49 protein-coding genes and 1 riboswitch (2 of these 50 running past the window's edge) are annotated in these 57,373 nt (G+C 72.2%); of the genes, 18 read left to right on the forward strand and 31 right to left on the reverse strand.

The genetic code is table 11. From position 1 onward, the window contains the following. Positions 1-549, reverse strand: the 5' end (the start) of a protein-coding gene (lnt, locus tag AB0K67_RS04765; RefSeq protein ID WP_364052885.1) for an apolipoprotein N-acyltransferase. The gene continues 999 nt to the left of window position 1, outside the view; 549 of the gene's 1,548 nt are visible here — the first part of the coding sequence; its start codon is at positions 547-549; the stop codon falls past the left edge of the window. Between the two features lie 770 nt (positions 550-1,319). Beyond that, positions 1,320-3,512, reverse strand: a complete 2,193-nt coding sequence (locus tag AB0K67_RS04770) for an ATP-binding domain-containing protein (RefSeq protein ID WP_364052888.1) — start codon at positions 3,510-3,512, stop codon at positions 1,320-1,322. Positions 3,513-3,824: 312 nt separating this feature from the next. Between AB0K67_RS04770 and AB0K67_RS04775 the strand changes: the two genes are divergently transcribed. After that, positions 3,825-5,021: an ROK family transcriptional regulator gene (locus tag AB0K67_RS04775; protein WP_364052891.1), complete on the forward strand. Its 1,197-nt coding sequence runs from the start codon at positions 3,825-3,827 to the stop codon at positions 5,019-5,021. Between the two features lie 261 nt (positions 5,022-5,282). Further along, positions 5,283-5,447 (forward strand): hypothetical protein, encoded by a 165-nt coding sequence (locus AB0K67_RS04780; RefSeq protein WP_364052894.1) that lies wholly within the window; start codon positions 5,283-5,285, stop codon positions 5,445-5,447. A gap of 6 nt (positions 5,448-5,453) precedes the next feature. Here AB0K67_RS04780 and AB0K67_RS04785 read toward each other — a convergent pair whose 3' ends face one another. The 5 genes from AB0K67_RS04785 to AB0K67_RS04805 all read right to left on the reverse strand — a co-directional run bounded on the left by AB0K67_RS04785 (position 5,454) and on the right by AB0K67_RS04805 (position 9,773). After that, positions 5,454-5,927: an Lrp/AsnC family transcriptional regulator gene (locus tag AB0K67_RS04785; RefSeq protein WP_364052897.1), complete on the reverse strand. Its 474-nt coding sequence runs from the start codon at positions 5,925-5,927 to the stop codon at positions 5,454-5,456. A 23-nt stretch (positions 5,928-5,950) separates the two neighbouring features. Continuing rightward, positions 5,951-6,544, reverse strand: coding sequence for an ATP/GTP-binding protein (locus tag AB0K67_RS04790; protein WP_364052900.1), 594 nt, complete (start codon positions 6,542-6,544; stop codon positions 5,951-5,953). A gap of 256 nt (positions 6,545-6,800) precedes the next feature. After that, complete coding sequence (locus AB0K67_RS04795; RefSeq protein ID WP_364052903.1) at positions 6,801-7,574, reverse strand: hypothetical protein; 774 nt, start codon at positions 7,572-7,574, stop codon at positions 6,801-6,803. Positions 7,575-7,893: 319 nt separating this feature from the next. Continuing rightward, positions 7,894-8,658 carry a protein phosphatase 2C domain-containing protein gene (locus AB0K67_RS04800; protein WP_364052906.1) on the reverse strand — a complete coding sequence of 255 codons (765 nt, stop codon included), beginning with the start codon at positions 8,656-8,658 and terminating at the stop codon, positions 7,894-7,896. 5 nt (positions 8,659-8,663) lie between these two features. After that, positions 8,664-9,773 carry a Xaa-Pro peptidase family protein gene (locus tag AB0K67_RS04805; RefSeq protein WP_364052909.1) on the reverse strand — a complete coding sequence of 370 codons (1,110 nt, stop codon included), beginning with the start codon at positions 9,771-9,773 and terminating at the stop codon, positions 8,664-8,666. Positions 9,774-9,915: 142 nt separating this feature from the next. On the opposite strand from AB0K67_RS04805, the gene AB0K67_RS04810 reads away from it, so the two are divergent. Both AB0K67_RS04810 and AB0K67_RS04815 read left to right on the forward strand, forming a co-directional pair. Next, the gene (locus AB0K67_RS04810) at positions 9,916-11,112 is read left to right on the forward strand and encodes a SpoIIE family protein phosphatase (RefSeq protein ID WP_364052912.1); all 1,197 of its coding nucleotides are present in this window, start codon (positions 9,916-9,918) and stop codon (positions 11,110-11,112) included. Positions 11,113-11,161: 49 nt separating this feature from the next. Beyond that, complete coding sequence (locus AB0K67_RS04815; RefSeq protein WP_364057440.1) at positions 11,162-12,055, forward strand: 5'-3' exonuclease H3TH domain-containing protein; 894 nt, start codon at positions 11,162-11,164, stop codon at positions 12,053-12,055. 152 nt (positions 12,056-12,207) lie between these two features. Here the strand turns inward: AB0K67_RS04815 and menD are convergent, their stop codons facing one another. After that, positions 12,208-13,872, reverse strand: a complete 1,665-nt coding sequence (menD, locus tag AB0K67_RS04820; RefSeq protein WP_364052915.1) for a 2-succinyl-5-enolpyruvyl-6-hydroxy-3-cyclohexene-1-carboxylic-acid synthase — start codon at positions 13,870-13,872, stop codon at positions 12,208-12,210. Positions 13,873-14,208: 336 nt separating this feature from the next. Here menD and AB0K67_RS04825 point away from each other — a divergent pair, with 336 nt between their 5' ends. The 3 genes from AB0K67_RS04825 (at position 14,209) to AB0K67_RS04835 (ending at position 17,329) form a co-directional block, all read left to right on the forward strand. Next, positions 14,209-15,357, forward strand: a complete 1,149-nt coding sequence (locus AB0K67_RS04825) for an AMP-binding protein (RefSeq protein WP_364052918.1) — start codon at positions 14,209-14,211, stop codon at positions 15,355-15,357. A gap of 43 nt (positions 15,358-15,400) precedes the next feature. After that, positions 15,401-15,772 carry a hypothetical protein gene (locus AB0K67_RS04830; protein ID WP_364052921.1) on the forward strand — a complete coding sequence of 124 codons (372 nt, stop codon included), beginning with the start codon at positions 15,401-15,403 and terminating at the stop codon, positions 15,770-15,772. Positions 15,773-15,949: 177 nt separating this feature from the next. Beyond that, on the forward strand, positions 15,950-17,329 hold the full coding sequence (locus AB0K67_RS04835) for an RNA polymerase sigma factor (protein ID WP_364052924.1): 1,380 nt from the start codon (positions 15,950-15,952) through the stop codon (positions 17,327-17,329). A gap of 368 nt (positions 17,330-17,697) precedes the next feature. Here the strand turns inward: AB0K67_RS04835 and AB0K67_RS04840 are convergent, their stop codons facing one another. Beyond that, the gene (locus AB0K67_RS04840; RefSeq protein ID WP_364052927.1) at positions 17,698-18,075 is read right to left on the reverse strand and encodes a hypothetical protein; all 378 of its coding nucleotides are present in this window, start codon (positions 18,073-18,075) and stop codon (positions 17,698-17,700) included. A gap of 136 nt (positions 18,076-18,211) precedes the next feature. On the opposite strand from AB0K67_RS04840, the gene AB0K67_RS04845 reads away from it, so the two are divergent. Both AB0K67_RS04845 and AB0K67_RS04850 read left to right on the forward strand, forming a co-directional pair. After that, positions 18,212-18,772, forward strand: a complete 561-nt coding sequence (locus AB0K67_RS04845; RefSeq protein WP_364052930.1) for a TetR/AcrR family transcriptional regulator C-terminal domain-containing protein — start codon at positions 18,212-18,214, stop codon at positions 18,770-18,772. Positions 18,773-18,969: 197 nt separating this feature from the next. Continuing rightward, positions 18,970-19,161, forward strand: a complete 192-nt coding sequence (locus tag AB0K67_RS04850; protein ID WP_364052933.1) for a DUF5999 family protein — start codon at positions 18,970-18,972, stop codon at positions 19,159-19,161. Positions 19,162-19,613: 452 nt separating this feature from the next. Here AB0K67_RS04850 and AB0K67_RS04855 read toward each other — a convergent pair whose 3' ends face one another. Further along, positions 19,614-20,204, reverse strand: coding sequence for an alpha/beta family hydrolase (locus tag AB0K67_RS04855; RefSeq protein ID WP_364052936.1), 591 nt, complete (start codon positions 20,202-20,204; stop codon positions 19,614-19,616). A gap of 82 nt (positions 20,205-20,286) precedes the next feature. On the opposite strand from AB0K67_RS04855, the gene AB0K67_RS04860 reads away from it, so the two are divergent. Then, positions 20,287-20,634 carry a hypothetical protein gene (locus AB0K67_RS04860; protein WP_364052939.1) on the forward strand — a complete coding sequence of 116 codons (348 nt, stop codon included), beginning with the start codon at positions 20,287-20,289 and terminating at the stop codon, positions 20,632-20,634. A 37-nt stretch (positions 20,635-20,671) separates the two neighbouring features. Here the strand turns inward: AB0K67_RS04860 and AB0K67_RS04865 are convergent, their stop codons facing one another. The 13 genes from AB0K67_RS04865 to AB0K67_RS04925 all read right to left on the reverse strand — a co-directional run bounded on the left by AB0K67_RS04865 (position 20,672) and on the right by AB0K67_RS04925 (position 35,929). Then, positions 20,672-21,481, reverse strand: coding sequence for a hypothetical protein (locus AB0K67_RS04865; RefSeq protein ID WP_364052942.1), 810 nt, complete (start codon positions 21,479-21,481; stop codon positions 20,672-20,674). A 159-nt stretch (positions 21,482-21,640) separates the two neighbouring features. Then, positions 21,641-24,472 carry an aminomethyl-transferring glycine dehydrogenase gene (gcvP, locus tag AB0K67_RS04870; RefSeq protein ID WP_364052945.1) on the reverse strand — a complete coding sequence of 944 codons (2,832 nt, stop codon included), beginning with the start codon at positions 24,470-24,472 and terminating at the stop codon, positions 21,641-21,643. A 179-nt stretch (positions 24,473-24,651) separates the two neighbouring features. Then, a riboswitch (glycine riboswitch) is annotated at positions 24,652-24,748 on the reverse strand. 195 nt (positions 24,749-24,943) lie between these two features. Further along, positions 24,944-25,564, reverse strand: a complete 621-nt coding sequence (locus tag AB0K67_RS04875) for a MerR family transcriptional regulator (RefSeq protein ID WP_364052948.1) — start codon at positions 25,562-25,564, stop codon at positions 24,944-24,946. 147 nt (positions 25,565-25,711) lie between these two features. Further along, positions 25,712-26,182, reverse strand: a complete 471-nt coding sequence (locus AB0K67_RS04880; protein WP_090771501.1) for a bifunctional nuclease family protein — start codon at positions 26,180-26,182, stop codon at positions 25,712-25,714. 131 nt (positions 26,183-26,313) lie between these two features. After that, positions 26,314-26,940, reverse strand: coding sequence for a MerR family transcriptional regulator (locus AB0K67_RS04885; protein WP_364052951.1), 627 nt, complete (start codon positions 26,938-26,940; stop codon positions 26,314-26,316). A 23-nt stretch (positions 26,941-26,963) separates the two neighbouring features. Then, entirely contained in the window at positions 26,964-27,476 is a 513-nt protein-coding gene (locus AB0K67_RS04890) for an FHA domain-containing protein (RefSeq protein WP_364052953.1), read from the reverse strand. Positions 27,477-27,744: 268 nt separating this feature from the next. Beyond that, positions 27,745-30,249 carry a mannose-1-phosphate guanyltransferase gene (locus tag AB0K67_RS04895; RefSeq protein WP_364052955.1) on the reverse strand — a complete coding sequence of 835 codons (2,505 nt, stop codon included), beginning with the start codon at positions 30,247-30,249 and terminating at the stop codon, positions 27,745-27,747. A gap of 4 nt (positions 30,250-30,253) precedes the next feature. Beyond that, the gene (locus AB0K67_RS04900; RefSeq protein ID WP_364052958.1) at positions 30,254-30,835 is read right to left on the reverse strand and encodes a CDP-alcohol phosphatidyltransferase family protein; all 582 of its coding nucleotides are present in this window, start codon (positions 30,833-30,835) and stop codon (positions 30,254-30,256) included. A gap of 597 nt (positions 30,836-31,432) precedes the next feature. Beyond that, positions 31,433-32,482, reverse strand: a complete 1,050-nt coding sequence (locus AB0K67_RS04905; protein WP_364052961.1) for a GNAT family N-acetyltransferase — start codon at positions 32,480-32,482, stop codon at positions 31,433-31,435. Further along, positions 32,475-33,071: a phosphoribosylanthranilate isomerase gene (locus AB0K67_RS04910; protein WP_364052964.1), complete on the reverse strand. Its 597-nt coding sequence runs from the start codon at positions 33,069-33,071 to the stop codon at positions 32,475-32,477. Before AB0K67_RS04910 ends, AB0K67_RS04905 begins: the two co-directional genes overlap by 8 nt. A gap of 10 nt (positions 33,072-33,081) precedes the next feature. After that, the gene (locus AB0K67_RS04915) at positions 33,082-33,498 is read right to left on the reverse strand and encodes a hypothetical protein (RefSeq protein ID WP_364052967.1); all 417 of its coding nucleotides are present in this window, start codon (positions 33,496-33,498) and stop codon (positions 33,082-33,084) included. 155 nt (positions 33,499-33,653) lie between these two features. After that, entirely contained in the window at positions 33,654-34,328 is a 675-nt protein-coding gene (locus AB0K67_RS04920; protein ID WP_364052970.1) for a response regulator transcription factor, read from the reverse strand. Then, entirely contained in the window at positions 34,325-35,929 is a 1,605-nt protein-coding gene (locus tag AB0K67_RS04925) for a histidine kinase (protein WP_364052973.1), read from the reverse strand. Before AB0K67_RS04925 ends, AB0K67_RS04920 begins: the two co-directional genes overlap by 4 nt. A 129-nt stretch (positions 35,930-36,058) precedes the next feature. Between AB0K67_RS04925 and AB0K67_RS04930 the strand changes: the two genes are divergently transcribed. After that, positions 36,059-36,646, forward strand: a complete 588-nt coding sequence (locus tag AB0K67_RS04930) for an SAM-dependent methyltransferase (RefSeq protein WP_364052976.1) — start codon at positions 36,059-36,061, stop codon at positions 36,644-36,646. A 449-nt stretch (positions 36,647-37,095) separates the two neighbouring features. Here the strand turns inward: AB0K67_RS04930 and AB0K67_RS04935 are convergent, their stop codons facing one another. Genes AB0K67_RS04935 through AB0K67_RS04945 form a run of 3 tightly spaced genes read right to left on the reverse strand, consistent with a single transcriptional unit; the run spans position 37,096 to position 39,489 of the window. Then, complete coding sequence (locus tag AB0K67_RS04935; RefSeq protein WP_364052979.1) at positions 37,096-37,881, reverse strand: enoyl-CoA hydratase/isomerase family protein; 786 nt, start codon at positions 37,879-37,881, stop codon at positions 37,096-37,098. Beyond that, entirely contained in the window at positions 37,878-38,792 is a 915-nt protein-coding gene (locus tag AB0K67_RS04940; protein ID WP_364052982.1) for an alpha/beta hydrolase, read from the reverse strand. The genes AB0K67_RS04935 and AB0K67_RS04940 overlap by 4 nt, the downstream gene beginning before the upstream one ends. 10 nt (positions 38,793-38,802) lie before the next feature. Further along, the gene (locus tag AB0K67_RS04945) at positions 38,803-39,489 is read right to left on the reverse strand and encodes a gamma-glutamyl-gamma-aminobutyrate hydrolase family protein (RefSeq protein ID WP_364052985.1); all 687 of its coding nucleotides are present in this window, start codon (positions 39,487-39,489) and stop codon (positions 38,803-38,805) included. A 534-nt stretch (positions 39,490-40,023) separates the two neighbouring features. Between AB0K67_RS04945 and AB0K67_RS04950 the strand changes: the two genes are divergently transcribed. After that, entirely contained in the window at positions 40,024-41,142 is a 1,119-nt protein-coding gene (locus tag AB0K67_RS04950; RefSeq protein WP_364052988.1) for a globin domain-containing protein, read from the forward strand. 74 nt (positions 41,143-41,216) lie between these two features. Beyond that, entirely contained in the window at positions 41,217-42,653 is a 1,437-nt protein-coding gene (locus AB0K67_RS04955; protein WP_364052990.1) for a sialidase family protein, read from the forward strand. Here AB0K67_RS04955 and AB0K67_RS04960 read toward each other — a convergent pair. Continuing rightward, entirely contained in the window at positions 42,640-43,455 is an 816-nt protein-coding gene (locus AB0K67_RS04960) for a helix-turn-helix transcriptional regulator (RefSeq protein WP_364052993.1), read from the reverse strand. The two genes, AB0K67_RS04955 and AB0K67_RS04960, sit on opposite strands and share 14 nt — an antisense overlap. A 143-nt stretch (positions 43,456-43,598) precedes the next feature. Here AB0K67_RS04960 and AB0K67_RS04965 point away from each other — a divergent pair, with 143 nt between their 5' ends. Both AB0K67_RS04965 and AB0K67_RS04970 read left to right on the forward strand, forming a co-directional pair. Next, positions 43,599-44,678, forward strand: coding sequence for an exo-alpha-sialidase (locus AB0K67_RS04965; protein ID WP_364052996.1), 1,080 nt, complete (start codon positions 43,599-43,601; stop codon positions 44,676-44,678). A gap of 3 nt (positions 44,679-44,681) precedes the next feature. After that, a complete protein-coding gene (locus tag AB0K67_RS04970) occupies positions 44,682-44,990 on the forward strand; it encodes a molybdopterin synthase sulfur carrier subunit (protein WP_364052999.1) in 309 nt (102 codons plus the stop codon). 182 nt (positions 44,991-45,172) lie between these two features. On the opposite strand, the gene thyX is transcribed toward AB0K67_RS04970, so the two are convergent. From thyX to AB0K67_RS04990, 4 genes are all read right to left on the reverse strand, one after another. Beyond that, positions 45,173-45,955, reverse strand: a complete 783-nt coding sequence (thyX, locus tag AB0K67_RS04975; protein WP_364053002.1) for an FAD-dependent thymidylate synthase — start codon at positions 45,953-45,955, stop codon at positions 45,173-45,175. A 167-nt stretch (positions 45,956-46,122) separates the two neighbouring features. Then, positions 46,123-48,753, reverse strand: coding sequence for a M4 family metallopeptidase (locus AB0K67_RS04980; RefSeq protein ID WP_364053005.1), 2,631 nt, complete (start codon positions 48,751-48,753; stop codon positions 46,123-46,125). Positions 48,754-49,625: 872 nt separating this feature from the next. Beyond that, positions 49,626-50,831 (reverse strand): amidohydrolase family protein, encoded by a 1,206-nt coding sequence (locus tag AB0K67_RS04985; RefSeq protein ID WP_364053008.1) that lies wholly within the window; start codon positions 50,829-50,831, stop codon positions 49,626-49,628. A 45-nt stretch (positions 50,832-50,876) separates the two neighbouring features. After that, positions 50,877-53,003, reverse strand: a complete 2,127-nt coding sequence (locus AB0K67_RS04990) for an anthranilate synthase component I (protein ID WP_364053010.1) — start codon at positions 53,001-53,003, stop codon at positions 50,877-50,879. 408 nt (positions 53,004-53,411) lie between these two features. On the opposite strand from AB0K67_RS04990, the gene AB0K67_RS04995 reads away from it, so the two are divergent. The 3 genes from AB0K67_RS04995 to AB0K67_RS05005 form a co-directional block, all read left to right on the forward strand. Beyond that, complete coding sequence (locus tag AB0K67_RS04995) at positions 53,412-53,744, forward strand: hypothetical protein (RefSeq protein WP_364053013.1); 333 nt, start codon at positions 53,412-53,414, stop codon at positions 53,742-53,744. A gap of 40 nt (positions 53,745-53,784) precedes the next feature. Then, a complete protein-coding gene (locus AB0K67_RS05000; protein ID WP_364053016.1) occupies positions 53,785-54,384 on the forward strand; it encodes a TetR/AcrR family transcriptional regulator in 600 nt (199 codons plus the stop codon). Positions 54,385-54,529: 145 nt separating this feature from the next. Further along, positions 54,530-57,373: the 5' portion of a S8 family serine peptidase gene (locus AB0K67_RS05005; RefSeq protein ID WP_364053019.1), read on the forward strand. 654 nt of this gene lie beyond the right edge of the window; 2,844 of the gene's 3,498 nt are visible here — the first part of the coding sequence; the start codon lies at positions 54,530-54,532; its stop codon lies off the right edge, out of view.

The following is a 57,373-nucleotide window of genomic DNA, read 5'->3' on the forward strand; positions in this document are numbered from 1 at the left end:
GCCCTTGACCGCGAACTGCCGCCGGTCCACCACCGCGTACGCGAGCAGCGCACCGCACAGCGCGACCGCGAACGACACCAGCGGCGCGCCGCCGAGCGCGGCGTACGGGGTGAACATCGACTCGCCCTGGCTGAAGGCCGCGCGCGCCCACGGGAAGCCGCCGATCGGCACCAGGCCGCGCGCCCACTCCATCAGCACCCACAGGCCGCCGAACCACAGCGGCCAGGCCCGCAGCCGGAACACCGGCGCCGCGAGCGCGGCCATGGCGGCGTAGAAGACGCTCTCGGTGGCCACCAGCATGAGCCACACGTCGTCGCCGATCGTGCGCACCCAGGCGACGCCGGGCAGCAGGAACGCCGCCGCCCCCAGGTAGCCGAGCCAGGCGGCGCGGCGGGGGCGGGCGCCGTAGAGGGAGGCGGCGATCAGGCCGATGCCGAGCGGCGCGCACAGCCACCAGTCGAGCGGCGGGAACGCCAGGAACAGCGTCACGCCACCGGTGACGGCGGCGAGCATCCGCGCGAGCAGCACCTGCCACCTCTCCCCCGGCACCGCACGCCCCTCCCCCGAGCGCCCGGCATCGCCCTCGGATGCCCCCTGAGCCTCGGACCGCGCCTCGGCTCCAGCGGCATGGACATCGGGCGGCGCCTGAGCAGCGCCGGCCGTGGCGGCCGGCTGCGCCTCACCGGCGGCGGCCAGGGCGTCAAGCTCCGGCTTCGCGGCGGCAACCGGGGCGTCGGCGGTCGTGCCGACAGCGGCCCGCCCGGACACGGGCGTGGGATTCGTACGGTCCTGCACCACTCCGGGCTCTCCTCGCCACCTCGCAAACGCCTGCTTGCGAAAACGCTACCGCTCCCGGGCCGCACTCAGACCGGCACACCCCGCAGAAGATCGGAGAAGGGGAAAGACGGCAGGGCGGTCCCGCAGCGATCTGGGCGGGACCACCCGGCGCGTCGGCGGTCCTGGAACACGGGAACGGGAAGAGGGCCCGGAAACCCTTCGGACCGGACCCGTCTCGTCGGCGGCGAGCGCGGAATTCCGTTGTCTACTGGGCTCCCGGACCCGTCCCGGGTCCAACCCCCCGCCCGGTTGGGGTGCCCCGACTCGACGGACCGACGGCCCTGCACCTGGCTGTGTGGACGGAGTCGCGCTCCGTCACGGACGCAGGATCCGGCGATGTCAGAGACGGCCAACCGGCCAAGTCCCGTGCTGGACTGCGCAGCAAACTACCGACTCCACCTCAGATGTCAACCGTGTCCCGATCAGCAGAAACATCAAGTTTCAGCAGCTAGGACATGTTTGACTGGCGGCTTCAAAGCCGGTCAAACCCCATTCGCGGGCTCCGGTGAGCGGCTTGGCAAGTCCCGCAGCGCGGGCGACAGCGGGCGCTCGTGGACGACCCCGAGCCGCTGCGTCGCACGCGTGAGAGCAACATACAGGTCGCTGGGCCCTCGTGGCGACTGGGCGGCGATGAGATCGGGCTCCGCCACGATGACGGAGTCGAATTCGAGCCCTTTGGCGTCCGCGACGCTCATGACGGCGACGGGCGCGTCCAGGGCCTCGGCACCCCTGCCCCGCCCGGCGCCCGGCGTGACGGCGACCGTGCCGGGCACGGCGGCGGCGAGCCGGGCGCCGAGGTCGGCCACCATGTCGTCGGGGGCGACCACGGCCACCTTGCCGCCATCGGCCGCCTCGGCGGCGACCAGGTCCGGCAGCGCCGCGAGCGGCGCCGACCAGGGCCGGGTGCCCGCCTCGCGCACGGACATGGGCGCCCGCAGCTCCGGGTCGATGGTGGCGAGCACGCGGGCGGCGACGTCCATCAGCTCGACCGGGGTGCGGTAGTTGACGGTCAGCTCCTGCTGGCGCCAGCGCCCGGCCACGTACGGGTCGAGCACCTCCGCCCAGGAACGCGCCCCGGCGGCCGAGCCGGTCTGGGCGATGTCGCCGACGATGGTCATCGACCGGGTCGGGCAGCGGCGCATGACGGCCCGCCAGGCCATCGGCGACAGCTCCTGCGCCTCGTCCACGATGACGTGCCCGTAGGCCCAGGTGCGGTCGGCGGCGGCGCGCTCGGCGGTGGTGAGCTGGGGGCCGTCGGCGCGCTGGCGCTCGGCGAGGCGTTCGGCCTCCATCACGTCGGACAGGCCCGTGAGCTCCAGCACCTCGCGGGCGTAGGCCAGCTCGGCCTCGCGCTCGTTCTCCGCCGCCTGCCTGGCGGCGGCCAGCTCCTCCTCGGCCTGCATCGCGGTGGCGCGCAGCACCTGCTCGTCGATGTCGCCGAGGAGCTCGGCGGCCTCGTCGAGCAGCGGGACGTCGGACTCGGTCCACTCGCCGCCGTCACGGCGCAGCAGCAGGCGTTCCTCGGGGGTGAGCGAGGAGGCGGCGTAGCCGAGGCGCTCGGCGGAGCCGTACAGGCCGAGCAGGAGTCCCTGCGGCGTGAGGTAGGGCCACAGCCGGTTGAGCGCGGCCTTGACGACCGGCTCGGTGCGCAGGTCCTCACGCAGGTCGGCCAGCTCCTCGTCGTCGATGAGCCCCTTGCCGATCTTGCGGGCCTGCTGCCTGGCCAGCGCGTTGAGCAGGGTGCGCACGAACACGGTGCGGGCCTGGTTGTGGGGGCGGCGCGAGCGCTGGGCCTTGTTCCTGGCGGTCTCCATCATCTGCCGGTCGATGGTGAGCGTGATGCGGCCGAGCGGCAGCTCGATCGCCTTGCGCGGGACGCGCTGCCGGTCGCGTACGGCCTTGGCGATCACGTCGGCCATCCGGATGTCGCCCTTGAGCGCGGCCACCTCGGGACGCTCGCGCGCGGTGGCGGTGAGGCCGGGGTAGAGCTCGCCGATCGTGGACAGCAGCACGTCGGTCTCGCCGAGCGAGGGCAGCACCTGCTCGATGTAGCGCAGGAAGGTGAGGTTGGGCCCGATGATGAGCACGCCGCGGCGTTCGAGGCGCTCGCGGTGGGTGTAGAGCAGGTACGCGGCGCGGTGCAGGGCCACGACGGTCTTGCCGGTGCCGGGCCCGCCCTGCACCACCAGCACGCCGTTGAGGTCGCTGCGGATGACGCGGTCCTGCTCGGCCTGGATGGTGGCGACGATGTCGCGCATGCGGCCGGTGCGCCGCTCGTCGAGCGCGGCGAGCAGCGCGGCCTCGCCGTTGAGCGTGGCGCGGTCGTCGTCGGTGAGCGCGTCGATGTCGAGCAGGTCGTCATCGACGCCGACCACCTGGCGCCCCCTGGTCTGCAGGTGGCGGCGGCGGGTGACGCCCATGGGGGCGGCGGGGGTGGCGCGGTAGAAGGGCTGCGCGACGGGCGCCCGCCAGTCGATGAGCAGGCGGCGCTGCTCGTCGTCGGTCATGCCGATCTTGCCGATGTAGAGCCGCCCTTCCTCGACGTGGTCGAGCCGGCCGAAGGCGAGGCCGCGTTCGACCGCCCAGAGCCGGGCGAGGCGCGAGGCGTACATGCCGGCGAACGTGTCGCGCTCGGACCTGTTCTGCATCGTGCCGACGGCGCCCGCGGCGAGCACCTCCTTGAGCTGCCGCTGGGTACGCTCGCGCAGGGTGTCGAGGCGGTCGTAGAGGCGGGTGACGTACGCCTGCTCTTTTGCCAGTTCGGTTTGACGCGTTGCCGCCTGACCGTTAATGTGGTTAATGGGACACTCCGGGCCATTCTGCTTGTTGTTGCGACAAACGCCGACATTAGCACGCCTGCTTCACTGGTCTCAGCACTTTCCCCCTTTCCCGATCACGTCTTGGTCTCACTTCTTGACCGTCTCGCCTGCGGCTTCTTAGGGTCATCGTCAGTTAGGAAAGTTTCCTAACCTAGCGAAGGAGACGCTGTGAGCGGCCCGGTGCCCGGAACCCCCAGTCTGCTACGTGCCATCAATGATCGCGCGGCCCTGCAGGCGCTCCTGGAGCGGGGGCCGCTGACCCGTCCCGAGATCGGCGCGATCACCGGCCTGTCCAAGCCGACGGCCTCCCAGCTCCTGCTCCGGCTCCAGCAGGCGGGGCTGGTCGTGCAGGACGGCGTCAGGGAGGGCCTGCCGGGCCGTACGGCCGAGGTCTACCGGATCAACCCGGCCGCCGCGTACGTGGCCGCGCTCGACGTCACCCCCGACCGCATCGAGGCCAAGGTGGCCGACATCACCGGCACGGTCGCCGGCGAGTACGTGCTGCCGACTCCGCGCCGCCCGCACGGCGAGCTGGTGGACCGGCTGAACGCGGCGCTGCGCGGCGCGAACCCGCCGGACAAGCTGCGCCGGGTGGTGATCGGCGTGCAGGCCGCGATCGACCCGACCACCGGCAGGCTCGGCTACGCCGCCGCCGAGGACGTGCCGGGCTGGCAGATCCCCGACCTGGTGCCCACGCTCAGCGCCGGGCTGGGCGTGCCGGTGGACGTGGAGAACAACGTCAACCTGGTGGCGGTGGCCGAGCAGGCGCACGGCGCGGCGCGCGGGCAGCAGGACTTCGTGCTGCTGTGGGCCGACGAGGGCATCGGCTCGGCCATCGTGCTGGGCGGCCGCATGCACCGGGGCGCGACCGGCGGCGCGGGCGAGGTGGGCTACATGCCGATCCCGGGCGCGCCGACGGCCCGCGAGGCCGGGCGCTACGCGAGCCACGGCTACCAGGCGCTGACCGGCGGGCCCGCGGTGCTGGAGCTGCTGCGCTCGTACGGCGTGCGCGGCTCCGACTTCCGCCAGGCCGTCGCGAACGCCGTGCGTGCGGCGGCCGGCACCGGGAAGGAGGCCGACGACGCCAGGGCCGGGCTGCGCGACGTGGCCGCCCGCCTGGCGGTGGGCCTGGCGGCCATCACCTCGGTCGTCGATCCCGCCCTGATCGTGCTGACCGGCGGCGTCGTGCTGCCGGGCGGCGAGACCCTGCGCGAGCTGGTCGAGCACGAGCTGCACGCGCTGACCATTCCCCAGCCGCCCGTCCGCCTGTCGAGCGTCGAGGGCAACCCCGTCCTCGCCGGTGCGCTCGACCTCGCCCTCGCCGCCGTACGCGACGAGGTGTTCAGCTCGACCGTCCCGTCATGATGGACGGCAGGAGGCACCCCCCTGCGCTTCGTCCCTCTGGCGGTCGCCGCCGCGCCGGCGCGTACGGCCTCTGCTGGGCGCTCACACAGGCGGGCGTCACATCGACGGCCGTTGACGGCGATGCGGTGGCCAGGAAGCCGGTCGAGCGGCAGGCCGAGGAGGTGGCGGCGCCGGCGGAGGTGCGCCTGCGCCGGCACGGCCTGCTGGAGACGCCGGTGGAGGTGGTGCTCGGCGGCGGCCTGCTGACCGCGCGACCCGCTGATGACCACGCTGCCGGAGTCGGGGTTCGCGCTGCGGGTGCCGCACGCCGAGCCGGTGGTGGCCGACCGGCCACCGGTCATGGGGGCCGCGCCGCTCGGCCTGGAACGGCTGGGCGCCGCCGGAAGCGCTCTGGCGGCGCTGCGTGCCGCGTACGGGCCCCGCTGAGGCCGCTCAGGCGCCTTCGGCGGCCACGGGCGGCTCGCCGGCGACGTCGGGGGCGCGGTGCTCGTAAGGGGTGCTGAGCACGACCGTGGTGCGGGTCGAGACGTTGGCCGATGCGCGGATCTGCTGCAGCAGGTCCTCCAGCGCGACCGGCGAGGCCACCCGGACCTTGAGTATGTAGCTCTCGTCGCCCGCCACGCTGTGGCAGGCCTCGATGGCGGTCAGGTGGGCCAGCCGCTCGGGGGCGTCGTCGGGCGCGGCCGGATCGATCGGCTTGATGGACACGAACGCGGTCAGCGGCAGCCCCACCGCGTCGTGGTCGATGATCGCGGCGTATCCGCGGATGACGCCGCGCTTCTCCAGGCGGCGTACGCGCTGGTGCACCGCCGAGACCGACAACCCGGTCTCCCTGGCCAGGTCGGTGAAGCTCATGCGGCCGTCACGGGCCAGCAACGTGACGATGCGGCGGTCGATCTCCTCCATCGGTCAAAGGTAGCCCGTCATGGTCACGACATGGTCCCGACAGGAGAGGCTCCCCTGCGCATCGCATGCTCGACGAGCGTGATGAGCACCTCCTTGCCGGAGTCGCGGCGGCGGGCGTCGCAGCGCACGATCGGGATGTCCGGCTCCAGGCCGATGGCCGAGCGCACCTCGCCGATCGTGAACGGGGTGGTGCCCTCGAAGTGGTTGAGCGCCACGATGAACGGCTGGTCACGCTTTTCGAAGTAATCGACGGCCGGGAAGCAGTCGTCGAGGCGGCGGGTGTCGGCCAGCACCACCGCGCCGAGCGCGCCCATGGCCAGCTCGTCCCAGACGAACCAGAAACGCTCCTGACCCGGGGTGCCGAACAGGTAGAGCATGTAGTCGTCGCGGATCGTGATGCGGCCGAAGTCCATCGCCACGGTGGTGGCGAGCTTGCGCTCCACGCCCGACAGGTCGTCGATGTGGGTGCCCGCCTGCGTGAGCGCCTCTTCCGTGCGCAGCGGCCTGGTCTCCGAGACGGCCCCTACCATCGTGGTCTTGCCGGCGCCGAAACCTCCGGCGATCAAGATCTTGATCGCGGTCGGCAGCCGCCAACGGTCTGAGCGACCGAATTCCATCCAGCACCGCCCGTACAAATTTCGCGCATGCGCGACCCCGCCCCAGGTGCCGTGGTCAGTGGTACCTGTCAAGGAAGCTTGTGAAGGTCGGCCCACATGCCTGGCATCGAGACACCCTAGCAACGCCACATTTTCCACTCAAGCCGCAATCTTTTACAAGAATGAAAATGTCACGGTTTGTGGCGAGTCGCACGCTTATTCGGTGATCTAACAGGCAAAGAGTCAAGTTTGTCTGTCATGTATTCAGACGAGCACTTTACCGTGGCGAGTGAAAGTCCGAAACGCCGGTGAACCCGGTGTGAAAGCCGAGCTGTCTGCGCAGGTAGAAGGCCGTGCGCGGGCTGTGAACGGCGACCGGCTCGATCAGCTCCTCCGCCCGGCGGGCCAGATCCGCCATCGCCAGCGTCACCTCCGAGCGCTCCACTCCCAGCGCAAGCACGTTCAGCCCGCCCCAGCTCAGGTCCCGCCGGTAGCTCACGACGTCGCCGAGCAGATGCAGGTAGCGCTGCACCTGACGGCTGACCGCGCGCAACTCCTCCAAGTGGGCTTTCGCCCATTCGTCGGCCGCGTAGATCCAGTGACACAGGTCCACGAAGCAGGAGCCCCTGCTGTCGGCGTTGTCGACGTAGCGGGCCAGCGAGGGCCGGTCGCGCCTGTCGCGCCACGTCCAGGCCCGCGCCATGCCCTCAAGCATGCACCCGAGCTGGTCCGCCCAGACGTCCTGCAGGCCGCCGAACTCCTTGACCGTGCCGAGCTCGTCGCGCAGATCGGCGAGAAAGCGGGAGGCCGCCGAGCGCGGTGCCGCGCCCTCGGCGACGTCCAGGCAGTCCTTCGCCAGGCGGTCGACGTGGGAACGGGTGAGCGCGCGGTGATCGATGAGCCTGTCCACCGCGAGGACCCACAGGGCGGCCCGGTTGACGACCTTCAGCCGGTGAGCGCTCGCCCACGGCGCGCTGAAGGCGGTGGACAGCGTCAGGGCGGTGAAGAGCTCGGAGCTGAAGGCGGCAGCCGGGAACAACCCACCGTACATTTCGGCACATCGCCGCAAATCTCGGCCGCATTCGGCGGCCAGGGCGCACGTCTCGCCGAGCTCGAACGCCTCGTCCAGCTCGTCGCCCGGCATCCTAGGGCCGCTCGACCGGCTCGCGGATCATGCCCGACGACCCCCATTTCCCCTGGATATACACCTGTCAGGGGAATTCTTTCATGATCACGTACTATCGATCAAGGTATCAGTAGCCTGGCCGCACCGTCCCCTCCGGCTCTCCCCCGCGCCATCCCTCACGCGCCTCAGCGGCCTGCGAGACGGCCGGACCTGTGAGACTGCCGGAAGCGCGCGGGGACGGCGCTCAGGCGGGGCCGTGCAGCAGTCCCCAGGCGGCGGTGGCGTCGTCGTGGCGCTTGCCCCACACCGGCCCGCGCTCGCTCTCCAGCTCCCGCACCGCCGCGATGACGGCCTGCGGCCCTTGCCCGGCGAGCAGGTCGAGGACGTCCTCCCACCGCCGGCCGTACCAGTCGACGAGCCGCGCCACCCCGTCGGTGAAGACCCCGGCCCCGCGCACGTCACCGAGAGCGATCTCGCCGGTGACGCTCTCGCGGGCGGCCTCGGGACGGGCGGCGGCCACCCAGAACCCGCCGGGCGCGTTGCGCAGGCGGCGCACCAGCTCCAGCGAGTACGGCCGCCCGCCGGGCAGCCGGTCGAGCCGGTCGTCGTACACCACCCGCACCCCTCCCCCGGCCAGCCGGAGCACCACGGGCGAGTCGCCCAGCACGAGGTACTCCAGCCGCTCACGCACCCGCACCATGGCCACCGTGGCGGACGGCGAGTCGGGGTTGGCGAGGTCACAGGTGGCGGCGTGGGACGCCGCCGTGGCCTCGATGGCGCGCTCCAGGATCGCGGCGAGCGAGCCGGGGGCGTCGCCGGCCAGCTCGGCGGCCAGCGCGCCGCCGAGCCGCCCCACCAGCCAGGCCACGTCGTGCACGCAGCCGCTGTCGACGCCGGACGGGGCCGTGGCGCCGTCGAGCACGGCGATCCAGGACGGCCCGGCGATCACGAGGTCCTCGTTGGGCCGCGCGGAGCCGGGCCTGGTGGCGCATACGACCTCGCGGAACACGCCCGTCAGACGACGACCAGCTCGCGCGGCGTGTTGTTGAGCCGCTCGAAGCCGTCGTCGGTGCAGACCACGATGTCCTCGATCCGCGCGCCGTGGCGGCCGGGCAGGTAGATGCCGGGCTCGACGGAGAACGCGAACCCGGGCTCCATCGGCTCGCCGTTCCCGGAGACGATGTACGGCTCCTCGTGCGTCTCGATGCCGATGCCGTGGCCGGTGCGGTGGACGAAGTACTCGCCGTATCCGGCGGCGGCGATGACGTCGCGGGCCGCGGCGTCGATCGACTCGCACGACACGCCCGGACGCACCGCCTGGCAGGCGGCCTCCTGGGCCTGGCGCAGCACCTCGTAGTAGGCGGCGAACTCGGCCGGCGGCTCGCCCACGCTGTAGGTGCGGGTGGAGTCGGAGCAGTAGCCGTTGTGCAGCTGGCCGCCGATGTCCACCACGACCGGCTCGCCCGCCTGGATGACCCGGTCGGACACGTCGTGGTGCGGGCTCGCGCCGTTGGGCCCGGAGGCGACGATGACGAAGTCGACGGTGGCGTGCCCCGAGGCGAGGATCGCCTCGGCGATGTCCCTGGCCACCTCGCGCTCGGTGCGCCCGGCCCGCAGCAGCTCGGGCACCTGGCGGTGCACGCCGTCGATGGCCTCGCCTGCCTCGCGCAGCGCCGCCACCTCGGCGGGCGACTTGCGCATCCGCAGCTCCCGCAGCACGCTGCCGGCCAGCACCTGCTCGGTGCCGGGCAGCACCTCGCGGAAACGCAACGTGGACATGGCCCACATGCGGTCGGCCAGCCCCACCTTGGCCGGCCTGCCGAGCCGGGCGGCGGCGATCGCGTACGGGTCGTCGGTCTCGTCCCACGCCACGAACTCGAGCCCCAGCCGGGACGCCGGCGACGCCTCGGCGGCGGGCAGCTCCAGGCGGGGCACCATCATGTACGCCTCACCCGAGGCCGGCACCACCAGGCAGGTCAGCCGCTCCAAGGGCTTGGCGTCGTAGCCGCTGACGTAGCGCAGGTCGGGCCCCGGCGTGAGCAGCAGGGCGTCGAGACCGGCTTTGGCGGTGGCCTCCTGGACGGCGGCCAGACGGGACACGGGATACAGATCTGAGGACGTCACAGGCCCAATCTACTCTTGCGGCACCGCCTAAAAACCGGGAAAAGGTCTCGCCACGCACCAACTCAGAACTACACCACGTTAGCGGTCGATCACGTAGTGTGGGGCCAATTGTCCAGTTCCACTGCGTTCGAGAGTGAGAACGATGGTCGACGTCATAGGCGCGGCCGAGCTGCTCGGGCACGAGAGCGAGGCCGAGATGCTCGCCGTACGGCTGGCGCACGCCCAGCGGCTGGGCAACATGGGCTGGGCGGAGTGGCACCTGCACACGGGCGAGACCATCTGGTCCGAGCAGGTCTACGTGATCTTCGGCAGGGACCCGGAGGAAGGTCCCATCCCGCTGCCCGACCTGGCCGAGCACGTCGATCCCGCCGACGTGGCCACGCTCGACCGGCTGCTGTGGTCGGTGGTGCAGGGGGTCGAGCCGGTGCAGGCCGAGTTCCGCATCCGCCGCGGCGCCGGCGACGTACGCGACCTGCGGGTCGTGCTCGAACCCCTGCCGGGCCCCGGCGGCACGATCGGCATGCACGGCGTCATCCAGGACATCACCGGCCGCCGCCGCGCCGAGCGCATGGTCTCGGAGTCGCGCCGCCAGCTCCTGGAGGCGCGCGAGCAGGCGGCCGAGGAGCGCCACGTGATGCTGGCGCTGCGCGAGGCGATCCTGCCCGAGCCGGTCGGCTGTCTCGATCTGCCGCACACCAGGGTCGCGGTGCGGTACGTGCCCGCGGAGAAGACCGCGAACCTGGGCGGCGACTGGTTCGAGACCGCGCCCGCCCCCGACGGCCGGCTGCTGCTGACCATCGGCGACGTCTCGGGCCACGGCCTGCCGGCGATCTCCCGGATGGCCCAGCTCCGCCACGCCCTGGTCGGCCTGGCGATGACCGGCCAGGCCGCCAACCGGCTGCTCGACTGGCTGAACGAGCTGGTCATGCACCAGCTCAAGGACACCACCGCCACCGCGATCGTGGGCCACCTGGACCCGGCGACGCGGGTGTTCGCCTGGGGTCAGGCGGGCAACCTCGCACCGATCCTGGTGCGCGACGGGGTGGCCAGCCATCTCCCCAAGCCCAGGGGCGTGCTGCTGGGCGCGGCCTCCGGCAGCCCGTACGAGCTGGCCACCACCCGGCTGCTGCCCGGCGACCTGCTGCTGATGTTCACCGACGGGCTGGTGGAGCGGCGCACCCGCGACATCGACGAGGGCCTGGACCAGGTGCTGGCCGCCGCCCGCCGCCTGTCGGGCCGCGACCTGGACGACGGGCTGGACGCGCTGCTCGCCGAGATCGGCGGCCCGAACCCGGAGGACGACGCGTGCCTGCTGGCGGTCGGCATCCTCGACCAGTGAGCGGTGCGGGCGGGTTGTCGGTGGAGGATGGCAGCATGGGTCCGTGCTGATGCTTCTGGACACCCCGTCCCTCTACTTCCGCGCCTTCCACGGTGTGCCCGAGTCGATCAAGGCTCCCGACGGGTCGCCGGTCAACGCGGTGCGCGGGCTGATCGACATGATCGCCACGCTCGTCCGCCAGTACGCGCCCGATCAGCTCGCGGCGACGATGGACGCGGACTGGCGGCCGGCCTTCCGGGTGGCGGCGATCCCCACGTACAAGGCGCACCGGGTCGCGCACGGCGACACCGAGGAGGTGCCCGAGGCGCTGGTGCCGCAGATCGCGGTCATCCAGGAGGTGCTCGACGCGCTCGGCATCGCCCGCCTGGAGTCGCCCGGCTACGAGGCCGACGACGTCATCGGCACCCTGGCGCATCAGGCGAGCGGCGCGGTCGACATCGTCACCGGCGACCGCGACCTGTTCCAGCTCGTCGACGACTCCCGCCCGGTGCGCGTGCTCTACACCGCGCGCGGCATCCGCAACCTGCAGATCGTCGACGAGGCGTTCGTCACCGCCAAGTACGGCATCCCCGGCCGCGCCTACGCCGACTTCGCCACCCTGCGCGGCGACCCCAGCGACGGCCTGCCCGGCGTGTCCGGGGTGGGCGAGAAGACCGCGGCCGCGCTCATCACCCGTTTCGGCTCGCTCGGCGGGCTGCTCGACGCGCTCGACGCGGGCGAGACCGACGGCTTCCCGGCCGGCAGCCGTACGAAGCTGGCCGCCGCCCGCGACTACCTGCGCGTCGCCCCCACCGTGGTGGAGGTGGCCAAGGACGCGCCGCTGCCGGACGCCGACCTGACGCTGCCGAGCAAGCCGCGCGACGCCGAGGCGCTGGTCGCGCTGGCCGACCGCTACGGCATCGACGGCCCGCTCAACCGCCTGCTCGACGCGCTCGCCCGCTGACGCCCCCGCACGGTCCGGCGGGGAAACCCAGGACGCGGTCCAGCGGGCACGCCCAGGACGCGGTCCAGCGGGCACGCCCAGGACGCGGTCCGGCGAGAGCGCCCAAGAGGCGGTCCGGCGGGGACGCCGACGAGGCGGTCCGGTGAGGGCGCTCAGGAGGCGCTGAGGAAGGCGCGCACGGCGTCCTGTGCCGCCTCGCGCAGGCGGGCGTGCACGAGCGCGTTCTCCTCGCGGTCGGTGCGCACCTCCACCACGCGCGGCCCCTGGCCGCGCAGCGCCTTGGGCAGGTCGCCGATGTCCGACACCAGCGTGTACGGCGTGCCGGTCGCCGCCGCCACGTACCCGAGGTCCACGCCGTGCGGCGTGCCGAACACCCGCTCGAACGGGTCGCGGATGGCCGCCTGGGGCAGCAGCGAGAAGATGCCGCCGCCGTCGTTGTTGACGACGACCAGGCACAGGTCGGGCCGGGGCTCGCGGGGGCCGAGGATGAGGCCGTTCTGGTCGTGCAGGAACGACAGGTCGCCGATGAGCGCGTACGAGGGGCCGTTGTGCGCCAGCGCGGCGCCCATGGCGGTGGAGACGAGCCCGTCGATGCCGGAGGCGCCCCTGTTGGCCATGAACCTGATGCCCCGCCGGGGCCGCATCGCCTGGTCGAGGTCGCGGATCGGCATCGAGGAGCCGCAGAACAGCAGCGAGCCGTTCGGCAGCGCGTCGACGAGGTCCCTGGCCAGGCGCGGCTCGCTGGTGCCGGTGAGGTCGAGCACCTCGTCCATGACGGCCCTGACCGCCCGGTCGGCGCGCCGCCAGGCGTGCAGCCAGCTGTCGTCGCCGGAGGCGACCGGGATCTCCACGGCCTGCGCGACCTGGGTGGCCGAGCGGGTCGGGTCGGGCCAGCGGTCGAGGTCGGGCGCGACCACGATGTGCTCCTCCGCCCGCTGCAGCCACGACAGCAGCGGGCGCGACAGCCCCGGCCTGCCCAGCGTGACCACCACGTCGGGCCGGTGGGCGTCGGCGAACTCGGGCGTGCTCAGCAGGTAGTGGTAGGTGGAGATGGCGTTGTCGCCGTAACGGCCGCCGCCGCTGGGCTCCGACAGCACCGGCCAGCCCGCCATGCCGGCCGCGGCCACGTAGCGGCGCACGTTCGCCGCGCCGTCGCCGACCACGAGCACGCCGCGCCTGGTGGGCGGCAGGTGCAGGGCGACAGGCGGCGGCGCGACCCTGGCCCGCACCCACGGGCCGTTCGCGGCGCCGTCGAGCGGCTCGCACCAGCTCGTGTCGCCGTCGGGGATCAGCGGCTCCCTGAAGGCCACGTTGAGGTGGACGGGGCCGGGGTTGCCCGCGCCGGCGGCGTGCTGGTAGGCGCGGCAGGCCAGCGACCGCCAGTAGGCGACCTGGCCGGGACGCTCCTCGGGCACGCCGACCTCGGCGAACCAGCGGGTCGCGGTGCCGTACAGCTTGAGCTGGTCGATCGTCTGGTTGGCGCCGGTGCCGCGCAGCTCGGGCGGGCGGTCGGCGGTCAGCACCAGCAGCGGCACCCCCGACTCCGACGCCTCGACGACCGCCGGGTGGAAGTTCACGGCCGCGGTGCCGGATGAGCAGATGAGCGCGACCGGCCGCTCGGAGCGCTTGGCCAGGCCCAGCGCCAGGTACGACGCCGAGCGCTCGTCGATGCGCACGTGCAGGCGCACCCGCGACTCGGCGTGCAGCGCCATGGCCAGCGGTGCGGAACGCGAGCCTGGCGCCAGCACCACGTCGGTCAGGCCGCAGCGCACCAGCTCGTCGACCAGCACCGTGGCCAGCGCGGTAGCGGGGTTCAACGGGACGCCTCCTGCTTCCGGCCAAGCCAGTGGATCTCAAATGCCGACAAATGCTGAAAATTCCCCATAAGGCGGAGCGGGGGCACCGGAGGCGCCGCCTCCATCCGCCGCACGCCGGCGGACGGCCGCGCCGCCCGCTCCCCCGGCGGGTCGCACGGGGACACGCCAGGCGGACCGGGGCGCTCAGACCGCCGCGCGCAAGCCCGCGGGGGCGGCCCCGCTGTGGCGGTCTGCCCGCGAAGCCGTGTACGCATCGGGATCCGGAAGACCACGGGGGAACGCGTCACGACCCTCCCTGAACCCGCTGTCCGACCTGTCGCCATTAACCTTACGAGCATGTGGAGGAACCCGTCGCATCCGGACCGGCCACTGCATGCCATCGTGCAGCCTCCGGGACCTGCCCTGTTCGCGGCGATCCGCGACGCGCTGGCGGGTGAGGGGCCCGCGATCCTCCCGCTCACCCCCGGCCAGGAGGGTCCCGCCATCGAGGCGCTGCGGCCCACCCATGTCGGCGGCTCACCCCGCGACGACGGCGCCGGCGTCCCCGGCGACGTGGCGGTCGTGATCTCCACCAGCGGCAGCACCGGCCCGCCCAAGGGCGTCATGCTCTCGGCCGCCGCGCTGCGCGCCTCCGCCACCGCCTCGCTGCGCCGCGTCGGTGCGGCCAAGGGCGAGCGCTGGCTGTGCTGCCTGCCCGTCTCCCACGTCTCCGGCCTGCAGGTCCTGATACGCGCGCTGCTCTCGGACAGCGAGCCGGTGATCCACCCGGCCTTCGACCCCCGGGCGGTGCTCGAATCCGGCGCCGACCACGTCTCGCTGGTGCCCACCCAGCTCCACCGGCTGGTCGAGATGGGCGCGGACCTGTCGGTGTTCAAGACGATCCTGCTCGGCGGCGCCGCGGCCCGTCCCGGCCTGCTGGAGCGCGCCCGCGAGCTGGGCGCGCGGGTGGTGACGACGTACGGGAGCAGTGAGACCTCGGGCGGCTGCGTCTACGACGGCCGTCCGCTCGACGGCGTCGACGTCAAGATCGGCGATGACGGCCTGATCAGGATCGCCGGGCCGGTGCTGTTCTCCGGTTACCGCTTCGACCGGCCGCCCGCCCCGCTCGACGGCGGCTGGTTCGTCACCTCCGACCTCGGCGACCTCGACGGCGGGCGGCTGCGCGTGCTCGGCCGGGCCGACGACGTCATCAACACCGGCGGCGAGAAGGTGGTGGCGGGCGTGGTGACCGCCGTGCTCGCCACGCACCCCGAGGTCGCCGACGTGGCCGTGATCGGCGTACCGGATCCGGAGTGGGGTGAGCTGGTCACCGCCGTCGTGGTCCCCGCCGACCCCGACGCACCACCAACACTTTCACAATTGCGGGCATACTGCCGCGACAGGCTTCCTCCCCACGCCGCCCCGCGCGACCTGCGGCTGATGTCCCGGCTGCCACTGCTGCCGAACGGAAAGACCGATCTAGTACGGCTGAGGGCAGGAACCTGACGAGTTGCGGCTGCGTCATAGTGGGGAGAAGGAGGGAGCCTTCATGGACCAGACCCGCAAGATGTGGGCATCCGCGGCCGTCGTCGGCGTCATCATCGTCGGGGGCGCCTCAGTCGCGGCGGCCGCCTCGGCGGGCAAGCTCGACCAGGTCGCCAGGGAGACCAGAGCCGAAATGGAGAAGGCGTCACCGTCCGGCGAGCAGCCCAGCCCCGAGAGCAGCGAGCCCGCCGTGGTCTCCACGGAGGTCAACCCCGACCCCCAGACGGTGCTCCGCTACTGGAGCGACCAGCGGATGGAGGACGCCCAGCCGATGCCGATGCCCGAGGTGGGCAAGCTGGAGATCGGCGACGCCGAGCCGGGCGGGCAGCAGCCGAGCGAGGGCGAATCCGGAGAGATCGCCGGGCAGCCGGAATAAGAACCGGGACGGGGCGGTTGAGTATTCGGGCCATCGGCCCCTTCTCATCCCCCGCATCGGGCGCACGGGAACAAATGACGGCGATTGGCGTTATTGATACTGGTGCGCCGTGCGGACGTCGACCGCCCCACCACAACCTGCCTGATCGCTTCCACTCCGTACGGAGGAGGTGTCCTCATGCCCAGAACCGCCGTGGCGACCCCGCCCGTATCTCTCGACCAGCTCATTGAACGAGGGCGAGCGCAGGGTCACCTCTCTCTGGCGGAGCTGCGTGACGCTTTCGCGAAGGCCGGTATCAGCCCCTCTGAAGGCCGCACGATTCTGCGTGAACTCTCAGAGGCCGGCGTGAGCCTGGCCGCCGAGAACGAGCCGTCTCTCAGCACCACGACCCCCACCAAGAAGGCCACCGCCAAGAAGACCACCTCGCGGGCAGAGAATACCGGCCGCAAGGCGAGCGAGGCAAAAACCGACGCGAAGGCGCCGGCGAAGCCCAACGGCAAGAAGTCCCGCAAGACCGACGGCGCCGAGCCCGAGCCCACGCCGGAGCCGGTCGAGGACCCGGTGAAGGACGTCGCCGAGGACCTCGCCATCGACGGCGAGGACGCCGACCTCGACAACGAGCCGCTCGACCTCGACGACACCGCGTCCGTCATGGGCGACTCCGTGCACACCTACCTCAAGTCCATCGGCCGCCGCACCCTGCTCACCGCCGCGCAGGAGGTCGAGCTGGCCAGGCGCATCGAGGCGGGCCTGTACGCGGAGTACAAGCTGGAGACCCAGCCCGACCTGCCCGAGGACCTGCGCGAAGACCTCAAGATGGTCGTCGAGGACGGCAAGCAGGCCAAGGACCACATGCTGGAGGCCAACCTGCGCCTCGTGGTGTCGGTGGCCAAGAAGTACACCGACCGCGGCATGTCCCTGCTGGACGTCGTCCAGGAGGGCAACCTCGGCCTGATCAGGGCCGTGGAGAAGTTCGACTACACCAAGGGCTTCAAGTTCTCCACCTACGCCATGTGGTGGATCAGGCAGGCCATCCAGCGCGGCTTCGCCGACTCCGCGCGGACCATCCGGCTGCCCGTGCACGTGCTGGAGATGCTCTCCAAGCTGTCGCGGGTCGAGCGTGACATGCACCAGCGGCTGGGCCGCGAGCCCACCCCCGAGGAGCTGGCCGTCGAGCTGGACAAGACGCCCGATCAGATCGAGGAACTGCTGCGCACCAGCCGGCAGCCCATCTCGCTCAACGCGACGATCGGCGAGGACGGCGAGACCACGATCGGCGACCTCATCGAGGACGTCGACTCCCCCGAGGCGTCGGAGATCGTCGACCGCCAGCTGCTGGGCGACCAGCTGCGCGGCGTGCTCGACAACCTCTCGCCGCGCGAGTCGAAGATCATGGCGCTGCGCTTCGGCCTCGTGGACGGCAAGCCGCACACCCTGGACGAGATCGGCAAGCACCTGGGCCTGACCCGGGAGCGGATCCGCCAGCTGGAGAAGGAGTCGCTGTCGAAGCTCCGCCACCCCAGCAACACGCGTCCGCTGCTGGACTGGGCGAGCTGACGCCGCCCGGCTGGGCGTGCCGGCACCGAGAGCCCTGGTGATCCACCGGGGCTCTCGTCATGCCCACCGGGGCTCTCGTCATGCACGGGCCCGACCGGCCCGCCGGGCGATCACGAGCCACTTAGACCGCTGAAACCACGAAAAGCCGCCCACCGCGAAGAGACCGCCGAAGGCGGCGGCGAGCGCGGGGGTCGCCTGCGTCCGGCGGACGCCGAGCCGGGCGGCCGCGACCGTTCACCAGGCGCACGGCGTCAGCGAGCGGCGCGGCCGTCAGCGGAAAACGGTGCCGCTCAACGGGCGGCGCGGCCGTCAGCGCAAGACGATGCTGGTCAGCGAGCGGCGCGGCCGTCAGCGGAAAACGGTGGTGTTCAGCGGGCGGCGGGGACGCGCTGCGGGACGCGCGGGATGCCCCACAGGCGGTTCTCCTCGCGCAGCGTGCGCAGGCGGTTGACCTCGGCGGTCCACATGGCGCCCTTGGGGGTCGCCTTGGCCTTGCGGCGCGCGATCCGGTCGTCGTAGGCCTTCACTCCGAACGTGGCCCGCTGCCCCGCCTCGGCGGCCCGCAGCGCCTCGGTCAGCGCGCGGTCGAACGCCAGCCCGGCCTCGCGCAGCTCGAACTCGTCGGCGTCGGCGGCACGCAGCTCCTGCAGCGTGCGCTCGGCCTGCCTGGCCTTGTCGAGCAACTCGGGGAAGCTCTTGGCTATCTCCTGGTCCGCGTGGTAGCGAACCTCTGCCTCCCGGCTCACCCGCGGACGGAAAAACGCCATTCGACCCGGCCCTTTCACGCTGTCGTTACTCGTTCAACCGCCAAGCGTACGCCGTCCGGCGACACGGACGGAAATCGCCCCGGCGCGAGCGCCTTTACATAGTAAGATCACCGGCATGCCTGCCAAGAGACCGCCGGTCCCCCTCTCGCGCGAGCGGATCATCGAGGCCGCGCTGCACATCGCCGACAGCCAGGGCCTGCGCCGGCTCACGATGCGCCGCCTGGGCGACGCGCTGCAGGTCGAGGCGATGGCCATCTACCACCACCTGCCCCGCGGCAAAGAGGCGCTGATGGACGCCCTGGCGGAGCACGTCACGTCCGTGCACGTCGAGCCGCGATCGACCTGGCAGGAGACGGCCAAGGCGTGGTGCCGGGCGAGCAGGGAGCTGCTGCGCGAGCACCCGGGCGTACTGGCGCTGGCGCTGACCAAGCCGCCCAAGGGCGCCACGGCGATCGCGATCAGGGAGCAGACCGAGCAGCTCGCCGAGGCTGGCCTGGAGAACGCCGCCGAGGCCGTACGCGCGCTGCGGGCCTTCGTGTTCGGCAGCGTGGCGGTCGAGGTGCAGCAGTCCGGCTGGGCCGACCCCGAGGTCGATGAATGGGTCAGGCGGGACGAAAGAGCGGATGAGGACTTCGAGCGCGGACTCGACGCTCTTCTCAAGGGATTGCAAACGTGATGCGCGTGGTGCGCTCGGCCCGTTATCCTGCAAGAGGCACGTTGTGTCGAAGGTCACACGGTTCGGGGACCCTCCTGTAACAGTCCCTGCGGGCCATGCCGAAACGTGTGACTCGCCACACGGGCCAGCACAACTACCCGAGCCGGCTCCCGCCCCTCCACCACGGGAGCATCCCACGAGATATCGGAGGCACGCCGATGTGCCCGCATGAACCGGCCTGTCCGGATGCAGAGGCGCCGGACCGCGAAGCGGCCCGCACACTCGCCAGTCACCCCGAACAGGGGTGGAGCCTGCTTTGCAACGGTGTCGTCCTGTTCGAGGACACCGGAGAGCTTCTGCCCAGCGGCGCGGCCATCGCGCCGCACCGGCCCGTGGTCGGCGCGGCCTGACCCGCCACCGGGCGGCCGGTGCGCGGCTCCGCGCCAGGCCGCCCATCTTCGCCGGCCCGCGCCAGCGGCACATGAACGCCGCGCGCGGGCCCATACGAAGGCCCGTGAAGGGCCGCCCAGAGGTTTCGCGCGAAGACCCTTCTAGACCCGTACAAAGCCGGCCCAGAAGCCGGCATCCCGCCCGTGCGGCCTGATGCGACGGCCCGCACAGCGCGCGTGAACCTGCAACCGAACGACGTGCGCAAGAAGCGCACGCGATGCCGCGCACAGGCCGAGCAAGGCGCCTGAGCAAGCCACACGACGCGCATGAAGATCGCGCAGCGCCCGTGCAGGCCCGCCCGGTCCGGCCGGGCAGGCGGCGCGGGTAAGGAGCGTACGACGCGCGCAGGCCCGCGCGGTGCGGGCGAACCACACCCACGCAGGCACAAGCGCTCAGGCCCGGACAGTGCGGGCTAGGCGTACCGGGTGAGCCACTCCGCGACGATCTCGCCCACCCGGGCGGGGTTCTTGTTGAGGTCGTGGTTCTCCCCCGGCAGCACCACCAGCCGGGCCGCGTCCTCCGCATCGGGTATGCCGAACGGGTCGCGATCGCCGTTCACCACCAGCACATCGACCCCGGCCTCGCGCAGCTCGTCGGCCCGTGAACGTTCCGGCTTGCCCGGCGGGTGCACCGGGTAGGCCAGCGCCACCACGGTGACGGCGCCGACGGCCTTGGCCGTACGGCAGGCCAGCCGCGCGCCGTTGCTCCGCCCGCCCTGCACCAGCGGCAGCCCGGGAAAGCGCTCGCGCAGCGCGTTCACCACGCTCTCCCACGCCTCGTCCTGCGCAGCCGCGGAGCCGGGCGCCCGCGCCCCCGCCACCCGGAACGCCTGCGTCACCCGCGCCACCGTGGCCCCCACCGCCAGGGCCGCATCGCGCACGGCCAGCAGATCGGGCGAGTCCACGCCGCCGCCGGCGCCGTGGGTCATCACCAGCAACAGCCTGGGGTCCTCGGCCTCGTCGATCTCGGCCATCGCCGGGCCTCTCGGGGTCATCACCTGCATGGCAGCACCGTACCTCCGGAGGATCACGCCCTACCTCTCAGGTGGGATGACGGCGTGCCACGGCCCGTGGATGATAGATCGCATGTCAGACAAACGCCTCAGGGACGACCTGCAGGCCACGTTGGACGCCCGGCGCGACCTGGGCCCGGAGTACGAGGCCGCCCTCATCGACTCGTTCATGGAGCGTCTCGACGCCACGATCGCGCACCGCGTACGCGCCGAGCTCGACCGCCACGAGCCCGCGCCGCAGGGCAAGCGGCAGAGCCCGGCCGGGCCGATGGTCGCGATCGTGATCGGCTCGCTGGCCCTCAGCATCCCGCTGACCGGCATCGCGGTCGCGAGCGCGGGCGCGGGCGGCCTGCTGATCACCTGGATGGCGATCGTCGCGATCAACGTGGCGGCCGCCGCCGTGATCATGCGGCGCCGCTGACCGGCGCGGCGCCCAGGCGACGCGATCCGCCAGCGCGTCAGGTGTCGCGGTGGTAGCGCAGGCGTACCTCGGCGGCGAGCGTCTCGTCCTCGTGCTCCAGCCCGTACGTCCACACCCGCTCGGCGTCCTCATTGCGCCCGCGCAGCGGCAGCGTGCGGGCCAGCAGCTCGATGGCCAGGGCGCTGGTCTGCGGGTCGGCGCCGCCTTCGACGCTCTCGGCGAACTCGGCGCAGGCGAGCTCCAGATGCGCGATGCCGAGCTGCACCCGCAGCCCGGGGATCTCGTCTTCCGGGGCGAACTCCAGAGCGTCGAGCAGCACCTCGGCCGCCGCGCCCGGCTCGCCGTGCTCGACCATCAGATCGGCCAGGCGCTGGGCGGCGTGCGCGCCGATCCGCGCGTCTCCGGCCTCGACGCCGGCCTGCATGGCCTCGCGCAGCTCCTTCTCGGCCTCGGCCAGGTTGCCCTCGCGGACGGCGAGCCTGGCCAGCCCGAGGCGCGCGAGCGGCACGTACGCGGGCGTCCCGACCCCCAGCACCGCCTGCCAGGCGCCCCTGGCCTGCTCGTCGCGCCCTTCGCGCTCGAACCCCTGGGCGAGGTGGCAGGCGGCCTGGGCGGCGTATTCGGGGTGTCCTGTGGCCAGGGCGGTCCTGGCGGCCCGCCGTGCGGCCTCGACGTCGCCGCGCTGCTCCAGGACCACGGCGAGGCCCACGGCGGCCTGGGCGCGGTCGGGCTCGTCGGGATCGTCGGCCAGCTCGCCGAGTATCGCCGCCGCCGCGTCGAGTTCGCCGCGTTCGGCCAGGCGGCGGGCGGTGTCGAGGGGCGAGGTCTCCAGTTCTGAGGACGTCAACGGAGCTCCTTGTGGGGACGGTCGGCCCCGAGCCTAACGACTTCCGTCGATCATGTCTGCTCACTTGACGCCGAAGGACTGGCGGGCTCGCCGGCGGGGCGCGGGAGCGGCCGCGCATGCCGGAGGGCGGGCTCGTGCGGCCCGCCCTCCGGTCTCCGCTCAGTCCTCGTACGCCTCCAGCGGCGGGCAGGAGCACACCAGGTTGCGGTCACCGTACGCCTGGTCGATGCGGCGCACCGGCGACCAGTACTTGTTCTCGCGCAGGGACGCCACCGGGTAGGCGGCCTCGCTGCGGCTGTAGGGGTGCGTCCACTCGTCGGCGGTGACCGACTCGGCGGTGTGCGGGGCGTTGCGCAGCGGGTTGTCGGTCTTGTCGTACTCGCCGGAGGCGACCTTCGCGATCTCGCCGCGGATGGCGATCATCGCGTCGACGAACCGGTCGAGCTCGGCGAGGTCCTCGCTCTCGGTGGGCTCGATCATCAGCGTGCCGGCCACCGGGAACGACATGGTCGGCGCGTGGAAGCCGTAGTCGATGAGGCGCTTGGCCACGTCGTCCACGGTGACGCCGGTCTCCTTGGTGATCTGCCGCAGGTCGATGATGCACTCGTGCGCGACCAGGCCGCCGCGGCCGGTGTAGAGCACCGGGTAGTGCGGGGCCAGCCGGCGGGCGAGGTAGTTGGCCGACAGGATGGCCTGCTGGGTGGCGGCGGTGAGGCCGTCGGCGCCCATCATCCTGACGTAGGCGTACGAGATGGGCAGGATGCCCGCCGACCCGTACGGCGCCGCCGAGACCGGCCCGACCGGGGTGCCGCCGCGCAGCGGGTGGCCGGGCAGGTAGGGGGCGAGGTGGGCGCGGACGGCCACCGGCCCGACGCCGGGCCCGCCGCCGCCGTGCGGGATGCAGAAGGTCTTGTGCAGGTTGAGGTGGGACACGTCGGCCCCGAACTCGCCCGGCTTGGCCAGGCCGACGAGCGCGTTGAGGTTGGCGCCGTCGACGTAGACCTGGCCGCCGGCCTCGTGCACCTTGGCGCAGATCTCGGTGATGGCCTCCTCGTATACGCCGTGCGTGGACGGGTACGTCACCATGATCGCGGCGAGCGCGTCGCGGTGCTTTTCGATCTTGGCGTCGAGGTCGGCGAGGTCGACGTTGCCGTCCTTGTCGCAGGCCACGACGACGACGCGCATGCCGGCCATGACGGCGCTGGCGGCGTTGGTGCCGTGAGCGGACGACGGGATGAGGCAGACGTCGCGCCGGTCCTCGCCGTTGGCGCGATGGTAGGCGCGGATGGCCAGCAGGCCCGCGAACTCGCCCTGGGAGCCGGCGTTCGGCTGGATGGAGACGGCGTCGTAGCCGGTCACCTCGGCGAGCCAGCTCTCCAGCGTGCCGATCAGCTCGCGGTAGCCCTCGGCCTGCGACTCGGGCGCGAACGGGTGGATGGCGGCGAACTCCGGCCAGGTGATCGGCTCCATCTCGGTGGTCGCGTTCAGCTTCATCGTGCAGGAGCCGAGCGGGATCATCGAGCGGTCGAGCGCGATGTCCTTGTCCTGGAGCTTGCGCAGGTAGCGCAGCATCGCGGTCTCGGAGCGGTGCTGGTGGAAGACCGGGTGGGTCAGGTAGTCGCTCTCGCGCAGCAGCGAGGCGGGCAGCGCGTCGGGGGCCTGCTCGGGCTCGATCGCGTCGCCGGTGACGCCGAACGCGGCGCGTACGGCGGCCAGCTCGGCGGCGCCGGTCTTCTCGTCGCAGGCGACGGAGACGTGGTCGGCGTCCACCTGCCAGAGGTTGATGCCCCGCTCGGCGGCGGCGGCCACGACCTCAGCGGCCCTGCCGGGCACGCGGGCGAGCACGGTGTCGAAGAACTCGCCGTGCACGACCTCGATGCCGGCGCCCTTCAGGCTCTCGGCCAGGGCGCTGGCCTGGCGGTGCACGCGGCGGGCGATGCGGCGCAGGCCCTCGGGGCCGTGGTAGACGGCGTACATGCTCGCGATGACGGCCAGCAGCACCTGGGCGGTGCAGATGTTGCTGGTGGCCTTCTCGCGGCGGATGTGCTGCTCGCGGGTCTGCAGGGCCAGCCGGTAGGCGGGGTCGCCGTCGGCGTCCACGGACACGCCGACCAGGCGGCCGGGGAGCTGGCGCTGCAGCCCGTCGCGTACGGACATGTAGGCCGCGTGCGGACCGCCGAAGCCGAACGGCACGCCGAAGCGCTGGGAGGAGCCGACGGCGATGTCGGCGCCCAGCTCGCCGGGGGCGGCGATCAGCGTGAGCGCCAGCAGGTCGGCGGCGGCCACGACGAGCGCGCCCTTGTCGTGCGCGGCGGCGGCGACGTCGCGGAAGTCGCGCAGCCGGCCGGAGGCGCCCGGGTACTGCACGAGCACGCCGAAGCACTCGGGCAGCTCACCGTCGAGCGAGTGCTCGACGAGCGTGATGCCGAGCGGCTCGGCCCTGGTGGCGAGCACGGCCTTGGTCTGCGGCAGCGCGTCGGCGTCCACCACGAACACGTTGCTCTTGGACTTGCCCGCCCGGCGGGCCAGCGTCATGGCCTCGGCGGCGGCGGTGCCCTCGTCGAGCAGGGACGCGCCGGCGACGGGCAGGCCGGTGAGGTCGGAGACGACCGTCTGGAAGTTCAGCAGCGCCTCAAGGCGGCCCTGCGAGATCTCCGGCTGGTACGGCGTGTAGGCGGTGTACCAGCCCGGGTTCTCCAGCAGGTTGCGGCGGATGACGGCGGGCGTGACGGTGTCGTAGTAGCCCAGGCCGATCATGGAGGTGAGGACCTTGTTGCGGCCGGCCAGAGCGCGCAGCTCGGCGATGGCCTCGGCCTCGCCGATCGCGGCGGGCAGCCGGAGCCGGTCCTTGGCCCTGATCGACTCCGGGACGGCCACGGCCACGAGGTCGGCGACGGACTCGAAGCCCACGGCCTCGAGCATGCGCTGCTGCTCGGACTCGGAGGGGCCGATATGCCTGGACGAGAACGGCGGAGCTGACAGATCGGTCATGGTGTGCCTCCCGAGGCTTTCGGAGACCGGCGCCGGGGCGCGGGCGAGTGCCGGATCTCCCCCTCTGTCAGCGCGGGCCACGCGTTGCGCGGCGCCACGACCTGAGAGCTTCACCCTGACGCAGGGCTTGCACCGTCGGTGAGACACGCCTGGCGGGCGCGCCTGCTTTCCAGAGTCGCCTCGCCCGAGCGGTACCGGTTGCCTGAGAGATTCCGGGGAGGGTTGCTCCTTCGGCGCCCTGGGCACGGTGCCCGGGGACTCTCCCGCACGGGGTCGTCAGCTTTGCTGTCCTAGATTACTACGGTAGGCCGGGATTGCCGTGCACCGCACCACGCGTGAAGGGCGCACTTCACCGCAGGTCCGGCGGTGAGGGCCTGATGGCGCGGTGACGCTGTGCCGCCTCTCCGCTCCCCTGCGTGCCCCGCCCCGGGCGGCGTTCCCCCGGGTGCGAGCGGTACGGAAGTGATCAGGTCAGCCGATGCGGCGGGCGCGCCGCCTGCGGGCCAGTTCGTCAGCGGGGTGGTCGGCCGGGACGGTGTCCTCGACCGCCGCTCGTTCCCCCGGCAGCTCCGCGAGGGATCCCTCGACCTCGCGCCAGACCCGGCCGAGCGCGATGCCGAACACGCCCTGCCCGCCCTGGAGGAGGTCTATCACCTCGTCGGCCGAGGTGCACTCGTAGACGCTGACGCCGTCGCTCATGAGCGTGATCTGGGCGAGGTCGGCGACCCCGCGGTCACGCAGGTGCTGGACGGCCGTACGGATCTGTTGCAGCGACACCCCGGTGTCGAGGAGCCGTTTGACGACCTTGAGCACCAGGATGTCGCGGAAGCTGTAGAGCCGCTGTGAGCCCGAACCGTGCGCGGCCCTGATCGTGGGCTCTACCAGGCCCGTGCGCGCCCAGTAGTCGAGCTGCCTGTAGGTGATGCCGGCGGCGGCGCAGGCCGTGGGCCCGCGGTATCCGATGTCACCCGGCAGCGCCGTCGGCTGCTCGTCGAAGAGCAGTCCCTGCTCTCCGGCACGCTGCCGCGCGCTCTCGCGCCGCACCGGATCTTCCTGGCCGGCCGTCTTTCCCTCGCCGCTGCTGACCGCCACGCGGACCTCCGGCTTTCTCTCATCCCGTGGCCTGATCTGGGGGTTCGTAAAGGGCGGCCACGGGTTTCACTTGCACCGTAGGACCGTGACCATGCTCAGTCAACGATCCGGCTCGGCGCGTCGTGAAGCGTAAATGCACTGAAATACCTACCCCGCCCTGCCGAAGTCTTCAGGAGTGATCGTGTCAAGGAACTCCCTGAACTTCTCCACTTCGTCCTCCTGGTCGTCCGGAATGATCACCCCGGCCTCCTGGACGACCTCTTCGCTGGCGAAGATCCGCGCCCCCGTACGCAGGGCGAGCGCGATCGAGTCGGACGGCCGCGCGCTCACCTCCACGCCGTTGGAGAACACCAGGTCGGCGAAGAAGATGCCGTCGCGCAGGGCGACGATGTTGACCGCTCGCAGGCCCACACCCAGGGCGCTCAGCACGTCTCGGAAGAGATCGTGGGTGAGCGGCCGCGGCGGCGGCTCCTCAGCCTGGGCCAGTGCGATGGCCGTGGCTTCGGTCATGCCGATCCATATAGGAAGGAACCGCTCCCCGTGTGCCTCCTTGAGCAAGACGATCGGCTGATTTGTGGGCATTTCAACTCGAACGCCCACGACCTCCATCTGCAACACGGGCTGCTCCGTATTCCTGACCGGTCACCCGGCACAGCTTGTGAACATCGCTTCTGCTGACTGGTTCCTGCAATTCAACGTAACACCCGGTGGGCCCGGAATGTGCCCTCGCCTCCCAGCTCGCTTCGTCGTCAACGACCCAGGACCGACCGCACCTCCGTGCGCACAAGGGATGCGTGCAGGTCGAGCAGAAGATTCGACAGCTCGCGGGCGACCTCGTCGGCCTCTCCGATGGCTCCGGGGCGGCGCCGCTTGAGTATCGGGGCGACCGTCTGCTCGACCAGCCCGGCCTCGCGCTCGGCCGCCGCCTTGACCGCCCGCAGATGCCGGGCGTGCAGGCCGAAACGGGCCAGGGCGCCGACGGTGCGGGCGATCTTGAGCGCCTCCTCGTCGTAGCGCCTGGCCACCGGGGCCAGCAGGCCGTAGTCCTCCAGCTCGGTGAGCGTCTCGTCGTCGATGCCCGCCCTCTCGAGCAGCTCGGCCCGGCTGAGCTTGACCTCCTGCGCCTGCTGCACCGCGCGCGGCCGGCCGAAGCTCTCGGCCATCTTGTCCTTGATCACGCGCAGCGGCAGGTAGTGGTCGCGCTGCTCGGTCAGGATGAAGCGCAGTTGCTCGACGTGCAGGTGGGTGAACTTGCGGAAGCCGGAGGGGCTGCGCTCGGGCTCGATCAGCCCTTCGCCCTCCAAGAACCTGATCTTGGAGATCGTCACATCGGGAAACTCGCTCCGCAGGAGCGCGAGCACCTCCCCGATGCTCATGTGCGAGCGTGCCGCCTGTGAAGTCATACGCCGGAGCTGCCCCGCATCAGGAAGAGAAGGCGAAACTTGCCGATCTGCACCTCGTCGCCCGAGTGCAAGGGTACCTCCTCGATACGCTCGCGGTTGACGTACGTGCCGTTGAGGCTGCCCACGTCGCGCACGGAGAACTGACCGCCCGGGTGGCGGTAGAACTCGACGTGGCGGCGGGAGACCGTGATGTCGTCGAGGAAGATGTCGCTCTCGGGGTGGCGCCCCGTCGTCGTCAGGTCTTTGTCGAGCCGGAAACGGCTCCCCTGGTTGGGGCCCCTGGTCACGGTGAGCAACGCCGTGCCGGGCGGAAGCTGCTCGACGAGCGCCCGCTCGGCCTGGAGCATGTCGCCTGTCTCAGCCTCGTACGCCTCGATTCCCGCTATGGAGATCGTCGAGGTGGTGTCCCCGGAGACCTCGTGTCTGGTCAGCGGCGACCCACAACGGGAACAGAAACGGGCATCCTCGGGGTTGGCGTGCCCGCACTGCGTGCAGTAGACGCTCGGCATCGATCGGCTCGGCCTCCTACCGCGAAGACGCGGCGACGGTGCTCTGGGCGCGCCTCGCTTCGCTATTTTCACGTTTGCGAATGCCGCAACTTACGCTGATCAGCGGCAAAGGTCAAGGCGGGGCGCTGCACTGTGGTTCGGACGCAGATAAAGTTACCGCCGCCCCCGCCCCGTGGTCCATGCCGCCGCGCGTTTCTACATTACGATCTTGCGGCACTCTCTGGGCACGTCATCGGCAAACCCTTTCCGTTGACTCTGCGTGACGGGCTCAGCCCGCCGCCCGCTCCACGACCCGCGCCCAGCGTTCGAGCAGGGCCTGGGCGCCGTCCAGATCCGCCGCCTCCGCCCACAGGTCGGTGACCGGCTCCGTGGCGGCCGGCAGCACCAGCACCCAGCTGCCGTCGTCGCGGGCCACGCGCACGCCGTCGGTGGTGTCGACGCGGTGCCCGTCGGGCTCGGCCTCGGCCGCCTCGATGACCGAGCGCATGACCGCTCCCTTGGCCGCCCACGGCGTGGGCACCGACCGCCTGAGCAGCCTTGCCTCGGGGATCCTCGCGTCGATCTGGCTGAGCGACAGCCGGGTGCGCGCCACCAGCCCGAGCAGCCGCATGAACGCGGCAAGCCCGTCGATGGCCGGGCTGAACTCGGGCACCACGAACCCGCCGCGCCCGTCGGCGGCGAAGATCATGTCGGGTCCCGCGGCGGCCGAGGTGAGCGCGTCGAGCGCGGTGGGCGTCCACTGCACCTGCACGCCGTGGAAGCGGCAGACCTGCTCGGCGACCCTGGTCGTGGTGACCGGCAACGCCACCTGGCCGCCCCGCCGTTCGGCGGCCACCAGGTCGAGCACGACGAGCAGGGCGCGTTCCTCACTGATGAGCTGGCCCTTCTCGTCCACCAGGGCGATGCGCTCCCCCACCGGGTCGAACCGCACCCCGAACGCCGCCCTCGACGAGCTGACCAGCTCCGACAGGCGCTGCAGGTCACGACGGCGCTCGGCCAGCGTCTCGGTGGGCGAGACGTCGTCGAGCCTGGCGTTGACCGTGAGCACCTCGACGCCGACCCTGGCCAGCAGCGTGGGCAGCACCAGCGACGAGGTGCCGCCCGCGCAGTCGACGACGACCTTCATGTCCCGCACGCCGCTCACGCCCACATGGCGCAGCAGCTCGTGGGTGTAGTCCTCGACCGCGCGCGACGGGTAGGTCAGCTCGGCGATCTCGCCGGGGAAGGCGCGGCGGAACTCCTGGCGGGAGAAGACCCGCTCCAGCTTGCGCTGCGCGGCGGGCGGCAGGTCGGCGCCCCGGTCGTCCATGATGACGATGTCGACGCTCTGCGGGTCGCCCGGAGTGGTGCGCAGCGCGATGCCGCCGGCCGCGGACACCCTGGCCGTGTGGAAACGGGTGACCGGCAGCGGGGCGGCCTCCAGGTCGAGGACGTTGATGGCGCCCGCGGTCAGCGCGCCGATGACGGCCCGCTTGAGCGCCCTGGCGGCCAGCGAGCAGTCGCGGGAGGTGACGACGTGCTCGCCCTTCTTCAGCGTGGTGGCGTACGCGCTGGCCAGGCGCACGCACAGCTCGGCGGTGATCTCCACGTTGACCAGGCCGCTGACGCCGCGCGGGCCGAACAGGTTGCGCTGGCCGCGCGACTCCCAGATGACGCTGGTGTTGACCACCGCGCCGGCCTCGATGGTCTTGAACGGATAGACCTTGACGCCGCTGGAGACGTACGCCTCGGCCTCGATGACGCATTCGTCGCCGATGACGGCGTTCTCCTCGATGCGGGCGCCCGCCATCACGTCGGTGCTCTTGCCGATGACGCAGCCGCGCAGGTGGGTGCCGGGGCCGAGGTAGACGTTGTCGTGGACGACCGCGCGGTGCAGGAACGCGCCCTCGCGGACGACCGCGTTGTTGCCCAGCACGGTGTACTCGCGCAGCTCGGCCCCCGCCTCGACCTTGGCGTAGTCGCCGATGAGCAGCGGGCCCTTGAGCACGGCGTCGGGATCGACGGAGGCCGAGTCGGCGACCCACACGCCGGGCGAGACCTCGAAGCCGCCGATGTCGAGCGCGACCCGGCCCGACAGGGCGTCGGCCTGGGCCTTGAGATAGCTGTCGTGGGTGCCGACGTCCTCCCAGTAGCCGTCGGCGACGTAGCCGTAGATGGCGGCGCCGCGGGCGAGGAGGGCGGGGAAGACGTCCGAGGACCAGTCGACGGGGCGGCCGGTGGCGACGGCGTCGAGGACCTCGGGTTCCATGACGTAGATGCCGGTGTTGACGGTGTCGGAGAAGACCTGGCCCCAGGTGGGCTTCTCCAGGAAGCGCTGGACCCGGCCCTCCTCGTCCACGATGATGATCCCGAATTCGAGCGGGTTGGGGACGCGTTTCAGGCCGATCGTGACTAAAGCGCCTTTTTCGCGATGAAAGCGGATCATCGCCGATAAGTCGATGTCCGTCAGGGCATCTCCGGAGATGACCAGGAAACGGTCGTCGCGCAGGCGGTCGGCGGCGTTCTTGACGCTGCCCGCGGTGCCGAGCGGCACGTCCTCGGTGGCGTATTGGAGGCTCATGCCCAGCTCGCCGCCGTCGCCGAAGTAGTTGCGCACGAGGGCCGCGAGGAACTGCAGCGTCACCACGGTCTCGGTGACGCCGTGCCGCCTGAGCAGGCGCAGCACGTGCTCCATGATCGGGCGGTTGGCCACGGGAAGCAGAGGTTTGGGCTGGTTGGCGGTCATCGGACGCAGCCGAGTGCCCTCCCCGCCCGCCATGACGACCGCCTTCACCCGATCATCCCCTTCTGGCCTCCGCCACGAGCTGGCGCACCTGGACGACATACAAGACGCCCGCCCACCAGTAGAGGCCGGTTCCCCAGAGCGCGAACGCCCACCCGACAATTCGTGCTATTTCGGCATACCACCCGGAGTGCGAGGCAAGGAAGAGGAGCGGGAAGGCGTACATGAGATTGAACATGGCCGCCTTGCCCAGGAAATGCACCTGAAGTGCCCTGTAGCCGTGTTTGCGAAGAACAGGGCCGAAACAGCCGACGAAGAGATCACGACCGAGCACGACCACGACCAGCCACCACGGGATCACGTCGCGCAGCAGGAGGGCGATGACGGTGGCGAACACGTACAGCTTGTCCGCGGCCGGGTCGATGAGCCGGCCGAGCCTGCTCGTCTGATTGAACGCGCGGGCGATCTTTCCGTCGAGCCAGTCCGTGAAACCGGCCACCGCGAGGATCCCGATGGCCCACCCGTCGGCCTTGGGCCCGAGCACCAGCCAGAAGAACACGGGCACGCCCAGGAGGCGCAGGAAGCTCAGCAGGTTAGGAACCGTCCAGATCCGGTCCTCGGCGGAAGTTTCACTCACGCAGGAGACCCTACTGCCTGGAACTCCGCCGCAGCGGTCCCCATCCGCCCGCCCTCCGGCCGCCTGTGAAGCTCCCTCCGGGCTTTGGAACGCGCCATCCGAGCAACGACACCGACCCGCCGGCCCGACGTGCCAGAGCGCCCCAGGAGCCCGCTGGACGGCGACGGGCTCGGGCTCTGCCAGGACGAAGCTCCCCCTTGCCAGGCGCACGCCGACAACCGCCCTGTGTGCCTGGCTCGCGACCGCGGCCACGTCCCGACGGCCGGACCGCAAGGCAGGAACGGCATGCAGAGCCCACACAACGGGACTACGGAACACGGGGGCTGACGGGATAGCGCGACACGGAGGTCGGGTCGCCGCGCATGGCCGCCCTGAAGCCGGGCCGCGCCGCGCCGGGGGCGGCCGGGAAGCGAGACGCGTCGCGGCGGGCGCCCCGGAAGCGGGCTCCCGCTCGGCCGCGCGCAAGCCACCCTGGCGGGGTAACGGCCGCAGCCCCGGTGGACGGGCTACGGCCGGGGCGGGCCGCATGGTGCCGAGGGCGGCTCACGGCGAACCGCGTCGTGCCGGGAGCGTCAGGGGCGCTCCGAGCCGGGCGGGTCAGGTGTGGAGGAAGGCGTGGGTGCGGGCGACCGGGGTGAAGCCGAGGCGGCGGTAGAACTGGTGGGGCCAGTCGTCGGCGTCTGCCAGGAGGAAGATCAGGCCGCCCGTGCCGCTGCCGGTCTTCACCTCGGTGTTCTCGCCGGGCTCGCCCGCCCCGGCGGGGGAGTACCCGACGGGCTCGCCTGCACCGGCGGCGGAGTTCTCGACAGGCTGGCCCGCCCCAGCGGTAGGGCTCCCGACAGGCTCGCCCGTGCCGGCGATGGGGATCCCCTCGGTCTTACCATGCCGCGCGTTCGGGGTGTCCGCGGGTGAGGTGCCGGATAGGAGGGTGGCGGCCTCTGCCAGCAAGGCGGTCATCAAGGTTCTGGCGTGGCCGGAGCCGCGGTGGGCAGGGCTGGTGAAGACGTTCTCGATCTGGGCGACGCCTCCATGAACGTACAGGTCGGCGCGAGCGGCCACCTCGCCGTCCGGCGCGCGCACCCCATAGAAGCGGACAACGTCGGCCCCGTCCAGGCGGGTTTCGACGCGGCGGGCGAGGCCCTCGATCACGTCGTCCGGTGCCTGCGGGAGCGTCTGGCGCCAGTCGCGGCGCAGCACGGGGATGAGCTCGGACAGCTCCAGCCGCTCGACCGGGGGCGGCGACTCGGGCAGCTCGCCGTGGTAGGTCATCACGAACGTCGTCTCGCGCTCGTAGCCGGCGTCCTCGAACGCGGGCGCGCAGGCGGTGCCGAGCCGGTCGTCGTCGACGCATATCAGGCGGTGGGCCCGCGTGGCCAAAAGCTCGTCGGCCGCCTTCAGCAGGAGCTCGGTGGCCCGGCCGGGGTCCGGGTCGGGGGCGGTCGTGACGATCAGCTTGTTGTCGTCGTACGAGCCGGGGTAGCGATCGTCGAGCACCGCGAAACCGCCCGGCGCGGGCAGCACGCGGGACGCCCGGCGGCGGGCGAAGCCGTGCAGGAAGCCGAGCACCCGTGCCAGGTCATCGGCCTCGTGCGGGGCCGGCGAAGCGACGGCGATGCGCGGGCCACGAGAGAGGGGGGTGTCAGGCATCGAGATCCCGTACTGCCTTGAGGAACGCTCTGATCAGGTCGGAGTCCTTCTTGCCCGGCGCGGTCTCGACGCCGCTGGAGACGTCGACGCCCCAGGGCTCGGCGGCGGCGACCGCCTCGGCGACGTTGCCGGGCGCGAGGCCGCCGGCCAGCATCCACTGGCCGGAGGGGCGCCCGCGCACGGCCGCCCAGTCCCACGGCTGACCGGAGCCTGCGTGGGGCGCATCGACGATGAGCAGGTCTTCGTCGTACGCCCCGCAGCGCAGGTCGGCCTGGGCGTCGACGGCCCTGATCAGGCGGACCCCGAGGTCTTTGAGTGCGGTGAAGTCGCCGTGCGGGTGCTTGCCGTGGAGCTGGACGGCGCGTACGCCGGAGGCCAGCGCCGCCTCGCGCACGGTCTGCGGGTCCTCGCCGCGGAAGACGCCGACGGTGAGGACGTGCGGCGGGACGAGCGCGGCCAGCTCGGCCGCCCGCTCGGGCGTGATGCGGCGTGGGCTCTTGGTCATGACGAATCCGATGGCGTCGGCGCCGGCCTCGACGGCGGTCGCGACGTGTTCGGGCTCGCTCAGCCCGCAGATCTTCACGTACACGCCTTCGACCTTAGCGGCGCCAGGTGGCTGACGGTGACAACCAGACCCAGAACAGCAGCGCCAGGATGAGGACGAGGAGGATCACGCCGCTGGGCGGGTGCGCGACCGGCAGGGTGACGTGCTGGGCGAGACCGACGGCGAACAGCGCGATGCTGCCCAGCGCGGGCCCGCCCGCCCCGCCACCGGGCCGCCAGAACAGCACCGCGAGCACGATCTGCACGAACGCCACGACGTGCACGACCATCCCGGCCATGATGTGGGCCTCGGCCATCGCCGCGTTCCCCGCGGCCTGCCCGGCGAACGCGGCGGCCACGAGGAGCGCCGCGGCCTGCGCGGTGACGGCCAGGCGCAGGCCGTACAGCAGGCCGGCGGAGATCCTGCCCGCCGCGCCGTCCGGCCGGGCCCGGGCACCGAGGGTCTTCTGCATGGCGGGTCCTTCCGCTGCCGCGATCGATGTGCGTTCACATGATCGCGTAGCGGGGGCGTCCCGTCGTCCATCCGCCGGATGAGACGCCGGTACGCCCCGGGGTGAACCCGCCGTCCCTGCCGTACGCCGCCGGAAGGCCCGCCGCGCCCGCCAGGTCAGCTCCGGGGGTGGCGTACGGGGCGGAAGGAGGCGTCGACCAGCCCCGTACGGTGGGCGACCACGGCCGCCTGGATCCGGTTGCGCAGCCCCAGCTTCTCCATGGCGGCGGCGATGTGGGTCTTGACCGTGGTGACGCCGACGTGCAGCTCCTCGGCGATCTCGGCGTTGGACAGGCCGGTGCCGACCAGGGCGAGGACCTCCAGCTCGCGCTCGGTCAGGCCGGGCGGCACGACGGGCGCGGCCTGCTCCTCGGCGGCGAGGAAGCGTTCGACGACGCGGCGCAGCACCGAGGGCGCGAGGAGCTGCTCGCCGGCGGCGGCCCGGCGGACGGCGTCGACCATGCGTTCGGGGTCGTCGTCCTTGACGAGGAAGCCGACGGCGCCGGCGCGCAGGGCGGCGTAGACGTTGCCGTCCTCGGCGAACGTGGTCAGCACCACGATCCTGGTCGAGGGCCGGGCGGCGAGCACCCGCTTGATCGCCTCCAGGCCGTCGACCCTGGGCATGCGCAGGTCCATGAGGATGACGTCGGGCAGGTGGCGCTCGGCCAGGCGGACGGCCTCGGCGCCGTCCTCGGCCTCGGCGACCACCTCCATGTCGCCCGTGGCCTGCAGCAGCATGCGCACGCCCGCGCGTACGAGCGCCTGGTCGTCGGCCACCAGTACGCGGATCACGCGACGCTCCCCGAGGACAGGCGGGCGGGCAGCTGGACGGCGAGCACCCAGCCGCCGTCGCCGTCGGGACCCGCGCTGAGCGTGCCGCCGAGCGTGCGGACCCGCTCGCGCATGCCGGCGAGGCCGCGTCCGGAGGAGGGCAGGCGTTCGATGGCGGTCGGGGGGCGGCCGTTGCGGACCTCGACGGCGACTCCTTCGTCTGAGGAGGTCACGGATACGCGGACCCGGGTGCCTGGGCCGGCGTGTTTGAGCACGTTGGTGAGTCCTTCCTGGACGATCCTGGCCGCGGATGCGCGGGCGATGAGCGGGGTCTGGTCGATGGCCGGGTCGAGGTCGAGGTCCACGACGAGGCCGGCGGCGGCCATGCGCTCGGCGGACTCGCGTACGACGTCGGCCGGGTTGGCGAGCAGGTCGGGCTGGCGTTCGGGGTCGCGCAGCAGGTCGAGCAGGTCGCGCAGGTCCTGCAGCACCTGGTGTCCTGTCTCGCGGATGTCGTCGAGCGCGTCGGCGACGGGGCCGTCGGGCGCGGTGTAGCGGGCGGCGCTGGCCCGCAGCACCATGGCGCCGACGTGGTGGGCGACGATGTCGTGCACGTCACGGGCGATGCGCTCGCGCTCGGCGAGCTGGTCGGCGCGGACCTGGGCGACGGCGGCGCGCGCGGCCTCCTCGGCGCGCAGCCGCTCGGCGGCGGCGGCGGCGCGGCGCATGCCGAGGTAGCGGCCGATGGCGATGGGCGTGGCGACGAGCGTCATGAGCAGGCCGACGCGGAAGGGGGTGATCTCGGTGGCGGGGCCGACGACGGCGATGGCGGTGAGCAGGCAGCCGGTCAGGTACGCGGCCAGCGTCCACGCCCACGACACCACCCGCATGGCGAACACGCCGATCGCGATCAGAGTGAGGATCACGCAGGTGTTGACGGCCTGGTTGAGGTAGGCGTCGGCGGAGACGAGCAGCACGCCCTGGAGCAGGAAGACCAGTCCGGGCAGCCGCCTGGCGACGCCGAGCGACAGGCCGCCGACGACGGCGAGCAGCCCGATGACCCAGACGGGCTGGTTGCCGGAGTGCCAGGACGTCCAGGTGCTGAGCACGGTGATCGCCACGCCGCCGGCGGCGAGCAGCGCGTCGGGGGTGACGTCGCGTTCGTTGAGGCGTTCCGCCGAGCCGCGCAGGTAGCCGCCGAGCACGGCGGGGAAGACGGGCAGCAGCATGGCGTACATCCACGTGTTGCCGGTGAGTGCGATGCCGGGGTCTGCGATGTTGATCGCGGTCGCGCCGATGGCGGCGACGACCGCGAGTGCGGTGGCGCGCACGCTGGCGCGGTATCCGGCCACGCCGAGCGCGACGCAGAGGAGGATCTGCGCGGTGTTGGAGGTGAACGAGCCGAGCTGGTCGGTGACGGCGAGCACGGCCGCGAGGTAGAGCGTGACGGCGATGGGCCGGTGGCGGACGAGCCCCATGGGCAGGCCGACGAGCAGCGCCATGGGGATGGCCGCCTCGGCGGGGAGGTACTCGGTGTCGCCCGCGTGCGCCGTGGTGAGCAGGTCGAGGCCCACCCCCGAGGCCGCAAGGAGGACATCGAGCGGCACGCCACGCCAACGCATGAACCACACGGTAGCCGCCTCGTCCGGCCTGCTGATCCTCCGAGTGGAGGAGCCCGCCTCCTCCAAGTGGCCGCAGGTCCGCCCGGGAGGGGGAGCGATCACCGGCGCCGATCGGTCTACGTTCATGGCATGCCCAACGACACCGCACTTTTCCTCGGTCAGTTCCTGCGCTCCCCGGGCACGATCGGCGCGGTCGCGCCCAGTTCACGGCGGCTGGCGGCGGCCGTCTGCGCGCCGATCCCCGAGCGGGGCGAGCCGATCGTGGTCGAGCTGGGGCCCGGTACGGGCGCGTTCACGGCGGAGATCCAGCAGCGGCTCGGTGGGCGCGGGCATCATCTGGCCGTTGAGGTGAACGAGCAGCTGGCGCGGCTGCTGGCCGGGCGCTATCCGGCCGTTGACGTGGCGCACGCCGACGCGATGCGGCTGGGCGAGCTGCTCGCCGAGCGAGGGCTGCGCTCCGCCGACGTGGTGATCAGCGGCCTGCCGTGGGCGGCGTTCCCCGACGTGATGCAGCGCGAGCTGCTCGGCGCGGTCACGGAGGCGATGAGCCCGGGCGCGGCGTTCACCACGTTCTCCTACATCCACGCGATTCCGCTCAGCTCGGCGCGGCGGTTCCGCGCGCTGCTGGCCGAGCGGTTCGAGGAGGTCGTGCCGGGACGTACGGTGTGGCGCAACACGCCTCCCGCGTTCGTCTTCCACGCCCGCCGGCCGCGCTGACACACCTGCGGCCGGCCGGGCGTAGGAGGAGGAGCGCGGGGTGTCCGGCCGCCCGATCGGCGCCGGGATCGGACGGGTTGCGCCTGCGGCCGGGAGCTGCCTGCTCAACTTCCCGGCGGCGCGAGTGTCCGGACCGCCCCCGCGGTTCCCGCCGGCCTGCGGACCGGCGTGCCCATCGCCGTAGCGATCACGTCCCTGGTCCCGCCATGATGGCGAAGGGTGGACCGGCCGGTGGGCTGGTCGCCGCGGCCGTGGCCACGGCGGCTGGTTGACCTCCTCCCCCTGCGCGTGGACGCCCGACGGTCACGCGGGCCGCCAAAGGATCTCGGCGCTGCGTGCCGGGGCGGCGTTCTCGACCTCGACGGACAGATGCCCGGCCGCGCCGTCGTCGCCCACGCGCCCCGACTACCCGATGGTTGGCGAAGCACACCCCACCAGGGTCGATGAGCTCAGCCGAACGAGGGCGGCCGCTTCTCGCGCAGCGCGCGCACGCCCTCGGCGGCGTCGGCGCCGGTGAAGCCGAGGAACTCCATGGCGAGCGAGGCGTCGAAGGACGGCCCCGCAAGGCGCAGCCAGTTGTTGAGCGCGTATTTCGTCAGCCTGATCGCGTCTTGGGCGCCGGAGGCGAGCCTGACCGCGATCTCCATCGCCCGCTCGTGCACCTGGTCGTCGTCGACGCACAGGCTGACCAGGCCCATCCGCTCGGCCTGCTCGCCGGTGACCGGCTCGCACAGCAGCAGGTGGTATTTCGCCTTGGCCATGCCGCACAGCAGCGGCCAGATGATGGCGGCGTGGTCGCCGGCCGCGACGCCGAGCCGGGTGTGGCCGTCGATGATGCGGGCCGTACGGCCGGCCACGGAGATGTCGGCGAGCAGCGCGACCGCGAGTCCCGCGCCGACGGCGGGGCCCTGGATGGCGGAGACGATGGGCTTGGAGCAGTTGAGGACGTTGTAGACGATGTCGCGGGCCTCGGCGAACACCCGCATGCGGGTGTCGTGGTCGCGCATCATGTCCTCGATCATGGACAGGTCGCCGCCCGCGGAGAACGCGGTGCCCTCTCCCCTGACCACGATCGCGCGTACGGACGCGTCGCGGTCGGCGTCGCGCCAGATCTCGCCCAGCTCGCGGTGGGCGGTGGCGTCGACGGCGTTGAGCCTGGCGGGCTCGCTGATCGTGACGCGCAGCACGCCGTCTGCCGGGGTGTCCAGCCGCAGCTTGGTGTAGGTGTCTTTCACAGGTGCTCCCGCAGCCGCTGTGCCACGTAGTCGCGCGCCTCGACGGCCTGGTCGAACAGGCCGGGCAGGACGAAGAAGCCGTGGACGGCGCCGTCGTACCTGCGCAGCTCGGTGGGCACGCCGGCCTCGGTGAGGCGGGCGGCGTAGCGCTCGCCCTCGTCTCTGAGCACGTCGTACTCGGCGGTGATGACGGTGGCGGGGGCCAGGCCGGAGACGTCGGGCAGGCGCAGCGGCGACAGGCGCGGGTCGGCGGGGTCGACGCCGTCGGCGTACTGGCGGTAGAACCAGGCCATGTCGGCGGCGTCGAGGCCGTAGCCGGTGGCGTTCTCGGTGTAGCTGGGGGTGTCCATGGCGGCGTCGAGCACCGGGTAGACGAGCACCTGGTGCGACAGGGTGAGGCCGGCGTCGCGGGCCTGCCAGGCGGCCACGGCGGCGAGGTTGGCTCCGGCGCTGTCGCCGAGCACGGCGACGCTGCCGTTGCTCTGGTAGAAGGCCGGTCGGGCGAACAGGTCGCGAACGACCGTCCACGCGTCGTCGACGGCGGCGGGGAACGGGTTCTCCGGCGCCAGGCGGTAGTCGACGGAGACCACCACGGCGCCGGTGCGGATGGCGAGGTCGCGGGCGGTCGCGTCGTTGCGCTTGACACTGCCGAAGACCCAGCCTCCGCCGTGGAAGTAGACCAGGACCGGCAGGGGTCCGTCGCCGGGGTCGGCGCGGTAGATGCGGATGGGCACGCCCTCGGCCACCTCGTCGCGGACGAACGGCAGCTTGGTCAGCGGCCCCCGATGGACGGCCATGGGGTCGGTCGCGCGCATCTCCTGGATGGCGGCCAGGTCGAGGCTTGCCAGCCCTTCGTCGGAGCCGGCCTGGATCTGGGCGACGTAATCCCGCGCCTGGGGGTGCAGCGGCATGATCCGCAGCCTATCGGGCCGCCTCGATGAACGCATCGAAGAGCCGGTTGTCCGTGCCGCGTTCGGGGTGCCACTGGACGCCGACGCCGAAGCGGTGCCCCTGGAGCTCGATGCCCTCGACGATCTGGTCCTCGGCCCAGGCGACGGCGAGCAGGCCGGTGCCGAGCCTGCGTACGGACTGGCGGTGCGGCGCGCTGACCTCGACGCGGTCGCCGACGGCCTTGCCGAGTTTGCTGGTGACGCTGACCTGGATGACGTGGGGCCCGTCGGGCTCGGAGTGGCGGTCGCTGTCGAGCACGTCGGGCAGCCACGGGATGAGCGTGCCGCCCTGGGCGACGTTGAGCACGTGCATGCCGCGGCCGATGGCGAGGACGGGCAGGTCGGCCCGGATGGCGGCCTTGGCCAGCGCCAGCTCGAAGCGGTCGCGGTGCGGCTGGGGCTCGTCGGCCCTGGCGTCCTGCTCGCCGTTGTAGGTGTCGGCGCCCAGCTCCGCGCCGCCGGCCAGGACGACGCCGCGCAGGCCGCTCACGTAGTCGCCGGCCGAGCTCGGGGCGATGGGCGGCAGCACGACGGGCGCGCCGCCGGCCCGGCCGACCGCCTTGGCGTAGGAGGGGGGAGACAGCACGGCCTCGCGTACCCAGTCGCCCCAGCGGGCGGCCTCCCAGTAGGCGGTGATGCCGATCAGCGGTCGGGACATGCGATCTCCAGGGGCATGGTGGAGTTCATACGGCCGCCATCCGCCGAGGTGCGGCGGCGGCCCCATGCATTCCCCATCATGGCGCACAGTCTTTCCGATATGTCACCCCTCCTGAAGATCCCCTCCCCCGGCCTGCCCGCCGCGTGAGGGGCCCTCCCCGGCCGGCCGGGGTGCCGGTGCTCCGTCGATGCACGCGGAAATCGCCGCGCCGCGCGCCCTCCCCTGATCGACGGGAACGGCACATCTCCGGCGACGCACGGGAAAATCGCCACTCAATATGAAAATTACTTCTTTTCGTATTTCACGACCGCAATTCACAGGCCGCCGAACGCGGAGAATCACGGATCCATTACTGATAGTTCTGCTTAGCACCGTATTGGGCGAAACGGTTGTGGGGGGTCATCGCCGGTGTAACACTCGATTTCGAGCGTACGGACATGCCGGGGAGGGGTCCCGCGCTCATCACCCGGAACGTCAGGGAGGTGAACGGCGAGGGCCGGAATGCGATTCCGGTCAAGGGGTGGGGTTGTTTTCATGTCGTTGAATCCGCGCCTGGTGAAGGAGAGTTTTTCTCTCGTCGAACCCGTGGCCGACAAGGCCACGGCCTACTTCTACGGCCGCTTGTTCGCCGAGAACCCGCACTTGCGGAGCATGTTCCCGCCTGCCATGAACGTGCAGCGGGACCGGCTGTTCAGCGCGCTGACCAGGATCGTGTGGAGCCTGGACAGCCCGGAGGGCATGGCCGCCTATCTCGGGCAGCTCGGCCGTGACCATCGCAAGTACGGCGTCGTCGCCGAGCACTACACGGCCGTGGGCAACGCCCTGCTGGCCACGATCCGCCGCTTCGCGGCCGAGGTCTGGAACGACGAGATCGAGGCGGCCTGGTCCGCGGCGTTCTCCGAAGCCTCCAAGATCATGATCGAGGCGGCCGAGTCGGACGCGGGCACCTCGCCCGCGTGGTGGCTGGCCGAGGTCGTGGACCACGAGCTGCGCCACCGCGACATCGCGGTCATCACGTTGCGCCCGGCGCAGCCGCTGCCGTACACGCCGGGGCAGTACGTCACCGTGCAGACCGCGCGCTGGCCGCGCGTCTGGCGGACGTTCTCGATCGCCAACGCGCCGCGCGAGGACAACATGATCAAGCTGCACGTACGGTCGGTGCCCGGCGGCTGGGTCTCGACCGCGCTGATCCGGCACACCCGCATCGGCGACACGCTCATGCTGGGCCCGGCCATGGGCACGATGACGCCGTGCGAGCACAGCGAGCGCGACGTGCTGTGCGTGGCGGGCGGCACCGGGCTGGCGCCGCTGAAGGCGATCGTGGAGCACATCATCGCCTCCGGCCGCCGTCCCAACATCCATCTGCTGTTCGGCGCGCGCACCGCCGCCGAGCTGTACGACCTGCCGGACCTGATCAGGATGCAGTCGTCGTTCCCCTGGCTGCGGGTGCTGCCCGTGGTGTCGGACGAGCCCGGCTACGAGGGCATGCGGGGCCGTCTGCCCGAGGTGACCCAGCGCTTCCACTCCTGGTCGGAGCATGACGTGTACGTGTGCGGCCCCTCCGGCATGGTCAACGAGACCGTGCGCCGCCTCCAGGGCGACGGCGTCCCGCCCGCCCGCATTCACCGGGACGTGGTGCACGGCGAACGCTGACAACTCACTCGAACGGTTGACAATCGGGCGGGGAAGAGGCCATCTGGAGATGATCCCCTTCGTGGAGGTGGAGCGTGCCTCTTCCCGCCCGGCGCCGCGTGATCGGCGGGCTCGTGGCCGTCCTCGCGGCGGCGTCGCTGGTCACGTCCGTCCCCGCCACGGCCGCCGGAGCGGCGTCTGAGGCGGTCCCGCTCACCGAGATCGGCGTCTCCGAGGGTCGTCCCGGCCCGCAGGGCGGAGCCGACACCTACGAGTGGGACGGCGTGATCGTGGCGGCGCACCAGATCGGGCGCTCATCCGACGGAGGGGCGGCCGGCATCGCGTTCGCGACCTCCGGTGACGGCGGCGCCACCTGGACGCGGGGCGTGTTACCCGGGCTGACCACGGCGGCGGGCGGCGTGCACGCCCGCACCGCCGACCCGTCGGTGGCCTACGACGCCGGGCACGGCGTGTGGCTGATCACCTCGCTGGGGCTCTCCGACAGCGGCGGGGTGTCCGGGGCGGCGGTGCTGACCAGCCGCTCCACCGACGGGGTGGCGTGGTCGCCGCCCGTCGTCACCGCCGTGGGCGGCGACCTGGACAAGAGCTGGGTGGTCTGCGACAACGGAGAGCGCAGCCCGTACCGGGGGCAGTGCTACGCCGTCTTCGACGACCACGCGGCGGGAAACGCGATCAGGGTGGCGCGCTCGGCCGACGGCGGCCTGTCCTGGTCGGTCGCCGCCACCGAGGCCACGGGGCTCGGCGGGCAGCCGGTGGTGCGGCCCAACGGGACGGTGGTGGTGCCGTACCTGAGCAACGACGGCGAGATCCGCGCCTTCCGCTCCCGCGACGGCGGGACCGCCTGGAGCGAGAGCGTGCTGGTCTCGCGGGTGCAGCGGCACACGCCGGCGGGCGGGTTACGGGCCCTGCCGCTGCCGTCGGCCGAGACCGACGCCGCCGGCACGGTCTACGTCGCCTGGCACGACTGCCGCTTCCAGCACGGCTGCGCCGGCAACGACATCGTGCTCAGCACGTCAGAAAGCGGCGAGAAGTGGGGCGACGTGCTGCGGGTCACCGCCGACGGCGGCGACCACGTCATCCCCGGGCTCGGCGTGGACCGCACGAGCGACGGCGGGCACGCGCGGCTCGCGGTGACCTACTACCGCTACGCCGACGCCGCCTGCGTGCCCGCCACCTGCCGCCTCACCGTCGGCCACACCTCGTCGGCCAACGGCGGCGCGAGCTGGTCGTCGCCGCTGGAGCTGCACGGCCCGATGGCGGTCGGCTGGCTGGCGCTCACCGACCAGGGCAGGAGCGTGGGCGACTACATCTCCACCTCGGTCGTGCCCGGCGGCAACGCCTTCCCCGCCTTCGCCGTCGCCGGGCCGCCCGCGAACGGGACGCCCGACGTGCGCACGCACACCGTCACCGGCGGCCTGCCGATCGTGCCCGGCCCGCAGCCGCTGGTCTCGATCGAGGCCGCGGTCGCCACCGGCGAGCCGCCGCCCGCGCTGCCGCTCACCGCTCGCTGATCCGCGCCCGCAGCGCGGCGGCCGTCTCCTCGTCGGCGGGCCAGAACGTCTCGATGGCCAGCTCGGACACCGTGACGTCCAGCGGTGTGCCGAACGTCGCGATGGTGGTGAACAGCGACAGCACCCGGTCTCCCGCCGTGACGCGCATCGGCACCAGGATGTCGGACGGGCCCGGCAGGTGCGCCACGCTCGCGTCGCCGGCGGCGTCCGGATAGGTGTACGCGGCCAGCTCGTCGTGCAGCTCGGCCAGCCGCCCGTCGCCCGACGACTCGGCCTGGCGGCGGAGCTGGCGCAGCAGGTGGGCGCGTACCTCGGCGAGGTTGAGCAGCCGCCCGCCCAGGGCGTCGGGGTGCAGCGACAGCCGCAGCACGTTGACCGGCTCCTTCAGCAGTTCCTCCGGCACGCCCTCCAGGAACAGGCCGGCCGCCGCGTTGGCCGCCACCAGGTTCCACGCCGCGTCCACCACGACCGCCGGGTACGGCTCGTGCCCCGCGAGTATCGTGTCCAGCGCCTGCCTGACGGCCTCCAGCTCGGGCGCGTGCACCTCGCGTTCCGGATAGATCGGGGCGAACCCCGCGGCCACCAGCAGCCGGTTGCGGTGCCGCAGCGGCACGTCCAGCTCCTCCGCCAGCCGCATCACCATCTCCCGGCTCGGCCGGGCACGCCCGGTCTCCAGAAAGCTGACGTGGCGGGCCGACACCCCCGCCTCGATGGCCAGGTCGAGCTGGCTCACCCGGCGCCGCTGCCGCCACGAGCGCAGCAGCGGGCCGAAAGACTCCTCATGTACGGCGACCGCTTCCATGCCGCCCACGTTAGGCGATCACAGGGAAGCGCCTCGATTACCCCCCCGGGTAAGCGGCGGCCCGCGCACCGAATCTCCCGATCCTCGGTAACTGTCGGTGGCGCGTGTCACGATGGCCGGCAAGCGAACATGGGAGCGAAGTCATGAGTGACGCACTGCTCGCGGTCGGCACCCGCAAGGGCCTGTTCCTGGCCCTGTCGAAGGGCGGCGGCCCATTCGAGGTCCAGCCGATCCAGTTCTCCTCGATCGCCGTCCACTCGGTGGCGATCGACACCGGCGGCGCCGCGCCCCGGCTGCTGGCGGGCATCGAGTACGGCCACTTCGGCCCGTCGGTGATGTACTCCGACGACCTCGGCGCCACCTGGCACGAGGCCGACCGGCCCCCCGTCGCCTTCCCCGGAGAGACCGGCGCGACGCTCGCCAAGGTCTGGCAGCTCGCGCCGTCACCGTCCGAGCCCGGCGTGGTGTGGGCGGGGGCCGAGCCCGCGGCGCTGTTCCGCTCCGAAGACCGCGGCGTCACCTACCGGCTGGTCGAGGGCCTGTGGGAGCACCCGCACCGCGAGCGGTGGGAGCCGGGCGGCGGCGGGCTGTGCCTGCACACGATCGTCACCCACCCCACCGACCCCAAGGTCATGGCGGTGGCCGTCTCGGCGGCCGGCTTCTACCGCACCGCCGACGGCGGGCTGTCGTGGGAGGCGGCCAACAAGAACATCCGGGCCCCGTTCATGCCGGAGGGGCAGCAATATCCGGAGTTCGGGCAGTGCGTCCACAAGGTGGCGATGCACCCCTCACATCCCGAGCGGCTCTACCTCCAGCACCACTTCGGCGTCTACCGCAGCGACGACTTCGGCGGCACCTGGCGCGACATCGGCTCGTCGCTGCCGTCCGACTTCGGCTTCCCCATCGCGGTCCACCCGTCGCGGCCCGACACGGTCTACGTACTGCCGCTCCACGCCGACATGGACCGCACGCCGGTCGGCCACCGCTACCGCGTCCACCGCACCGACGACGGCGGCGCCACCTGGCAGGCGTTCTCCGATGGCCTGCCCGGCGAGCCCGTCTACTCCACCGTGCTGCGCGACGCGATGACCGCCTCGCCTGCCGGGGTGTTCTTCGGCACCCGATCGGGCGAGGTCTACGCCTCGCGCGACGACGGCGAGACCTGGTCCACGGTCGCCCGCTACCTGCCCGACGTGCTCACCGTGCGCGCCGCGGTGCTCTAGGCCATGGCCAGACCGGTGACCATGGTCGTCTTCGTGCTGCCCGCCTCGCTGCGGCGGTGGGTGAGCGGGCGCGGCGAGGTGGCGGTCTTCGCGGTGGGCGACGACCGCGACTCGCCGCCCACCCTGCGCTCGGCCCTGGAGGCGCTGCGGCGCAGCCACCCCCTGCTGGAGGAGCGGCTGCGCGACGAGTGCGGCCGCATCCGCCGTCACATCAGCATGTTCGTGTGCGGTACGCACTCCCGGGGGCTGGGCGGGCTCGACTGCGCCATGCCTCCGGGGGCCGAGGTCTACGTGCTGCCGGCCCTCGCCTGACCCTCGCCTCCTGGCCGTCGCCCGTGCGCGCGGGCCGCCCCGCACAGTGGCCCGCGCCCGCTCGCGCGGGCCGCCCCGCACAGTGGCCCGCGCCCGCTCGGGCGGGCCGCCCCGCACCGTGGCCCGCGCCCGCTCGGGCGGGCCGCCCCGCGCCGTGGCCCGCGCCTGTTCCGGGCGGGTGGTCAGACCTTGCGCCAGCCGGGGATCCAGGCGCCGTCCTCGACGACGTAGTCGCCGAAGAGCGCGGGCGCCTCCTTGCGCATCAGCTCGCCGATGCGCTGGAACAGCAGGCGGATCTCCTCTTCCGCGCCGGCCGCGGTGCGGGCCTCGATGGTGTGCCGCAGCGTGCGCACGTTCGCGGTCCACACCAGGCCGGTCGCCACGCCCTCGGGGGCGAAGCGGCGCATGAACGACGTGCGGTGCTTCTTCTCCGAGAACGGCACGCCCTCCTCGTCGAGCCCGAAGTGCTGGGCCATCCAGAGCTGGAACTGCTCGAGCTGCTCCAGCACGGCCGTGGCCCGCTTCATCAGCTCCTCGTCCTCGCGCGCCCACTCGGGGAACCAGAACGGCAGCTCGTCGAGGCGGACGAAGCGCAGCGACTCCTGCGAGATGGCCACGCCCGGCCGGTGGCGCACCAGCTCGTGGGTCAGCACCCGGCTCACGTTGTGCAGCACGAAGCTGAAGCTCACGTGCTCGAGCACCGAGCCGTGCGCGCTGGCCAGGATGTTGCGCAGGTAGTCGTCCTGGTTCTCCCTGATCCGCACCACGTTGGGGTTGAGGCCCGGCTCGAACGAGCGGTAGCAGAGCCGGCCGGCGAACTCGGCGAGGTTCTGCGCGTCGAGGTCGCCGCGGTCGAGACGCTCAAGCCAGCTCTCCCCGCCGACCTCCCTGAGGTAGCGGGCGAGCTCGTCGTAGTCGAGCGCCGGCCTGGCGACGATGAAGACCTCTGGTTCGACAGTGCGCATGGATAGCCCCCCGCTCGGTTTCGGCAGTGTGACGGCCCTTAAGCAAACCAGGTCGGGCGAGCGTACGCGACTCGGCGCCCGCCGCCCCCCTCACTGTGGTGCGGCGGGCGCCTGTCCAGGTCAGCCCGCGTGCGCGGGCCGACGCCTGCCGGTCGCCTGACCGGGCGTCACGCGCCGCCGCGGCAGCGCCCCGCCGGCCGGTCGCGGGTGACCAGGTCGGTGTTGCCGTCGGTGCCGTCCAGCCAGACCACGGTCCTGCCGTCGCCGGAGGCGAAGGCCTCCTGCAAGCCCCGGTTGCACGAGAACCGCTGCAGGGTTCCGCCGCTGAGCGGCACCTGGTGGATCTTCAGCAGGATGTCGTTCGACAGCTCGGTGCCGTCGGGCCACACGCCGATGGTGGCGAAGGCGTCGTTGGCGTCGAACCAGTACGCCGTGGGCGCCTGCGGGCCGTCCGGCACGACCACGGCCGTGCGGGTGCCGTCGATGGCGGCCCGCATGATGCCGGCGCGGCCGTCGCCGTTCTCGTCGTAGATCCAGACGAGGTGCCGTCCCGTCAGGGTCGGCTCGGCGCTGACCGAGCCCTGCGGCATCGGCACGACGGTCTCCGCGCCGCTCTCGAGGTCGAGGACGGCGGGCGCGTTGTGGGCCGCGTCGCCCTCCGTCCAGACCTTGTGGTACGCGAGCCTGCCGCCCTTGAGCGACGGCGCGTAACCGCGCACCCCGGCCGCGGCGGTGACATCGACGGGCGGCGCGTCGCCGCGCTTGACCCAGACCGAGTGCTCGCCGTCGGGGCCGACGCCGTCCCAGGCGATCGTGTCGCCGTCGATGGCCACCGACTCGATGACGACGGTGCCGTCGTGGACGAGCTTCTCCGGCGACGAGCGGTCGAGCGGACGCGTGTGGATCCGGTAGCTCTGCCGCGTGGCGTCGAACGAGATCCACGCGGCGCGCTTGCCGTCGGTGGCCGGCATGAAGTTCCACCGGTCGTTCTCCGACAGGCGCACCGGCTTGCCGCCGCCGACCCGGCCGGTGAGGATGTGGGAGGGCTCCACGACGTCGGGCGAGGAGTTCGACACCACGTACCGGCCGCCGGCCACGTCGGGCCGCGCGTACGGATCGGTGATGCCGTCGATCAGCACGCGCGTGTCGGTGCGCAGGGCGCGCTCCCAGCCGGGCTTGATGCCGTGCCGGTCGAACGCGCGGCTCACGGTCAGCCGGTCGCGGGCGGACATGCCGAGCGCGCGGGCCGCCGACTCGACCGCGCGGCGGCCGTCCACGAAGTCGTCCAGCGGCGTCATGTACTCGGTGAGCGCCTTGTAGACGAGCCGGTCGGCGGACGCGCCGCCGAGAGCCTCCCTGACGTCCCACAGGGCGCCGGAGAAGATCGTGGAGTTGTAGTGCACGCCGCCGTAGTCGAGGGCGACCGTCATCCCGAGGTAGTCCTCGCCCGCCACGCGGCCGTCGTCGAGGTCGCGGGCGGCGCACTGCTCCGGCGGGAGCGTCGTGCACAGCGTCTCGCCGAGCAGGCTCGCGTTCGGGTCGCTCATCGGGATGCCGAAGCTGTCCACCTGGATGGCGTTGCCGAAGTAGTCGGCCAGGCCCTCGTTCATCGCGCCCGACTGGCCGATGTAGACCAGTCCGGCGCTGTGCTCGATGACGCCGTGGGTCATCTCGTGGCCGACGACGTCGAGCCCGGAGGCGAACGAGCGGTAGTCGCCGACGCCTCCGCCGTAGATCATCTTGGTGCCGTCCCAGAAGGCGTTGGCGAACGGCTCGCCCTCCATCGTGACGTTGACCACCGAATGCATGGTGCCGCCCTGGCCGTCGAGCCCGTCGCGGCCGAGCCTGCGGTAGAACTCGTAGACCTGCCCCGCGCCCCAGTGGGCGTCCACGGCGCCGCTCGCGGTGTGCTCGGGGCCGAAGGCGAGGGTGCCGGAGCGGGCGGGCTCGGCGTCCGCCGGGACGCCGGCGCCGAGCCAGGCGGTGATGTCGCCGCCCGCTGCGTCGTAGGTGAGGATCTCACCGTCGGAGCCGTCCCACATGGGGCGGGCGCGGTCGCGCAGCTCGTAGGCGCCGTCGGCGCGCTGGTAGGCGTTCAGCTCGACGGTACGGCCGTGCGCGGTCTCGCCGGTGCCCGTCACCGGGCCCTCCATGCGCAGGCGGTCCACGGCGAACAGGGGCCGGCCGGAGTGGGCGTCCACGTAGGCGTCGAGCAGCAGCGGCCGCCCGGCGACCGGCTCGCGCCCGGTGAGCACCACGTGCCAGGCGAGCTGTCCGGCGCCGTGCGGTATCACGACGAGCCCGGCGGTCTCGGCCTTGGCGCTCTCCTTCGCCCGGCGGTCGCGGATCAAGGTGATGCGGGCGATCGCGGCGGCGGACTCCCGTGTGACGGCGGGGGTGGTGTCGACGGTCAGCTCGGTGAGGAAGCGGCCGCCCGCGCCGACGACCTCGCGCCGGTCGCCGTCCTTGCGGAAGTGCACGAGGTAGTGGGCGCCGAAGACGGGCACGCCCCGGTGGCGCTGGGCGAACCTGACCGTCTCGTCCCTGCCGTCCACGACGGTCCTGAGCGGGACGAGGTCGGCGGGGTCGATGTGGTAGCGGGGATCGGCCAGGTGCGCCTTGGCCGCCGCCACCGGGTCGCCCGCCTGCGCGGGCTCAGACAGGCCGTAGACCTCGGCGGGGGCGCGGGTGCCCGCGCGCTGCTCCACCTCGGGCGGCGGATCATCGGCTGCGGCGGTGCCGGGCACCGCCAGTGCCAGGCATAACGCGGCCATGAGGGTGATGGGACGCCAGGACACGACACCTCCAAGGGCTAGGTTGTCTGGCGTTCCCGATCATGACAGCGCTTTTTACACATCGACAAGAGCCATTAGATGGAGCGTAATCAGGAAATTTGGATTTTTATTTTGACATTTCCTGTTGTGCGGGCCCGGCGCCGCACGTCGAAAGCGCCTTTCGGAGGGTTTACGGCAACACGTCGGTGAACGCCGGCGCGAAAGGCCACACGACCGTTGGCGCGAGGGCCACACGACCGCTGGAGCGGGTAGCGTTCACGCCCTGCGGTCCGCAAGCGACGCGAGGAGCCACCGCACCCAGGCCCACGACGCGACGTCGGCCCGACGCAGCCACGAGACGATCTGTGAGACGGGCCTGGGGCGCCGCGCCTGAGGCCGCACGCCACAGAGGCAGGAAGCGCCCATCGGGCCTGCGCGTCGGCGGCGATCAGACCGGGCGCGCACGATCGCAAGCGGCCGCCATCCGGATCGCAGCGAAAGGCCGGTGAGGCTGCTGACACACCCGCGCCGCACAAACCGGCGCTCGCCCGGACGTGGCACAGGCGCGAGCCCGCCTGCGCCGCACCGACCAGCGCTCGCCCATCCACCCGGACGTAGCGCGGGCGCAGCCATGGCCCGACGTTGCACCGACCTGCGGTCCCTCAACCCGCAGAGGCGGTCAGGGTGCGGGCGCCTCGGGTGCCGGATCGGGGCGGCGCTCTGCCCCCGCCCCACGCGATGGTCAGGCTCGTCCACACGCGCCGGTTCGCTCGGCGCTCATCCTCACCGCCGGTCACCGGGGTGGGCAGAGCGGGGCTGCCGGTGTGTTCGCCGAGGTGAAGGAGCGGCCCCGCGTGGCATCGGGCGGGCGGGGCGGCGCTGTCGTTCCGGGGCGGTCAGAGGCGGTAGATGCGGCGGGCGTTGGCGGAGCCGATCATGTGGGCGACGCGGGCGGCGTCGGCGGCGCTCCACTCCCCCGTGCCGATTCTGGCCGCCAGGGCCACGGCCAAGGCGCGGCGGTGGGCGAGGGCGGCCAGGTAGGCGGTCTCGGCGAGGCCGCACGCGCCGGAGCCGTACAGGAGCTTGTGGAAGGGGGCCAGTTCCAGCAGCTCGTCGATGACGCGGGTCGCGGCGGCGGTGTGCTGCGGGGCGAAGCCGACATCCACGTACACGTGCGGGAAGGTCGCCGCCAGGTGGGCGGCCTGGCGGTGGAACGGGTAGCAGTGGAGCAGGATCATCGGCACGCCGAGCGGCTGGAGCGCGGCGGCGAAGGCGCTCAGCCTGGCCGGGTCCGCGCGGTGCGGCTCCCCCAGCGGGCCGCCCGGGCCACCGGCCGCACTCGACGCGCCCGGCCCGCCGAAGACGCCCGGCCCGGCGAGCCCGGCGAAGCCGCCGTGGAACTGCACCGGCAGGTTGCGCTCCTTGGCCACGTCGACGGCGCTCCAGACCAGGTAGTGCAGCAGGACGGGGTCGGTCAGCGGCGCCTTGGGGTCGGCGAGGCGACGGTTGGCCGCCGCGATCACCGCGCCCCTGGCGGGCCTGCCCGCCTCCAGGTCGAGCCCGCACAGCGCGCCGGCGACGGTCTTGAGCGCGACCGCCCGCGCCGCCCTGGCGGTCAGCTCCTCGCCGAGGTCGTCGAGGTAGTCGACGGCGAGCTGCGCGGAGGCGGCGACGTCGCGCTCGATGTGCTCGACGCGGACCAGCTCGTCGGCGGCGGCCCCGCCGAGGCGGCCCATCTCGGCGGCGCCGAGCAGCTCGCCGTCCTGCGCCGCAGAATCGACGAGGAACGCCACCACCCCGGCCCCGGCCAGCATCCGCCGGTTGACCTCGGCGGCCCCCAGCTCGGTCCTGCGGGCGAGGTAGACGGCGGGCGGCGCGTGCGGCTCCAGGTCGAGCAGCGGCCCGCACCAGCGGCGTACGGCCACGCCGAGCGGCGTGTCGAAGTGGGTGGTGCCGGGCGGCGCGGGGCTGCCGGAGCCGCTGATGAGCAGTTCGAAGCCGGCTCGGCCGAGGTCGTCGCGCCGCACCCCGTTGCAGTGGTGGTCGACGAGCGGGGCGAGCAGCGCGTCACGCACCGTGCCGGGCAGGTCTACGGGGAGCATGCGGAGACTCTAGGGGAGCCCCGCATGCCCCCGCCCGGGTTTTACTCATCTGCGGGCGAGCCGGAGCACGTTCGCGATGATCTTCGCGCCCGCGTTGCCCTCCTGGGTGAGGATCGACTCGGGGTGGAACTGCACGGCGAAGCGCCGCCGCTCGGTGTCCTCGATGGCCATGACGTTGCCGTCGGGCGTGAGCGCGGTCGGGGTGAAGCCGACCACGCCGGGCCGCTTGGCGTGCAGCGAGTGGTAGCGGGCCGCGGTGAACTCGTCGGGCAGGCCGTCGAGCAGCACGCTCTCGGCGATCTTGGAGACCCGGCCGCGCTTGCCGTGCTCGGGATAGTCGAGCAGCTCGAGCGTGCCGCCGGCGTGTTCGACCATGGCCTGCAGGCCGAGGCAGACGCCGAAGACGGGCAGGTCGCGGGCGTAGACCTCGTCGAGCAGCGCCGACATGCCGAAGTCGGTGGGCCAGCCGGGGCCGGGCGAGAGCACGACCAGGTCGGGCGCGATCTCGTCGATCATGTGGGTCGGGAAGCCGTGGCGCAGCGTGACGACGTCGGCGCCCTCCTGGCGGAAGTAGTCGGCCAGGGTGTTGACGAAGGAGTCCTCGTGATCGACGAGCAGCACCTTCATGCCGAGGCCCGCCTGCTGCCTGGGCTCGGCGGCCTTGACGGTGCCGGGCTGGTTGACGGCGGCGAGCGCGCCGAGCAGGGCGCTGGCCTTCAGCTCGGTCTCGCGCTCCTCGGCCTCGGGGTCGGAGTCGAACAGCAGGGTCGCGCCGACCCTGACGGCGGCGATGCCGTCCTTGATCTGCGCGGTACGCAGGGTGAGCCCGGTGTTCATGGACCCGTCGAAGCCGATGAAGCCGATGGCGCCGCCGTACCAGCGGCGGGTGGTGGCCTCGTGGTCCTCGATGAACTGCATGGCCCACGTCTTGGGCGCGCCGGTGACGGTGACGGCCCACATGTGGGTGAGGAACGCGTCGAGCGCGTCGAACTCGGGGCGCAGCCGGCCCTCGATGTGGTCGACGGTGTGGATGAGCCGGGAGTAGAGCTCGATCTGGCGGCGGCCGATGACCTTGACCGTGCCGGGGACGCAGATGCGCGACTTGTCGTTGCGGTCGACATCGGTGCACATGGTCAGCTCCGACTCCTCCTTCACGCTGGACAGGAGGGTGCGGATGGCCTCGGCGTCCTCGACCGGGTTGCGGCCGCGGGCGATGGTGCCGGAGATGGGGCAGGTCTCGACGCGGTCGCCGTTGACCCGGACGTACATCTCGGGTGAGGCGCCGACCAGGTGCTCGCCCTCGCCGAGGCTGATGATGAACTCGTACGGGGCGGGGTTGCTGGTGCGCAGGCTGCGGTAGAAGGCCGACGGGTCGGTGCAGACGGCGTGGAAGACCTGGCCGGGCACGACCTCGAACAGGTCGCCGCGCTTGAACTTCTCCTTGGCGGCGGCCACGACCTTGGCGTACTCGCCCTTGGGCGGGTTGGGCGGCACCTCGCCGGGCGCGGCGGGCGTGACGATCTCGCCGGTGCGTTCGAGGCCGCGGGTGGTGGCGCCGTCGACGGTGAACTCGTAGCGGTGCTCGACGCAGGTCTCGCGCTGGCGGTCGATGACGACGAGCCGGTCGGGCAGGTGCAGCACGAGGTCGCGCTGGTCGTCGGGGCGGACGAGCTCCTGCCTGATGGGCTCGAACTGGAAGGCGAGGTCGTAGCCGAACGCGCCGTACAGGCCGAGGTGCGGATCGTCGCCCTTGAAGGCGGCGATGACCTCGCGGATGGCGGTGAACACGGTGGGCCTGCGGCTGCGCTGCTCCTCGGGCAGCAGGTCCTCGGACTCCGGTACGTACACCGAGACCCGGTCGGCGGTGGGGTCGGTGACGGGCTTGCCCGCGCTCAGCAGGCACGTGGCGATCGCGGGCAGCACGACCCGGCCGCGTTCGTTGAGCGCGGTCGCCGAGATCGTACGGCCCTTGGCGACGAGCTCGAGGCATGGATTCACGTAGCCGAACGCCCATCGGCTGTAGCGGCCCGGGTAGTCCATGCCGGAGGAGAAGGCGCCACCGCGCCGCTCCGACAGGGCTGTGACGATCTCTTCGAGGGCGGCCTCGTCCACCTCGCGTGTCTCGCGCTCGACACCGATGCCCCCGGCGGTGGTATATCCGCTCTTCTCCACTTCCTGCCCCTTCAAATGATCGAGCCCCGGGGGCGGACACGAGAAAGGCCGCCATCCGGGGCGGCCGTCCGTTGTGGAATGCGAAACACGCGCCGCCTAGGAGCGGCGCCACCACTGGAGCTGAGCGTGATTTCGCATGCCGTCAAGGTTAACCCCCCGACCATGATCGCGCAACGAGCCCGCTGGTGTGGCGCGTCTTCGCACAGTACCGCTCCCCGGCCACCCCTATTTGAATACAGAGCTGTCCTGTATTGTTTTCCTCCGAAGGGGGTGGCTGGTCACCGGCCACGCGTTCGCCCGCGAGGTGCCGGCCGATCCGCGCTTCACCGCCCGCTCGGAGCCGCGCCGCCTGCCCACGCCGTCGGACGCGCCGCAGGGCGGCCTGCACCGCCGGGGCTGTTCGTCGCCATGGCCCCGCCCCGGCACACCCGCTACCGCCGCCTGCTGACCGGCGAGTTCACCGTGCGCAGGATGCGGCGGCTGACCGAGCGGATCGAGGAGGTCACGCGGGCCCGCCTGGACGCGATGGAGCGGCACGGGCCGCCGATCGACGTGGTGGAGGCGTGCACCGCGCCGATACCCGCCGCGGTCATCTGCGCGCCGCTCGGCGTGCCCGAGCAGGACCGGGCGGGCTTCGTCGCCGAGATGGCCCGGCCGATCGGCCCCGAGCTGGGCGCGTCGGGTTCATGCCGCTCGGCGCGGCGGGCGTGGACCAACAGCCCGTCACCTGGGGATCACTAGACTCGCGCGGGACGCGACGACGGACGGCTACCGGAGAGGCATGAGCGACGATCAGCGGCCGCGGGCGCGGACGGCGGGCCGGCCGCGCAGCCAGGAGGCCGACCTGGCCATCCTGTCGGCCGCGCTCGACCTGCTGATCGAGCAGGGCGCCCAGCAGACCAGCATCGAGCAGGTGGCGCGGCGGGCCGGGGTGACCAGGGCGACCGTCTACCGCAGGTTCGCCGACAAGACGGCGCTGCTGGTGCGCACACTGGAGTGGGCCGACCACGACCACGACCCGGCGCTGACGGGCTGGCGCGACCTCGAGCACCTGTTCGCCGACTGGGGCCGCTATCTCGCGGTGCCCCGCAACCGGCGGCTGCTGCGCCGCCTGTACGGCAGCCGCGACGACCACCCGGAGCTGCTGGAGACGTGGCGCAAGGTCAACGGCGGGCGGCGCGCGGCGGCGGTGCGCGACGTGCTGGTGCGCGCCCGCGAGTCCGGCCGGCTGCCGGCGGCGCTGGACGTGGACGTCGTGCAGGAGGTGCTCACCGCGGCGGTCATGCTGCACGTGGGCACGCACCCCGACGACGAGGAGCCGAAACGCATCGCCGCCTATTTCATGGCGATCATTGACCAATTCGGTCACCGCGCTCACTGACCGTACCGGCAGGCGACCTGACCAGATTACATTTATGATCGCAAAGTAACTTTTTCTGACAACTATTGCTTTCTTCACTTGATCACTTCACTCTTCTCGACAGAGGCGTGAAGATCACCTCTTCACCCGTCGAGAAGGAGAGCACGTGCCCCACATCTCCCGCTGGCGAGCGATCCTCGCGGGGATCGTCGTGGCCGCCACCGGTCTGCTGGTCCCGCAGACCGCGGCTCAGGCGGCGCCGGAATCCGACAAGATCGACGCCGCCGTGCAGGCGCGGCTGGAACAGGACGGCAAGGCCACTTTCTGGGTCAGGATGAAGGGCTCCGCCGATCTCAGCGGCGCCCGCCGTGCCGTGACCAAGGAGGCGAAGGTCGAGGCCGTCTACAAAGCCAAGAGCGAGCGGGCGAAGTCCTCCCAGGAGGGCTTACGCAAATTACTCGACGCCCGAAAGGCCGACTACACCCCGTACTGGATCGTCAACGCGGTCAAGGTGACCGCCGGCGAGAAGCTCGCCTCCGAGATCGCCGAGCTGCCCGAGGTCCGAAGCATCGAGCCGATCCGCACCGTCTCCGTGCCCAAGCCGGACCATGGGCAGGCACAGGCCAGGGTGAACGCGGTCGAGTGGAACATCGACCGGATCAACGCCCCGCGCGTCTGGGAGGAGCTGGGCGACCGCGGTGAGGGCATCGTGGTCGCTAACATCGACACCGGCGTGCAGTTCGACCACCCCGACCTGGCCGCCGCCTACCGGGGCAGGAACCCCGACGGCACCTACACCCACGACTACAACTGGTTCGACCCGGCCCGCGTCTGCCCGTCGTCCGCGCCGTGCGACAACAACGGCCACGGCACCCACGTGATGGGCACGATGGTCGGCGCGAACGGCATCGGCGTGGCCCCGGGCGCGAAGTGGATCGCGGCCAAGGGCTGCGAGTACAACACCTGCACCGACGCCTCGCTGCTCGCGGCCGGCCAGTGGATCGCCCGGCCCACCGACCTGAACGGTGAGAACCCGCGCCCCGACCTCGCGCCGGACATCGTCAACAACTCCTGGGGCGGCGACGGCTTCGACCCCTGGTACAAGGAGGTCGTCGACACCTGGCTCGCCGCCGGGATCTTCCCCGCCTTCGCCAACGGCAACGAGGGCCCGGCCTGCCGCACCAGCGGCTCCCCCGGCCAGTACATCACCGCCTACAGCGCCGGCGCCTTCGACGTGAACAACGACCTCTACGCCCGCTCCAGCAAGGGCGAGGGCGAGAACGGCGAGATCAAGCCGAACATCGCCGCCCCGGGCGTGAACGTGCGCTCCTCGGTGCCCGGCAACGGCTACGACTCCTACACCGGCACCTCGATGGCCTCACCGCACGTGGCCGCCACGGTGGCGCTGATCTGGTCGGCCGCGCCGGGCCTGACCGGCGCCATCGACTCCACCAGGGCACTTCTCGACGGCACCGCCATCGACGTCGACGACACCAGCTGCGGCGGCACCGCGGCCGACAACAACGTGTGGGGCGAGGGCAGGCTGGACGCCTACGCCGCCGTGCAGGCCGCGCCCAAGGAGGGCCTCGGCGACCTGTCCGGCACGGTCACCTCCGGCGGCGAGCCGGTGCCCGGCGCCACGATCACCGTCACCGGCCCGCTGACCCGCTCGGTCACGACGGGCGAGGACGGCACGTACGCGCTGCCGCGCCTGCTGCCCGGCGACTACGAGGTGACCGCGGCCAAGTTCGGCTACGCCGAGGCCACCACCGAGGTGACGATCACCGCCGAGCAGGCGAGCACCGCAGACCTGACGCTGGAGGCCCAGCCGGCCGCCGTCGTGTCGGGCACCGTCAGCACGGCCGGCACGCCCGAGCCGGGCGCGACCGTCGCCGCCACGGGCACGCCGGTGAGCGCGGTGACCAACGAGGCGGGCCGCTACAGCCTGACGCTGCCGCACGGCACGTACGAGCTGACCGTCACCCCGGCCTCGCGCTGCTCCAGCTCCACGACCGAGTCGATCACCCTGGAGGGCGACCTGGTCAAGGACATCGAGCTGCCGCTGCGCGGCGACAACTTCGGCTACACCTGCGCCTCCGGCGCCCAGCCGTACGTGGCGGGCACCGAGAAGCTCGCGCTGACGGGCGACGACGAGGCGGTGCAGGTCACGCTGCCGTTCCCGGTGCCGTTCTACGGCACGGGCCAGAGCCGGGCGTGGATCGCCACCAACGGCTTCCTCACCTTCGGCGACTCCCGCGTCACCACCGCGGGCAACGTCCGGATCCCGTCGTCGGCCACGCCGAACAACGCGATCTACCCGTACTGGGACGATTTCATCGTGGACGACCAGGCCGGCGTCTACACGGCGGTGACGGGCACCGCGCCGAACCGGGTGTTCGTGGTCGAGTGGCGCAACGTCACCTTCTACAACGAGCCCTCGCAGCGGATCTCGTTCTCGGCGCTGCTCGGTGAGGACGGCTCGATCGGGTTCCGGTACAAGGACATCGAGAGCGAGCGCGAGCAGGGCTCCAGCGCCACCGTGGGCGTCGAGAACGCGGCGGGCGACGACGCGCTGCTCTACTCCTACAACGAGCCGGTGCTCGCGACCGGCCAGAGCCTGGCGTTCACCGCGAGCAGGCACGGCCTGGTGGTCGGCACGGTGACCGACGCCAACGACGGCGAGCCCATCGCCGGGGCGACGGTCACGGTGGGCGACGTGGCGACGTTCACCACCGGCGACGACGGCGCCTTCTACGGCCAGGTGCTGGCCGGCGACTACGACGTCGAGGTGACCAAGGAGCACTACGGCTCGTTCACCCAGCAGGTCACGGTGGCCCCGGCAGCGGTGACGCGGGTGGACACGGAGCTGGTCACCGGCCGGGTGAGCGCGTCGGCGGCGGAGCTGACCGTGGTGCAGCCCGCGGACTCCACCCGCAAGCGCACGCTCGAACTGACCAACCTCGGGACGGCGACGCCGTACACGGTGACCGGCGACTCCTGGCTCACGGTG

Source organism: Nonomuraea sp. NPDC052634, assembly GCF_040678535.1.
Lineage (GTDB): Bacteria > Actinomycetota > Actinomycetes > Streptosporangiales > Streptosporangiaceae > Nonomuraea > Nonomuraea fastidiosa.

Bases quoted from the DNA above. Each gene is read 5' to 3' on its own strand.
- AB0K67_RS04780 (WP_364052894.1), top strand. From the start codon at position 5,283: ATGACCACGCTGCCGGAGTCGGGGTTCGCGCTGCGGGTGCCGCACGCC.
- AB0K67_RS04785 (WP_364052897.1), bottom strand. From the start codon at position 5,927: ATGGAGGAGATCGACCGCCGCATCGTCACGTTGCTGGCCCGTGACGGC.
- AB0K67_RS04790 (WP_364052900.1), bottom strand. From the start codon at position 6,544: ATGGAATTCGGTCGCTCAGACCGTTGGCGGCTGCCGACCGCGATCAAG.
- AB0K67_RS04795 (WP_364052903.1), bottom strand. From the start codon at position 7,574: ATGTACGGTGGGTTGTTCCCGGCTGCCGCCTTCAGCTCCGAGCTCTTC.
- AB0K67_RS04810 (WP_364052912.1), top strand. From the start codon at position 9,916: ATGGTCGACGTCATAGGCGCGGCCGAGCTGCTCGGGCACGAGAGCGAG.
- AB0K67_RS04815 (WP_364057440.1), top strand. From the start codon at position 11,162: ATGCTTCTGGACACCCCGTCCCTCTACTTCCGCGCCTTCCACGGTGTG.
- AB0K67_RS04825 (WP_364052918.1), top strand. From the start codon at position 14,209: ATGTGGAGGAACCCGTCGCATCCGGACCGGCCACTGCATGCCATCGTG.
- AB0K67_RS04830 (WP_364052921.1), top strand. From the start codon at position 15,401: ATGGACCAGACCCGCAAGATGTGGGCATCCGCGGCCGTCGTCGGCGTC.
- AB0K67_RS04835 (WP_364052924.1), top strand. From the start codon at position 15,950: ATGCCCAGAACCGCCGTGGCGACCCCGCCCGTATCTCTCGACCAGCTC.
- AB0K67_RS04845 (WP_364052930.1), top strand. From the start codon at position 18,212: ATGCCTGCCAAGAGACCGCCGGTCCCCCTCTCGCGCGAGCGGATCATC.
- AB0K67_RS04850 (WP_364052933.1), top strand. From the start codon at position 18,970: ATGTGCCCGCATGAACCGGCCTGTCCGGATGCAGAGGCGCCGGACCGC.
- AB0K67_RS04855 (WP_364052936.1), bottom strand. From the start codon at position 20,204: ATGCAGGTGATGACCCCGAGAGGCCCGGCGATGGCCGAGATCGACGAG.
- AB0K67_RS04860 (WP_364052939.1), top strand. From the start codon at position 20,287: ATGTCAGACAAACGCCTCAGGGACGACCTGCAGGCCACGTTGGACGCC.
- gcvP (WP_364052945.1), bottom strand. From the start codon at position 24,472: ATGACCGATCTGTCAGCTCCGCCGTTCTCGTCCAGGCATATCGGCCCC.
- AB0K67_RS04885 (WP_364052951.1), bottom strand. From the start codon at position 26,940: ATGAGCATCGGGGAGGTGCTCGCGCTCCTGCGGAGCGAGTTTCCCGAT.
- AB0K67_RS04890 (WP_364052953.1), bottom strand. From the start codon at position 27,476: ATGCCGAGCGTCTACTGCACGCAGTGCGGGCACGCCAACCCCGAGGAT.
- AB0K67_RS04905 (WP_364052961.1), bottom strand. From the start codon at position 32,482: ATGCCTGACACCCCCCTCTCTCGTGGCCCGCGCATCGCCGTCGCTTCG.
- AB0K67_RS04915 (WP_364052967.1), bottom strand. From the start codon at position 33,498: ATGCAGAAGACCCTCGGTGCCCGGGCCCGGCCGGACGGCGCGGCGGGC.
- AB0K67_RS04925 (WP_364052973.1), bottom strand. From the start codon at position 35,929: ATGCGTTGGCGTGGCGTGCCGCTCGATGTCCTCCTTGCGGCCTCGGGG.
- AB0K67_RS04930 (WP_364052976.1), top strand. From the start codon at position 36,059: ATGCCCAACGACACCGCACTTTTCCTCGGTCAGTTCCTGCGCTCCCCG.
- AB0K67_RS04940 (WP_364052982.1), bottom strand. From the start codon at position 38,792: ATGCCGCTGCACCCCCAGGCGCGGGATTACGTCGCCCAGATCCAGGCC.
- AB0K67_RS04945 (WP_364052985.1), bottom strand. From the start codon at position 39,489: ATGTCCCGACCGCTGATCGGCATCACCGCCTACTGGGAGGCCGCCCGC.
- AB0K67_RS04950 (WP_364052988.1), top strand. From the start codon at position 40,024: ATGTCGTTGAATCCGCGCCTGGTGAAGGAGAGTTTTTCTCTCGTCGAA.
- AB0K67_RS04960 (WP_364052993.1), bottom strand. From the start codon at position 43,455: ATGGAAGCGGTCGCCGTACATGAGGAGTCTTTCGGCCCGCTGCTGCGC.
- AB0K67_RS04965 (WP_364052996.1), top strand. From the start codon at position 43,599: ATGAGTGACGCACTGCTCGCGGTCGGCACCCGCAAGGGCCTGTTCCTG.
- AB0K67_RS04970 (WP_364052999.1), top strand. From the start codon at position 44,682: ATGGCCAGACCGGTGACCATGGTCGTCTTCGTGCTGCCCGCCTCGCTG.
- thyX (WP_364053002.1), bottom strand. From the start codon at position 45,955: ATGCGCACTGTCGAACCAGAGGTCTTCATCGTCGCCAGGCCGGCGCTC.
- AB0K67_RS04985 (WP_364053008.1), bottom strand. From the start codon at position 50,831: ATGCTCCCCGTAGACCTGCCCGGCACGGTGCGTGACGCGCTGCTCGCC.
- AB0K67_RS04995 (WP_364053013.1), top strand. From the start codon at position 53,412: ATGGCCCCGCCCCGGCACACCCGCTACCGCCGCCTGCTGACCGGCGAG.
- AB0K67_RS05000 (WP_364053016.1), top strand. From the start codon at position 53,785: ATGAGCGACGATCAGCGGCCGCGGGCGCGGACGGCGGGCCGGCCGCGC.